At 62.7% G+C, this 56254-nt stretch carries 57 protein-coding genes (1 of these 57 cut by a window edge); 40 read left to right on the forward strand and 17 right to left on the reverse strand.

The window, feature by feature from the left end; translation table 11 throughout:
• Positions 1–446 precede the first annotated feature (446 nt).
• Positions 447–866 carry a hypothetical protein gene (locus tag IB235_RS17785; RefSeq protein ID WP_192337828.1) on the reverse strand — a complete coding sequence of 140 codons (420 nt, stop codon included), beginning with the start codon at positions 864–866 and terminating at the stop codon, positions 447–449.
• Between the two features lie 395 nt (positions 867–1261).
• Between IB235_RS17785 and IB235_RS25220 the strand changes: the two genes are divergently transcribed.
• The 18 genes from IB235_RS25220 to IB235_RS17870 all read left to right on the forward strand — a co-directional run bounded on the left by IB235_RS25220 (position 1262) and on the right by IB235_RS17870 (position 17169).
• Complete coding sequence (locus tag IB235_RS25220; protein ID WP_225612448.1) at positions 1262–1459, forward strand: hypothetical protein; 198 nt, start codon at positions 1262–1264, stop codon at positions 1457–1459.
• Positions 1460–1468: 9 nt separating this feature from the next.
• Complete coding sequence (locus IB235_RS25885; RefSeq protein WP_225612449.1) at positions 1469–1840, forward strand: linear amide C-N hydrolase; 372 nt, start codon at positions 1469–1471, stop codon at positions 1838–1840.
• A 789-nt stretch (positions 1841–2629) separates the two neighbouring features.
• The gene (locus tag IB235_RS17795; protein ID WP_192337829.1) at positions 2630–3784 is read left to right on the forward strand and encodes an acyl-CoA dehydrogenase family protein; all 1155 of its coding nucleotides are present in this window, start codon (positions 2630–2632) and stop codon (positions 3782–3784) included.
• A gap of 16 nt (positions 3785–3800) precedes the next feature.
• A complete protein-coding gene (locus tag IB235_RS17800; protein ID WP_192337830.1) occupies positions 3801–4907 on the forward strand; it encodes an LLM class flavin-dependent oxidoreductase in 1107 nt (368 codons plus the stop codon).
• Positions 4908–4919: 12 nt separating this feature from the next.
• Positions 4920–5951: an ABC transporter substrate-binding protein gene (locus IB235_RS17805; RefSeq protein ID WP_192337831.1), complete on the forward strand. Its 1032-nt coding sequence runs from the start codon at positions 4920–4922 to the stop codon at positions 5949–5951.
• 10 nt (positions 5952–5961) lie between these two features.
• A complete protein-coding gene (locus tag IB235_RS17810; RefSeq protein WP_192337832.1) occupies positions 5962–6957 on the forward strand; it encodes an ABC transporter permease in 996 nt (331 codons plus the stop codon).
• On the forward strand, positions 6951–7742 hold the full coding sequence (locus IB235_RS17815) for an ABC transporter ATP-binding protein (RefSeq protein ID WP_192337833.1): 792 nt from the start codon (positions 6951–6953) through the stop codon (positions 7740–7742). The genes IB235_RS17810 and IB235_RS17815 overlap by 7 nt, the downstream gene beginning before the upstream one ends.
• A gap of 10 nt (positions 7743–7752) precedes the next feature.
• Positions 7753–8190 (forward strand): DUF1775 domain-containing protein, encoded by a 438-nt coding sequence (locus IB235_RS17820; protein ID WP_192337834.1) that lies wholly within the window; start codon positions 7753–7755, stop codon positions 8188–8190.
• Positions 8187–9719 carry a copper resistance CopC/CopD family protein gene (locus tag IB235_RS17825; protein WP_192337835.1) on the forward strand — a complete coding sequence of 511 codons (1533 nt, stop codon included), beginning with the start codon at positions 8187–8189 and terminating at the stop codon, positions 9717–9719. Before IB235_RS17820 ends, IB235_RS17825 begins: the two co-directional genes overlap by 4 nt.
• 159 nt (positions 9720–9878) lie before the next feature.
• Entirely contained in the window at positions 9879–11207 is a 1329-nt protein-coding gene (locus tag IB235_RS17830) for an LLM class flavin-dependent oxidoreductase (RefSeq protein ID WP_192337836.1), read from the forward strand.
• 20 nt (positions 11208–11227) lie between these two features.
• Complete coding sequence (locus IB235_RS17835) at positions 11228–12199, forward strand: ABC transporter substrate-binding protein (RefSeq protein ID WP_155041261.1); 972 nt, start codon at positions 11228–11230, stop codon at positions 12197–12199.
• Complete coding sequence (locus tag IB235_RS17840) at positions 12199–13083, forward strand: ABC transporter permease subunit (protein WP_192337837.1); 885 nt, start codon at positions 12199–12201, stop codon at positions 13081–13083. The genes IB235_RS17835 and IB235_RS17840 overlap by 1 nt, the downstream gene beginning before the upstream one ends.
• The gene (locus IB235_RS17845) at positions 13056–13793 is read left to right on the forward strand and encodes an ABC transporter ATP-binding protein (protein WP_192337838.1); all 738 of its coding nucleotides are present in this window, start codon (positions 13056–13058) and stop codon (positions 13791–13793) included. The genes IB235_RS17840 and IB235_RS17845 overlap by 28 nt, the downstream gene beginning before the upstream one ends.
• Positions 13790–15316, forward strand: a complete 1527-nt coding sequence (locus tag IB235_RS17850) for an FAD-dependent oxidoreductase (RefSeq protein ID WP_225612450.1) — start codon at positions 13790–13792, stop codon at positions 15314–15316. The genes IB235_RS17845 and IB235_RS17850 overlap by 4 nt, the downstream gene beginning before the upstream one ends.
• The gene (locus IB235_RS17855) at positions 15313–15663 is read left to right on the forward strand and encodes a ferredoxin family protein (protein ID WP_192337839.1); all 351 of its coding nucleotides are present in this window, start codon (positions 15313–15315) and stop codon (positions 15661–15663) included. The genes IB235_RS17850 and IB235_RS17855 overlap by 4 nt, the downstream gene beginning before the upstream one ends.
• A 42-nt stretch (positions 15664–15705) precedes the next feature.
• Positions 15706–16230: a cupin domain-containing protein gene (locus IB235_RS17860; protein WP_192337840.1), complete on the forward strand. Its 525-nt coding sequence runs from the start codon at positions 15706–15708 to the stop codon at positions 16228–16230.
• 12 nt (positions 16231–16242) lie between these two features.
• Entirely contained in the window at positions 16243–16560 is a 318-nt protein-coding gene (locus IB235_RS17865; RefSeq protein ID WP_192337841.1) for a rhodanese-like domain-containing protein, read from the forward strand.
• Positions 16561–16599: 39 nt separating this feature from the next.
• The gene (locus IB235_RS17870; protein WP_192337842.1) at positions 16600–17169 is read left to right on the forward strand and encodes a HupE/UreJ family protein; all 570 of its coding nucleotides are present in this window, start codon (positions 16600–16602) and stop codon (positions 17167–17169) included.
• 166 nt (positions 17170–17335) lie between these two features.
• Here the strand turns inward: IB235_RS17870 and IB235_RS17875 are convergent, their stop codons facing one another.
• Both IB235_RS17875 and IB235_RS17880 read right to left on the reverse strand, forming a co-directional pair.
• Positions 17336–17977 (reverse strand): hypothetical protein, encoded by a 642-nt coding sequence (locus IB235_RS17875; protein ID WP_192337843.1) that lies wholly within the window; start codon positions 17975–17977, stop codon positions 17336–17338.
• 1 nt (position 17978) lies between these two features.
• The gene (locus IB235_RS17880; protein WP_192337844.1) at positions 17979–19379 is read right to left on the reverse strand and encodes a selenium-binding protein SBP56-related protein; all 1401 of its coding nucleotides are present in this window, start codon (positions 19377–19379) and stop codon (positions 17979–17981) included.
• Between the two features lie 258 nt (positions 19380–19637).
• Here IB235_RS17880 and IB235_RS17885 point away from each other — a divergent pair, with 258 nt between their 5' ends.
• Positions 19638–20885, forward strand: coding sequence for an MFS transporter (locus IB235_RS17885; protein ID WP_155041247.1), 1248 nt, complete (start codon positions 19638–19640; stop codon positions 20883–20885).
• A gap of 221 nt (positions 20886–21106) precedes the next feature.
• Here IB235_RS17885 and IB235_RS17890 read toward each other — a convergent pair whose 3' ends face one another.
• Complete coding sequence (locus IB235_RS17890; RefSeq protein ID WP_192337845.1) at positions 21107–22624, reverse strand: gamma-glutamyltransferase family protein; 1518 nt, start codon at positions 22622–22624, stop codon at positions 21107–21109.
• Positions 22621–23271: a TetR/AcrR family transcriptional regulator gene (locus IB235_RS17895; RefSeq protein ID WP_192337846.1), complete on the reverse strand. Its 651-nt coding sequence runs from the start codon at positions 23269–23271 to the stop codon at positions 22621–22623. Before IB235_RS17895 ends, IB235_RS17890 begins: the two co-directional genes overlap by 4 nt.
• A 218-nt stretch (positions 23272–23489) precedes the next feature.
• On the opposite strand from IB235_RS17895, the gene IB235_RS17900 reads away from it, so the two are divergent.
• The 6 genes from IB235_RS17900 to IB235_RS17925 are packed head-to-tail and all read left to right on the forward strand — an operon-like array spanning position 23490 to position 29466.
• On the forward strand, positions 23490–24995 hold the full coding sequence (locus IB235_RS17900) for an ABC transporter substrate-binding protein (RefSeq protein ID WP_192337847.1): 1506 nt from the start codon (positions 23490–23492) through the stop codon (positions 24993–24995).
• Positions 24996–25049: 54 nt separating this feature from the next.
• Complete coding sequence (locus IB235_RS17905) at positions 25050–26054, forward strand: ABC transporter permease (protein ID WP_192337848.1); 1005 nt, start codon at positions 25050–25052, stop codon at positions 26052–26054.
• 1 nt (position 26055) lies between these two features.
• Positions 26056–26946 carry an ABC transporter permease gene (locus tag IB235_RS17910; RefSeq protein ID WP_225612451.1) on the forward strand — a complete coding sequence of 297 codons (891 nt, stop codon included), beginning with the start codon at positions 26056–26058 and terminating at the stop codon, positions 26944–26946.
• 13 nt (positions 26947–26959) lie between these two features.
• The gene (locus IB235_RS17915) at positions 26960–27331 is read left to right on the forward strand and encodes a RidA family protein (protein ID WP_192337849.1); all 372 of its coding nucleotides are present in this window, start codon (positions 26960–26962) and stop codon (positions 27329–27331) included.
• A complete protein-coding gene (locus IB235_RS17920) occupies positions 27328–27693 on the forward strand; it encodes a Rid family hydrolase (RefSeq protein ID WP_192337850.1) in 366 nt (121 codons plus the stop codon). Before IB235_RS17915 ends, IB235_RS17920 begins: the two co-directional genes overlap by 4 nt.
• A gap of 12 nt (positions 27694–27705) precedes the next feature.
• The gene (locus IB235_RS17925; RefSeq protein WP_192337851.1) at positions 27706–29466 is read left to right on the forward strand and encodes an ABC transporter ATP-binding protein; all 1761 of its coding nucleotides are present in this window, start codon (positions 27706–27708) and stop codon (positions 29464–29466) included.
• 161 nt (positions 29467–29627) lie between these two features.
• On the opposite strand, the gene IB235_RS17930 is transcribed toward IB235_RS17925, so the two are convergent.
• Positions 29628–30551: a LysR family transcriptional regulator gene (locus IB235_RS17930; protein WP_192337852.1), complete on the reverse strand. Its 924-nt coding sequence runs from the start codon at positions 30549–30551 to the stop codon at positions 29628–29630.
• Positions 30552–30761: 210 nt separating this feature from the next.
• Between IB235_RS17930 and IB235_RS17935 the strand changes: the two genes are divergently transcribed.
• The 6 genes from IB235_RS17935 to IB235_RS17960 all read left to right on the forward strand — a co-directional run bounded on the left by IB235_RS17935 (position 30762) and on the right by IB235_RS17960 (position 36968).
• Positions 30762–32054 carry an ABC transporter substrate-binding protein gene (locus IB235_RS17935; RefSeq protein WP_192337853.1) on the forward strand — a complete coding sequence of 431 codons (1293 nt, stop codon included), beginning with the start codon at positions 30762–30764 and terminating at the stop codon, positions 32052–32054.
• A 102-nt stretch (positions 32055–32156) separates the two neighbouring features.
• Positions 32157–33005: a carbohydrate ABC transporter permease gene (locus IB235_RS17940; protein WP_225612452.1), complete on the forward strand. Its 849-nt coding sequence runs from the start codon at positions 32157–32159 to the stop codon at positions 33003–33005.
• Entirely contained in the window at positions 32998–33873 is an 876-nt protein-coding gene (locus IB235_RS17945; protein WP_155041232.1) for a carbohydrate ABC transporter permease, read from the forward strand. The genes IB235_RS17940 and IB235_RS17945 overlap by 8 nt, the downstream gene beginning before the upstream one ends.
• Positions 33874–33890: 17 nt before the next feature.
• Positions 33891–34967: an ABC transporter ATP-binding protein gene (locus IB235_RS17950; RefSeq protein WP_192337855.1), complete on the forward strand. Its 1077-nt coding sequence runs from the start codon at positions 33891–33893 to the stop codon at positions 34965–34967.
• A gap of 103 nt (positions 34968–35070) precedes the next feature.
• Positions 35071–36351 carry a Gfo/Idh/MocA family oxidoreductase gene (locus IB235_RS17955; protein ID WP_192337856.1) on the forward strand — a complete coding sequence of 427 codons (1281 nt, stop codon included), beginning with the start codon at positions 35071–35073 and terminating at the stop codon, positions 36349–36351.
• A gap of 179 nt (positions 36352–36530) precedes the next feature.
• Entirely contained in the window at positions 36531–36968 is a 438-nt protein-coding gene (locus IB235_RS17960) for a GNAT family N-acetyltransferase (RefSeq protein WP_192337857.1), read from the forward strand.
• Positions 36969–37130: 162 nt separating this feature from the next.
• Here the strand turns inward: IB235_RS17960 and IB235_RS17965 are convergent, their stop codons facing one another.
• Complete coding sequence (locus tag IB235_RS17965; RefSeq protein WP_192337858.1) at positions 37131–37721, reverse strand: TetR/AcrR family transcriptional regulator; 591 nt, start codon at positions 37719–37721, stop codon at positions 37131–37133.
• 119 nt (positions 37722–37840) lie between these two features.
• Here IB235_RS17965 and IB235_RS17970 point away from each other — a divergent pair, with 119 nt between their 5' ends.
• Both IB235_RS17970 and IB235_RS17975 read left to right on the forward strand, forming a co-directional pair.
• Entirely contained in the window at positions 37841–39382 is a 1542-nt protein-coding gene (locus tag IB235_RS17970) for an MFS transporter (RefSeq protein WP_192337859.1), read from the forward strand.
• A complete protein-coding gene (locus IB235_RS17975) occupies positions 39382–39768 on the forward strand; it encodes a nuclear transport factor 2 family protein (RefSeq protein WP_192337860.1) in 387 nt (128 codons plus the stop codon). Before IB235_RS17970 ends, IB235_RS17975 begins: the two co-directional genes overlap by 1 nt.
• Positions 39769–39857: 89 nt before the next feature.
• Here IB235_RS17975 and IB235_RS17980 read toward each other — a convergent pair whose 3' ends face one another.
• Together IB235_RS17980 and IB235_RS17985 are read right to left on the reverse strand one after the other, a co-directional pair.
• A complete protein-coding gene (locus IB235_RS17980) occupies positions 39858–40997 on the reverse strand; it encodes an NAD(P)/FAD-dependent oxidoreductase (RefSeq protein WP_192337861.1) in 1140 nt (379 codons plus the stop codon).
• Between the two features lie 402 nt (positions 40998–41399).
• Positions 41400–42302: a LysR family transcriptional regulator gene (locus tag IB235_RS17985; protein ID WP_192337862.1), complete on the reverse strand. Its 903-nt coding sequence runs from the start codon at positions 42300–42302 to the stop codon at positions 41400–41402.
• 98 nt (positions 42303–42400) lie between these two features.
• On the opposite strand from IB235_RS17985, the gene IB235_RS17990 reads away from it, so the two are divergent.
• The 4 genes from IB235_RS17990 to IB235_RS18005 all read left to right on the forward strand — a co-directional run bounded on the left by IB235_RS17990 (position 42401) and on the right by IB235_RS18005 (position 46530).
• Entirely contained in the window at positions 42401–43471 is a 1071-nt protein-coding gene (locus IB235_RS17990; protein ID WP_192337863.1) for a 4-oxalomesaconate tautomerase, read from the forward strand.
• Positions 43472–43553: 82 nt separating this feature from the next.
• Entirely contained in the window at positions 43554–44501 is a 948-nt protein-coding gene (locus tag IB235_RS17995; protein ID WP_211595209.1) for a tripartite tricarboxylate transporter substrate binding protein, read from the forward strand.
• 3 nt (positions 44502–44504) lie between these two features.
• Positions 44505–45023: a tripartite tricarboxylate transporter TctB family protein gene (locus IB235_RS18000; protein WP_192337864.1), complete on the forward strand. Its 519-nt coding sequence runs from the start codon at positions 44505–44507 to the stop codon at positions 45021–45023.
• Position 45024: 1 nt separating this feature from the next.
• Positions 45025–46530, forward strand: coding sequence for a tripartite tricarboxylate transporter permease (locus IB235_RS18005; protein ID WP_192337865.1), 1506 nt, complete (start codon positions 45025–45027; stop codon positions 46528–46530).
• A 113-nt stretch (positions 46531–46643) separates the two neighbouring features.
• On the opposite strand, the gene IB235_RS18010 is transcribed toward IB235_RS18005, so the two are convergent.
• The 7 genes from IB235_RS18010 to bioB are packed head-to-tail and all read right to left on the reverse strand — an operon-like array spanning position 46644 to position 52606.
• On the reverse strand, positions 46644–47255 hold the full coding sequence (locus tag IB235_RS18010; RefSeq protein ID WP_192337866.1) for a GntR family transcriptional regulator: 612 nt from the start codon (positions 47253–47255) through the stop codon (positions 46644–46646).
• Between the two features lie 16 nt (positions 47256–47271).
• Positions 47272–48027 (reverse strand): methyltransferase domain-containing protein, encoded by a 756-nt coding sequence (locus IB235_RS18015; protein WP_192337867.1) that lies wholly within the window; start codon positions 48025–48027, stop codon positions 47272–47274.
• Entirely contained in the window at positions 48024–48641 is a 618-nt protein-coding gene (locus tag IB235_RS18020) for a pimeloyl-ACP methyl esterase BioG family protein (protein WP_192337868.1), read from the reverse strand. The genes IB235_RS18015 and IB235_RS18020 overlap by 4 nt, the downstream gene beginning before the upstream one ends.
• Positions 48641–49924 (reverse strand): adenosylmethionine--8-amino-7-oxononanoate transaminase, encoded by a 1284-nt coding sequence (bioA, locus tag IB235_RS18025; protein ID WP_192337908.1) that lies wholly within the window; start codon positions 49922–49924, stop codon positions 48641–48643. Before bioA ends, IB235_RS18020 begins: the two co-directional genes overlap by 1 nt.
• Positions 49924–50547, reverse strand: coding sequence for a dethiobiotin synthase (bioD, locus tag IB235_RS18030; protein WP_192337869.1), 624 nt, complete (start codon positions 50545–50547; stop codon positions 49924–49926). The genes bioA and bioD overlap by 1 nt, the downstream gene beginning before the upstream one ends.
• On the reverse strand, positions 50544–51677 hold the full coding sequence (locus IB235_RS18035) for an 8-amino-7-oxononanoate synthase (protein WP_192337870.1): 1134 nt from the start codon (positions 51675–51677) through the stop codon (positions 50544–50546). The genes bioD and IB235_RS18035 overlap by 4 nt, the downstream gene beginning before the upstream one ends.
• Complete coding sequence (bioB, locus tag IB235_RS18040; protein ID WP_192337871.1) at positions 51674–52606, reverse strand: biotin synthase BioB; 933 nt, start codon at positions 52604–52606, stop codon at positions 51674–51676. The genes IB235_RS18035 and bioB overlap by 4 nt, the downstream gene beginning before the upstream one ends.
• Positions 52607–53127: 521 nt before the next feature.
• On the opposite strand from bioB, the gene IB235_RS18045 reads away from it, so the two are divergent.
• The 3 genes from IB235_RS18045 (at position 53128) to IB235_RS18055 (ending at position 55285) form a co-directional block, all read left to right on the forward strand.
• Positions 53128–54351 carry a GTP-binding protein gene (locus IB235_RS18045; protein WP_192337872.1) on the forward strand — a complete coding sequence of 408 codons (1224 nt, stop codon included), beginning with the start codon at positions 53128–53130 and terminating at the stop codon, positions 54349–54351.
• 40 nt (positions 54352–54391) lie between these two features.
• Complete coding sequence (locus tag IB235_RS18050; protein WP_192337873.1) at positions 54392–54664, forward strand: DUF6525 family protein; 273 nt, start codon at positions 54392–54394, stop codon at positions 54662–54664.
• Between the two features lie 141 nt (positions 54665–54805).
• Entirely contained in the window at positions 54806–55285 is a 480-nt protein-coding gene (locus tag IB235_RS18055) for a MarR family winged helix-turn-helix transcriptional regulator (RefSeq protein WP_225612453.1), read from the forward strand.
• Between the two features lie 2 nt (positions 55286–55287).
• Here the strand turns inward: IB235_RS18055 and IB235_RS18060 are convergent, their stop codons facing one another.
• Positions 55288–56254 carry the 3' portion of a TonB-dependent receptor domain-containing protein gene (locus IB235_RS18060; RefSeq protein WP_192337874.1) on the reverse strand. Its footprint extends 1007 nt past the window's final position, so only the last 967 of its 1974 coding nucleotides appear in the window; its start codon lies off the right edge, out of view; its stop codon occupies positions 55288–55290.

A 56254-nucleotide genomic window follows, 5' to 3' on the forward strand; every position in this document is an offset into this window, starting at 1 on the left:
AGTTTGACCGCGACCCGGGGGAGTGCAGATCCTTTGGCCCGACGCGCTATCCATGAAGGACAGCCGACAGTCTATCCCGGTCATGTCGGCAGTGCATTCGAGGACGGTTCAACCTGCGTCGCGCGTGGAAATAGGTCTGTCGTTCGACGTGACTACCTGCTCACAAGTTGGCTTACGCGAGGCGGGTTCGTCCCTGTGGGATCTCACGTGGTAATTAACGCGCAAGCATGCAGATGTTTTGCTGGGGCAAGAGAGATTTGCGATGCGGCATTGATGGCTTAAAACCGCTAGGTCGCGCCGATGACCGGGCCGCGCAACTGCATATCATAGCCATGCCCATCATCCCTGTAATTGAAGACAAGCACCTTGTAACCAACCGATAGCGAGGCATTCGTCGGAGACGATTTACCATCGCCAGTAGCGACAGGTTTTGTCCGCACCTATGCTCAAACCGCCAATATCCTCTTGGCCTGTACGCACCATGCCTCTTTGGCAGTTGCAAATATCCGCGCCCCGGCAAGAGGGTTCAACCACGAGAAGTTTTCCTTGAACCGACGAGACTGGCCCAATGCCGAAACCGTCAGGCAGTTCGAGATGGGCCAATACCGCGCTCCTGCCAGTGCATCCAGCATGATATTATCGGACTCGTAGAATCGATAGCCTTCCTGCAGGGTCAGATTGAACTGCTTGGTATCGACCTCTTCGTCGATGCTGAGGCCCGACGATAAACCGTTCTGGGCGGGAAGCGGCCCAATAGTTCTGCTTTCGGTCAACGACAAGCAGCATGTCAGCCGACCAGACCCATTTCCCTTTTCGCCCCAGACATTCAGGAAGCCGGCCAGAGTGAAGCTCAGCACCACGGCCATACTGTGGCCAACTCTCCGGCCCGTCTTATCGATATTGGCGCCAACGGAAACTCTTTCCCAAGGCGGGTCTTTTGCGAAACTCCTCGATAAAGCTGCCATGAGCATAAGCGGAAATCGCCCTTTCCTATCCCAATCGTCGCGGCGCTTATCGCCGGAACCACCTTGTCAGGCATGGCCGAGGCGTGCATCCGGTTGGTCTATCATCGCGCGCATGATCAGATCATCACGGCTCGATTATTGGACTGGAAGGTTGATACCGGGACCAATCTCTGGGTGTTTCTACGAGGCATGCAGCGCAATGGCGCGGCGCGGCCTAATTCGATCGAATGGACCTCAAAATATGGCAGTGTGATCGTCTCGGCCTAGACATCTCGACCACGGATGGGATGAATAAGATGGGGCTGGTTGCGGGTATCCTTTGGCAGCTTGAATCCAAGTATCAGGAATTCGACGGTAGCCAGATCGGGTTGAGCGTGGCCGCTTGGGCGCAATATCTGCTGGACAATTTCGCCACCCTCGCGAAGGCGGCGTCATCGGCGCTGGAGGCTGAGCCCTTCACGCATTTTGCGGGCGGTATGGCGGGTAAGGATTGACCGGCGACATTGCATCTGCCGATCTCGGGCAAGGCTGGCGACAGCACGATCATCGAGAATATCGACGGCAAGCGGGTGATCCATCATAGCCAAGAATATCAGGTGATGACCAATCCCCCGATCTTCGAAGAGCAGTCTGCGCTTGAAACCTATTGCCACAGATCGAGGGAGGGTCATGCTGCCCAGCACGACCGTGCCTCGAACCGTTTTGCTTGGGCGTCTTTTAGGCCAATGCGATCTCGAAGACCGAAGCCCCGGTTGAGAGTCTTGCCAGCGTCTTCGGGGGTGATCCGCAGTGCTTCGGTGCCCTACAGTATCTACACGCCGGATCAGCCGAACAGCGCGCCTCCGAAAAGGGACATAGCTGAGGATGGATATTAACTACGGTCAGCATTCGTAGCTTTTGGTCCAAGGCCAGTTGGTCATGCCCATTCGGCGGGACAACAATCCCCCGGACTTTTTCTGGTCCACCCCATTCCATTGCCCAAACATCCTTCGGAGCGACGGCCTCGGCACGATCTTCGCGCAACTTCGCCTTCACTCTCCGCTACGGCGTCTTGATCCTGGGCTGCATGCCCATCGACATCCAGCCCGTCGAGAACAACATGAAGCGCTCACGTGTTTCGCAGGTCTCCTTGATCCGCGCTTTCAGCGCAGGCGGATCGGTGCGGCGGGACTTCTCGTAGTAGCTTGAACAATCGACCCGCAAGGCCTCGCACGCCCAACGGATCGAGACTGCCAGTCAGCACACATCCCGCGAACCTGTTCACGCGTCCGTTCCGGCTTCAGAGCTTTCGCCGAGTAACGTCCTGCACAATCTCGCGAGGGGTGAGAGCTACGACGATTTTCTTGAGCCGCACATTCTCATCCTCGAGCAACTTCGGTCGCCACATCTCGTCAGGCAACAAGCCGCCGTACTTTTTCAGTTGAAGTAGGCCGCCTGGCTGATTGCTGCCTGAAGGCTGATCCATCCTCGCCTTGCTCCAAAATGAACGCCTTCTGCGCCTGCGTGAACTTCGATGCTTTCCTGCGTTTCCGCCCCTTTCCCAGCTTTCGACAGGCAGCGCAGATAGCAAATGCTTCCCTTTCGTCGCCCGCCTTTGGAATAGAGTCTGTCAGGAAACACGACTACAGTAATCGTGTTTCCTGACGCCACCCAAGGGCCAGTTCATGCTCATCAGCTCAGTCACATCCCAGCCCGCCGAGGTGGAAATCGCGCGCAGGCTGGGCGACGAATTCGCGACCACCGCTGCCGAAGACGATCAGGCCGCGCGGTTTCCGGGCCGCCACGTCGCGGCTCTGCGGGAGGCAGGTTTGCTGGCTCTGACCGCGCCCAAGGAATTGGGCGGGCAGGGCGGTGGTCTGGCCTTGGCCGCGCAGGTCATCCGCGAAATCGGCCGAGGCGATCCGGCCGTCGCGCTGATCTTGGTCATGCAATATGCCCATCTGGCGACGCTGCATCGTAGCCGCTGGCCCTTGGAACTCGCAACGCGGGTTGTGCGTGGCGCTGCCACCGAAGGCGCGCTGATCAACGCGCTGCGCGTCGAACCCGAACTGGGCACGCCGATGCGCGGAGGCCTGCCGGCCACGATCGCCCGCCGGACCGAGGACGGCTGGTTGCTGTCGGGGCGCAAGATTTATTCGACCGGCAGCGAGGGCCTGCGCTGGGGTGTCGTCTGGGCCCGCACCGACGAAGACGAGCCGCGCGTGGGGCAGTTCCTGGTGCCGATGGATGCGCTTGGGGTGCATATCCAGCCCAATTGGGACACGCTGGGCCTGCGGGCATCGTCAAGCCATGACGTGCAATTCGAGGATGTCTTCCTGCCCGCCGACCATGCCGCGGATATCCGGCGGCCCTCGGAATGGGCCATCCGCGGCGACGAGGCCGCCGCCTGGGCCAGCCTGCTGATCGCGGCACTTTACACCGGCGTGGCCGAGGCCGGGCGCGACTGGATCGTGAGCTTCCTGAAATCCCGCGTTCCGGCCAATCTGGGCAAGCCGCTGGCCGAATTGCCGCGAATGCAGGAAGCCCTTGGTGCGATCGAGGAACGGATCGCGGTGAACCTGCGGCTGATCCTGTCGGCCTCGGGGGAAGCCGATGCCGGAGAGCCACCTACCGCGCGCGAAACCGGGATCATCAAGCATGTCGCCACCGAAAACGCCATCGCCGCCGTCGAAGGCGCGCTGAAGCTGGCCGGCAATCACGGCATCAGCCGCCGCAATCCGCTGGAACGTCATTACCGCGACGTTCTGTGCGGCCGCATCCACAGCCCGCAAGAAGACAGCGTTCTGGTCACCGCCGGACGCGCCGCCCTGGGACTTTGACACAAGGAGAACCGCCATGTCCGTCGAATTCATCGGCTTCATCGGAAATCACAATGCCTCGGAAACGGTGGCCCGCCACGGTCCGATCATCGACCGTGAATTTATCCGCGCCTCGGCCGCGATCCACGAGGAAGGCGGCTTTGATCGGGTGCTGCTGGCCTTTCACTCGGCGACGCCCGACAGCCTGTTCGTCGGGCAATATGTCGCCAGCCGAACCACCCGGCTCAAGCTGATGCTGGCGCATCGGCCCGGCTTCACCGCGCCGACATTGGCGGCACGGCAGCTGGCCACGCTGGACCACCTGACCGATGGGCGTGTCGCGGTGCATATCATCACCGGCGGCAATGACCGCGAATTGCAGCAGGACGGCGACTGGCTGACCAAGGACGAACGTTACGCCCGTAGCCGCGAATATCTGGATATCATCCGTCAGGAATGGTCCAGCGCCGAACCCTTCGACTATGCTGGCGAATACTATCGCGTCAGGGGCGGGTTCTCGGATGTGAAGCCTCAAGGCCCCGAGGGCGTCCCGATCTATTTCGGCGGCTCATCGCCCGCCGCGATCGAGGTCGCGGGCCAGCATGCCGATGTCTATGCCCTATGGGGCGAGACCTACGATCAGGTTGCCGAGACCATCGCCGCCGTGCGCGCCGCTGCCGCGAAACATGGCCGCAATCCGCGCTTTTCGCTATCGCTGCGCCCGATCCTGGCCGAGACCGAGGATGCCGCCTGGGCCAAGGCAGCCCGCATCCTTGAAAGCGCCAAGGCCCTGCGCGCGGCGGGCGGCGGGCAGCAACTGGTCAATACGCTCAATCCGGCCCAGCCCCAGAACGAGGGCTCGCGCCGGTTGCTGGCGGCGGCGGCCAAGGGCGGGCGGCTGGACAAGCGGCTCTGGACCGAGATCGCCGCGCTGACCGGGGCAAATGGCAATTCGACCTCGCTGGTGGGCACGCCCGATCAGGTGGCCGAGGCGATGCTGGACTATTACCGGCTGGGCATCTCGACCTTCCTGATCCGCGGTTTCGACCCGTTGCCGGACGCGCTGCAATACGGGCGCGAACTGATCCCGCGCGTGCGCGCGCTGGTGGCCAATGAAACCCTTCACAGCCACGCTGCAGAATAAGGAACCTCCATCATGACCCAGAATGTTGTGACCACGTCGCGCCGGACGCTGCTGCGTTCGGGCCTTGGCGCGGCTTTGGCCGCCCCCTTCCTTGGCCTTGGCGTCGGGTCATTGGCCCGCGCACAGGGTGCGGCGGGGCTGAAGCCGATCAAGTTCGCCTCGAACGCCTCAGCGATCTGTCTTGCCCCGGTATTTGTCGCGCAAGAACATGGCATCTTTGAAAAGCACGGGTTGCAGGTCGAGATCGTGAACTTCGGCGCCTCGACCGAGGCGCTGCTAGAGGCGATCGCCACCGGCAAGGCGGATGGCGGCATCGGCATGGCGCTGCGCTGGCTGAAGGCCCTGGAGCAGGGCTTTGACGTCAAGATAACTGCGGGCACGCATGGCGGCTGTTCGCGTCTGGTGGCGCTGCAATCGACCGGGATCAAGGATCTGGCCGACCTGAAGGGCAAGACCATCGGCGTCACCGATCTTGCCGCGCCCGGCAAGAACTTCTTCTCGATCCTGCTGCATCAGGCGGGCATCAATCCGGAAACCGACGTGAAATGGCGCGCCTTCTCGACCGACGTGCTGGAGCTTGCTGCACAGCGGGGCGAGATTGATGCCATCGCCGACGGCGATCCGCGCGCCTATTTCTGGCTGAACGACACGCCCGGCAAATATGTGCAGGTCGCCTCGAACCTTGACCACGGTTTCGAGAACCGGGTCTGCTGCATCGCCGGTCTGTCGGGTAGCCTGTTGCGCGACGACCCCGATACCGCCCGCGCCCTGACCCGCGCGCTGCTGGAGGCGCAGGACTGGACGGTGGCCAAACCCGAGGACGCGGCCAAGGCGTTCCTGCCGCAGGCCCCCAAGAACCGGACCGTCGCGGATCTGATCGCGGTGCTTAAGGACCAGACCCATGACCACACGCCGACCGGTGCCGATCTCAAATCCGAGATCGCGCAATATGCCGAGGAGCTGCGCGCCATCAACATCTTCCGCCGCTCGACCGATCCGCAGGAATTCGCGGAACGGGTCTATGCCGACGTGCTGACCGCGTAAGGGGGACAAGATGGCTTCCATCGACATCGAGGCCGAGATACGGGCCGAACCACCGGCGCGTGCTCCGGTTCAGCGGGTCACCCTGCTGGCCGCGCTCAGCTGGTTTGCCGCAGCGGCGATCCTGCTGCTGTGGCAGGACCTAACCTATCAGCCGCTGGTCCGCGAACTGGCGCTGGTCTGGGGGGCAGTCGGCGTGGCGCTGGTGGCGCTTGGCCTTGCCGGGTCGCGGCTGGGCCGCGTCGGGCGCTGGACGGCCTTGCGGGCGCCGTGGCTTTTGGCCATCGGCATCGGCATGGCCGTCTGGACCGTGCTGACCGCCAAGACCGGGACGCTGCCGCAGCCCTTCTTTCCGACGCCGCAGGCCTTGCTTGAGGTCTTTATCTATGACTGGCCCAAGATCCTGCACAGCGCGTCCTTCTCGGTCTGGTTGCTGGCCAAGGGGTTCTTCTTTGGGGCGCTGGCGGGCTTTGCGATCGGCGTCGGCATGGGCTGGTCGCGGGCGGTCAGCTACTGGGTGACGCCGCTGTTGCGCTATATCGGCCCGTTGCCCGCGACGGCATGGCTGCCGCTGGCCTTCTTCATCTTTCCGACCTCGGGTTCGGCCAGCGTTTTCCTGATCGCGTTTTCCACGGCCTTCCCGGTTGCGGTCCTGACATGGTCGGGCATCGCCTCGGTCAACCGCGATTACTATGAGATCGCGCGGACGCTGGGTGCCTCGCCTTTGTTCCTGATCACCCGCGTGGCGATCCCGGCTGCCCTGCCGCATGTCTTTGTCGGGCTGTTCATGGGGCTGTCCACGTCCTTCGCCGTGCTGGTCGTGGCCGAGATGCTGGGCGTCGAGGCAGGCCTTGGCTGGTATCTGCAATGGGCACAGGGCTGGGCAGCTTACGCCAACATGTATGCTGCGCTGTTCGTGATGGCGGCGATGTGCTCGGGCCTGATCACGCTTCTGTTCCGCATCCGCGACCGCGTGCTGGTCTGGCAAAAAGGAGTCGTCCGTTGGTAGCTTCGGCACTGAAGACCGTCCCGCAAGCGGCGGGCACCGAGATCAACATCCAGACGGTCTCGCATCACTTCGATCTGGAAGGCGCGCCGCTGCCGGTGCTGGACGATATTACCTTCGATATCGAACCCGGCTCATTCGTCGCACTGCTTGGCCCCTCGGGTTGCGGCAAGTCCACGCTGCTGCGCCTGATCGCGGGGCTGGATCACCCGGCGCAGGGTCAGATCCAGGTCGCGGGGGAAAAGGTCGCCGATCCCGATCCCTCGCGCATTCTGGTGTTTCAGGACCCGACGTTGTTTCCCTGGCGAAATGTCCGGGCCAATGTCGCGCTGGGGCTTGAGGCGCAGGGCACCCTGAAATCCGAAGGCCATCGCGTCGACGAGGCGATCCGGCTGGTCGGGCTGAACGGCTTTGACAAGGCCTATCCGCATCAGCTTTCGGGTGGCATGGCGCAGCGCGTGGCACTGGCCCGCGCGCTGGTCAACCGTCCGAACGTCCTGCTGCTGGATGAGCCTTTGGGCAAGCTGGACAGCCTGACGCGAATGACGATGCAGACCGAACTGGTGCGGCTTTGGCAGCAAAGCGGCCTGACCGCCGTGCTGGTCACCCACGATGTCGAAGAGGCGCTGTATCTGGCGCAGCGGGTCATCGTCTTTGGCCCGCGTCCGGCGCGGATCGTCGCCGATCTGCAGGTCGATCTGCCCTATCCACGCCATCGCGGCGACCCGCGTCTGGCTGAACTGCGCCATCAGGCGCTTGGCCATCTGGGTCTGGATTCAAGCTGGTAACAACATGACAATGAAAACGACACGACTGACGGCGGCCATTCTGGCATCGCTGCTGCCCCTGCCTGCACTGGCGCATATCCACATCGCCCCCGAACAGGCCCGGCGCGGCGAGGCTGTCGAACTGGCGCTGGTCGTCGGACATGGTTGCGCCGGGGCCGCGACCACGGCGCTTCGCGTCGCCATTCCGGCGGGCCTCAGCGCCGAGCCTCTGGCCCAGCCGGGCTGGCAGCCGGTCATCGGCAATGGCGAGGTTGGCTGGCAGGGCGGGCCGCTGCCCGATCACGACAAGGCCCGCCTGATTCTGCGTGCCACCATCGCCGATGACGCGCCCGAGTCCATCGCGCTGCCGGTGGTGCAGGTCTGCGGCGACAAGCAGGTGCGCTGGATCGAGCCCGGCGCGCAATCCGAAAGCCCGGCCCCGGTCCTGCAGGTACTGCCCGCGCAATGAGCCTTGCCGCCCGTATCGCGGGGGCTCTGATCGCGCTACTCCTGTCCGCAGGGGTGGCGCTTTCCCATGCCAGCCTGATCGCCTCGGACCCCGCCGATGCCACGGTTCTGGAGGCATCCCCACCCTCGATCTCGCTGACCTTCAGCGAGCCGGTGCGCCCGCTGGTCGCGCGCCTGACCACGGCGGATGGCAAGACCCGGCTGCTGCCGCCGCCCGATCCGGCAGAGATGCGCCTGACCTATGCGCTGCCGCCGGATCTGGCGCAGGGCAGCCATCTGGTGTCATGGCGCGTGACCTCGGCGGACGGTCATCCGGTGGCCGGGGCCTTGCTGTTTTCGGTAGGCGCGCCAAGCGACGCGATTACGGTCCAGTCCGACGCGCCGATGCTCACCCGTGCGGGTGTCTGGGCGTTGCGGGCCATATTCATCGCGGCGCTGTTTTTCGGGATCGGAGGTGCCGTGAATGCGGCCTTCCTGACCGGGCGGCGCGCGGTATTTCCGCGCCTTGCGGCGGGGGCGGGGCTGTGCCTGCTGCCCGCTCTGGCCGGGTTTAACGGGCTGGAATTGCTGGCCTTGCCGCCCTCGGGCCTGCTGGGCACCGCGCCCTGGCGCGAGGCGGTGACAGGTCCGCCCGGTCTGGCCTTTGTGCTTGCCGGGACGGGGCTGGCGCTGGCGCTGCTGCCGGGACGCGTGGCGGCCGCGCTTGCTCTGATCATGGCCGGACTCGCTGCGGCGACGACGGGCCATGCGGCGACCGCTGCGCCGCAATTGCTGATGCGGCCTGCGGTCGCCCTGCATGTGATTGCGGCGGCTTTCTGGATCGGTGCTCTGGTGCCGCTTCTGGCCGATCTGGCGCAAGCGGGGCAGGGCGCGCTGCGGCGGTTCTCGGCGGCGATCCCTTGGGTTCTGGCGCTGCTTCTGGCCTCGGGCGTTGCGATTGCGCTGGTGCAACTAGGCCATCCGGCAGCACTGTGGTCCACGGCCTATGGGCGGGTGCTGTTGGTCAAGCTGGCGCTGGTCGCGCTGCTGCTGGTACTCGCGGCCCTGAACCGGCATTGGCTGACCCCGCGTGCCGAAAGCGGCAATCCGCGGCCCTTGCGCATCGCCATCGGGGTTGAGGTGGTTCTGGCGCTGCTGGTCATCGGCACCATCGCCCTGTGGCAGTTCACGCCGCCGCCTCGCAGCCTGCCGCAAGGCCCGCCCAGCACAGTCATGCAACTGAACGAAGGGGCAATTTCGGCGCGGCTGGAAGTGTCGCCCCCGCGCGTCGGCACGGTCACGCTGCGCCTGTCCGATCTGCGTCTGGACGGTCAGCCGGTCAACGACATGCCGGTCGAGATCGAACTTTCCAAGCCCGCCTATGGGTTGGGCCCATTTCGCCACCAGATCACCGCGGCGGCGGGCAGCGTTGATGCGGGCCGGTTCCTGCTGCCGCTGGACGGTTACTGGGTGCTGCGGCTGAAGGTTCTGGCCAGCGATTTCCGCGTCGAAGAACTGCGCGATCTGATCGAGATCGCGCCCGCCCGCTGACGGCGCGGGAATCCTGATCCGCAGGGGCGTGGTCGGGCAGCAGTTTCCTTCTCTCATCGGGGGCAAGTTTGGAATTCATCGGGACGCAAACACGGGGTTATCTGGCGGCAAGTAAACACGGCAAGAATCATCGTGATTTGCCAGGGAAAGGAATGCCAGATGAGTGCGCGTCAGCTGAAACTTGGCTTCATGATGCATGGCAACGGCACCGGCTGGGGCGATTGGCGTCATCCGCGCGCCACCGCCGGCGCCTCGACCGATTTCGCCTATTACAAGCGTCAGGCGCAATTGGCCGAGGCGGCGAAGTTCGATTTCCTGTTCGTTGCGGACAGCGTCCATATCACCCCGAAATCCAGCCCGCATTACCTGAACCGGTTCGAGCCGCTGACCATTCTGTCGGCGCTTGCGGCGGTGACCGAGCATATCGGGTTGGTCGGCACCCTGACCGTCAGCTATGCCGAGCCCTTCAATGTCGCGCGCCAGTTCGGCTCGCTCGACCATATCTCGGGCGGGCGCGCGGGTTGGAATGTGGTGACCAGCTGGCTTGAGGGCTCCGCCCGCAACTACTCGCGCGAGAAGCATTACGACCACGCCACCCGCTACCGTCTGGCGGCTGAGCATCTGGATGTCGTCCAGGGTCTGTGGGATTCATGGGAAGACGATGCCCTGACCCATGACAAGGCGGGCGGGCAGTTCTTCGACCCGACCAAGCTGCACCGCTTGGACCATCACGGCCAGTTCTTCCAGGTCGAGGGGCCGCTGAACCTGTCCCGTTCGCCGCAGGGCCAGCCGGTGATCTTTCAGGCCGGGGCCTCCGAGGATGGCAAGAACTTCGCCGCCGCGCGCTCGGACGCGATCTTTGTCCAGAATGACGACCTGCAATCGGCCAAGGCTTATTATGCCGACGTCAAGCGCCGCGCGGCGGGCTTCGGGCGCGACCCGGATGAGCTGTTCGTGCTGCCCGGCCTGCGCCCGGTCATCGGCTCGACCGAGGCCGAGGCCGAGCGCAAATATCAGGAATTCATCGCCCTGACCTCGATCGAGGACGCGCTGCTGATCATGGCGCGGTCGTTCAATGAGCACGACTTCTCGCAATATGACCTTGATGCGCCCTTCCCGGATGTGGCGCGGTTTGCGGAAAACTCGAACCGTTCGACCTCGGAGCGGGTGATCCGGCTGGCCCGCGATGAAAACCTGACACTGCGTCAGACCGCGCAGCGCTTCGCCACTCCGCGCACCGATTTCGTCGGCACCCCCGAACAGGTCGCGGATGCCTTCCAGCGCTGGTTCCTTGAGCCAGCCGCCGACGGGTTTGTCTACAACAACTCGCTGCCCGATGAACTGTCGGTCTTTGCCGAAACGGTCGTCCCGATCCTGCAGGATCGCGGGATTTACCGCCGCGAATATCAGGGCACGACTTTCCGCGAACAACTCGGGCTGCCCAAGCCCGCCAACCGTCACAGCATTCGCCGCATCGCGGCTGAATGAACCCGAAATAGGAGCCTCCCATGAGCACGATCACACGCCGCGCCCTTGCGGGCCTTGCCGCCGCCGCCACCCTGTCGCTGGCCCTGCCGGGTTTTGCGCAGGATCTGTCCACCGTCACCCTGCGCGTCGGCGATCAGGTCGGCGAACAGCGCGCCCGGCTTGAGGCCGCGGGCCTTCTGAACGACCTGCCCTACAAGATCGAATGGTCGGTCTATCCGGCCGCCGTCAACCTGCATGAGGCGCTGAAGGCTGGCGCGGTCGATATCGGCATGTCCGCCGACAGCCCCGCCGTCAGCGCCATTGCGGGCGGGTCGAAAATCAAGATCGCGGCGGCCTTCAACAATGGTGGGCTTGGCACCTCGATCATCGTTCCGAAGGACAGCCCGATCCAGACTTTGGCCGACCTGAAAGGCAAGACCATCTCGCCGACCACGCGGGGCAGCGTCGCGCATTACCTGACTTTGGGCAGCCTGAAACAGGCAGGGATCGACCAGAAGGACGTGAAACTGGCCTTCCTGACCCCGGCCGATGCCTCGGCCGCGTTCCAGTCCAAAGGCGTCGATGCCTGGGCGATCTGGGGCATCTACAAGGCCCGCAGCATCGGCGTCCTTGGCGCGCGTGAGATCTTCAACGGGCAGGGCGTCAATACCGGCAATATCGTCTATGCCGTGACCGAGCCGACCTTGGCCGATCCCGCCAAGCTGAAGGCAATTCAGGATTACCTGTCGCGGATCGACAAAAGCTACGCCTGGGCGCGCGACAACAAGGAAGACTTCCTGACCTTCTATGAAGGCTTTACCAAGCAGGACCGCGCCACGGTCGAGCCGCTTTTCCCGGAACAGACTGCCTATCAGCCCCGCGCCATCGATGATGAGTTTGTCGCCGGGCTGCAGAATGTCTTTGACACCTGGGTTGAAGCGGGCGTGCTGACCGGTTCGCTGAACCTTGGCGATTACGTCTATCGCGATCTGCCGAAACTGGCGCTGAACTGATGAGCATCACCGAGATCGCCCGCGGCTACGCCCCCCCGCGCGAGGCCGAAAGCGCCGCCGGTTCCTCGGGTCCGGCCCGCGCCGATCTGGTCCGCCTGACCCCCGCGACGGCGCGGGGGACACGGGTGCCGCGCTGGCTGCGACGCACGACGGGGCCGGTGGTGCTGGTGGCGCTGTGGCATCTGGCCTCAAGCACCGGCATCCTGCCCGCCGAGGTTCTGGCCGGACCAGGAACGGTCCTGTCCAGTGCCGCCAAGCTGATCGAAAGCGGTGAATTGCAGGCGGCCATCGTCGTCTCGATGAGCCGCGCGATGACTGGCCTTGCCATCGGCGGCAGCATCGGCGTGCTGCTGGCGGTGCTGTCCGGCCTGACCCGGCTGGGTGAGGATATGGTGGACGCGCCCATGCAGATGCTGCGCACGGTCCCGAACGTGGCGCTGATCCCGCTGCTGATCATCTGGTTCGGCATCGGCGAGGCACCCAAGATCGCGCTGATCGCGCTGGCCACGGCGTTCCCGCTGTATCTCAACGTCTATGCCGGCATCCGCGGCGTCGACCAGTCGCTGATCGAGGCAGGGCGGACGCTGGGCCTTAGCCGCTGGGGTCTTGTGCGCCATGTCATCCTGCCCGGCGCGCTGCCGAATGCCTTGGTCGGGCTGCGCTATTCGCTGGGCATCGCTTGGCTGGCGCTGGTCTTTGGCGAACAGATCAACGCGACGGCGGGCGTGGGCTACCTGATGGCCAATGCGCGCGAGTTCTTTCAGACCGACGTGATCGTCGTCTGCCTTGTCGTCTATGCCTTCCTCGGCCTTGCGGTCGATCTGGTTGTGCGCACACTTGAAAGGATCTTCCTGTCATGGCGACCCAGCTTCACCGGCGCCTGAGCGCGCCCGCCGCCGTGGCGGTTCATGGTCTGACCCGCAGCTTCGGCACGCGTCGGGTGATCGACAACCTTGACTTGAATATCCAGCCCGGTGAGTTCGTGGCCCTGCTGGGGGCCTCGGGCTGCGGCAAGTCCACGCTGTTGCGTATCCTTGGCGATCTGGACCCGGAATTTTCCGGTGAGGTCACCGTTCCCACCCGCCGCGCCATCGCCTTTCAGGCGCCCCGGCTGATGCCCTGGAAACGGGTCTGGCGCAATGTCCTGCTGGGCCTTCCGGGTCGCCCCGATCGCGCCCGCGCCGAACGCGCTTTGGACGAGGTCGGCATCGGTCACCGCGCCGATGTCTGGCCCAAGGTGTTGTCGGGGGGCGAGGCCCAGCGGGCCTCGCTGGCCCGCGCGCTGGTGCGCGAGCCGGACCTGCTGCTGCTGGACGAGCCATTTGCCGCGTTGGACGCGCTGACCCGGCTAAAGGCGCAGGCCTTGGTGGCCGAGTTGTGGCAGCGCCACGGCTGCGCGGTGCTGCTGGTCACCCATGATGTCGAAGAGGCGATCCTTCTGGCCGATCGTGTTCTGGTGATGAAGGACGGTGTCATCGCTCATCAGGAGAGCATTGCCCTGCCGCGTCCCCGCGACGTGGCTGACCCGGAATTTGCCCGTATCCGGGGCGAGTTGCTGGATTGGCTGGGCGTGCGACAGGGGGCAGCGCATTGAGGGCGGGCTTCTCCATCACCACCGATGTGCTGGTGATCGGCGGCGGCATGGCGGGCGCATGGGCCGCCATCGGCGCGCGCCGGGCCGGGGCCTCGGTGGTGCTGGTCGAAAAGGGTTGGTTGGGCACGTCGGGCGTTACCGCGACGGCCGGACCGGGCCATTGGTGGGTCGCCCCCGCCGACCGCCCCGCCGCCATCGCCAAGCGGCTGGCACAATCGGGCGGGCTGAACGACCCGGTCTGGATGGAGCGCATCCTCGAAACTACATGGGAAAGCCTGCCAACCATTTCCGATGTCTATGATTTTTCCCGCGATGAGCAAGGACAGCCGCGCTACCGCGCACTCCGCGGCCCGGAATATATGCGCGCGCTGCGCCGCCGGCTGGAGCAGATTGGCGTCACCATCATCGACCATGCCCCGGCGCGGGAACTGCTGCGCCATGCCGATGGCAGCATCGGCGGCGCGCGCGGTATTCGCCATCCCGGCGGCACCGATTGGCAGGTGGAAAGCGGCGCGGTCGTCCTTGCGACCGGGGGCACATCGTTCCGTTCGCATCTGCTGGGGTCGCATAACAACACTGGCGACGGCTACCTGATGGCCGCCGAGGCGGGCGCGCAGCTGTCGGGGATGGAGTTCACCTCGGTCTATTGCATCGCACCGGCGCGCACGACGCTGACCCGCTCGATGTCCTTTGCCTTTGCGACCTATTACGATGAGGCCGGGCAGGTCCTGCCCATTGGCGGACCGGATATCACCCGGCCCTTGGCGGCGGCGCTGCTGCAAGGCCCGGTCTTTGCCGATCTGGCCCGCACCCCCGCCGATATCCGCGCGCAGGTCCCGACCATTTCGCCGAATTTCCTGCTGCCCTTCCGGCGCTGGGGGATCGACCCCTACACCCAGAAATTCGAGGTCACCCTGCATGGCGAGGGCACGATCCGCGGCATTGGCGGCATCGCGGTCGAGGACAGGGATTGCGGCGCGGGCGTGCCCGGCCTGTTCGTTGCGGGCGACGCGGCGACCCGCGAACTGGTGGCGGGTGCGATCTCGGGCGGGGGGAACATCAATTCGGCATGGGCGCTGTCCTCGGGGCAATGGGCCGGGGCAGGGGCCGCGCGTTTCGCCGCGCGCAGCACCCGGCGCAGCGGCGCTCAGGGGATAGGCGGGGCCGGGCTGCATCCGGCCGGGGGACCACAGATCGACGCCCCCGCGATCCTTGCACAGGTGCAGGACGCGATGCTGTCCTATGACAAGGCGCTGTTCCGCGACGGGGTGCGTCTGCGCGCCAGCCTTGCCGTGCTGGATCAGGCCTGGTCCGTGCTGGCTGGCTCCGACCTGCGCGAGTTGGCGGCGATGACGGCCTCGGCCCGCTGGTCGCTGCTGGCGTCGATCACCCGCGCCGAAAGCCGCGGCATCCACCAACGCGAGGACCATCCGCAACCCGATCCCGCACTGGCGCGGCGCATCCGGGTGCATGGGCTTGATCGCCCGATTGCCGCGCCCGAACCGGAAAGGCAGGCCGCATGATAGAATTCATCCTGTCCGACAGCTGCAACGCCTGTGGGACCTGCGTCGAGGTCTGTCCGACTGGGGTTTTTGACGCCGTGCCCGGCCAGCCCCCGGTCATCGCACGGGCAGGGGATTGCCAGACCTGCTTCATGTGCGAACTTTACTGTCAGCAGGACGCGATCTTTGTCGGGCCGGATGCCGAGCGGGCCGAGGGCTTTGACGCCCAGACCACCCGTAGCAGCGGTCTGATGGGCGAGATGCGCCGCCATCACGGTTGGGACGAATGGGCCTTGGGTGGGCACTATCCGAACCAGCACTGGCGGATGGAGGATGTCTTTGCCCGCGCCCGTGCGGCGGCGGAATGAAATGGAAAGTAGCGGTCCATCGGGCCGCGGAAGGAGAGGCAGATGCCCCACGACCACGGCCATGACGGCCACCATCATCGTCACGATCACGACCATGACGACGTTCCGCGCTGGAAGCATGACGGCGTGCGCGTCATCAAGGGTGACCAGCTGGATTCCAACACCGCCCAGACCCCCGGCATGTTCCGGCAGGCTGCGATCAACCATGCCCGCGTCGGTGCGCAGAAAATCTGGGCCGGCACCGTGGCCATCCAGCCCGACGCCAAGACCGGCGTTCACCATCACGGGCCGCTGGAAAGCGTGATCTATGTTCTGCGCGGCAAGGCCCGCCTGCGCTGGGGCGAGCGGCTGGAATATGTGGCCGAAGCCGGACCCGGCGATTTCATCTATGTCCCGCCCTATGTGCCGCATCAGGAAATCAACGCCGATCCCGATCAGGTGTTGGAATGCGTCCTTGTCCGCTCGGACAACGAAGCCGTGGTGGTCAACATCACCGATGTCGATCCGATCGAGCCTCCCGAAACCGTCTATTGGGTCGACCCGATCCATTCCGCCCCCCAATCCTGAAGGAGAGTTTCCATGTCCAATACCCGCATCACCGCCGACGAACTGCCCGCCGATCTGGCCGGGACCGACCTGCTGATCGATGTGCGCGCCCCCAAGGGACGGGCCGAGAATGGCGAGATCGCCTCGGCGGTGATCCTGCCCAAGCAACTGGTGGCGAATGTCTTTTCCGGAGCCTTCGCCTCGGTGCCGAAGGACGCGCGGATCGTCGTCTTCTGCGGCTCGATCAATGGCTCGGGTCCGGTGGTCGAGACCCTGACCGGTCTTGGTTACACCAATGTCGTTGATGTCGACGGCGGCTTTGCTGCGCTGAAAGAGCGCGGCGTCGCCTGACGCCCGTAGACCACTGATCTCATGAGTGAAAGATCTGTTATGCTTCGCGTAATTACCGCCTGCCTGATCCTGTTGCCGGGCGTGGCGCTTGCCCATCCCGGCCATGTCGCGCATGGCGATTTCACGACCGGCTTCCTGCACCCGATGCTTGGGCCCGACCATGTGCTGGCCATGGTCGCGGTCGGGCTTTGGGCCGCCGTCATCGGCGCGCCCGCGACCTGGCTGCTGCCGCTGACCTTTCCGCTTGCCATGCTGGCCGGTGGCGCGCTGGGGGTTTTCGGCGTCGCCTTGCCTGCGGTCGAGGCTGGTATCGCCGCCTCGGCTATCGTGATCGGGGTGGCCGTGATGCTGGCACTGCGTCCGCCTATGTGGCTGGCGACCTTGGCGGTGGCCGTCTTTGCCGTTTTCCACGGGCATGCTCATGGCACCGAAATGCCCGGTGCTGCCGACCCGTTCCGCTATGCGCTTGGTTTCGTTCTGGCGACCGTGCTGCTGCATCTGGTCGGCATCGGACTTGGACGCATGACGCGGTCGGCCGCGCTGACGCTGCCATTGCGCGGTCTGGGCGGTCTGATCGCTGTCGGCGGATTGGGTTTTCTGGTCGGCTGACAGACCTGCCGCCGGGTCTGTCCCGGTAGCAAACAATGACGCCCTTGGCCGCAAGGTCGAGGGCGTCACCATGGTTTCAGGCACCGGCCTGATTTTGAAGGGTCATTTGATCAGGCGGATGATGATGCGTGGCAATCGGATGCGTGCGCAGACGTGGGGCATCCTGTCACGAAACCAACCCCAGAAGGCCGACCGCGATCAGGCTGAGCGCCCAGAATGTCTCGAGATTGAACCAGCTGCGAGAGACGAAGCCCAGTCCCAGCCAGCCATGCACGGCCAGCGCGACCCCGCCCCCCACGGTGACCATCGCCAGCGTATGCAGGACCGCGACCGCGATGGCCGTTCCGATGTTCCCCGAGGCAAGCGTCGATACCCCCGCATGATGCGCCTCGGCACCGCACAGGCCCAGATAGATCGGCAGGATCATCAGCCCCGCCCCGTGGATCAGCGCGATCGCAAAGGACCACAGCACCAGTTGCCCCGGCCTGATCCGCGCAAGTCGCCGGGGGTGGCGGCGTTCGACCAGCCGATAGATGCCGAAAAGGATCACCAGCAGGCTTGCCCCGGTCCGGATCTGGTTCTGATAGGCCACCAGCCAAAGGATCAGCGCGAAAGGCAGCAGCACCAGAAGGATCGAGGCCAGATGCCCGACCGCCAATTGCCCCATGCCCAGCAACAGGTCGCGCCGCCCGCGCCCCATCAAGCCCGCCGAGACCGCCAAGGGCCAGCCCATGCCGGGGCTTGCGCCGTGATAGGCTCCGCTCAGCAGTACCGAGAGCCACAGCCCGGCCTGCGCCCAGCCCTCCACCTCAGACCGAGGGGTAGCAGAAGGACTCGGTCGAACAATCCCCCCCTTCCAGCCGGATCTGATGCGCGCGGTAGCCCTGCGGAAACTCGGGCCAGAACGTGGGATCAAGGGTCAGCCCGCCCTTCGCGCCGACATCGGCCTTGACCATGGCAGAGGGCACGCCGCCGGGATAGAACTGGTCATCCCATGTCGAATACAGCGAGTTCGTCCAGTAGACGCGCTTGCCGTCGCGGCTGATTTCGACCATCTGCGGCCCACCGGTATAAGCCTTGCCGTTCGGATGCGGGGTCTTGCGCGCGATCCCGCCGACATGGACCGAGCCTGCCAGCTTGGGCTGCATCGGGTCGCTGACATCATACTGCCGCATTTCGCCGGTGCCCCAGCACGAGACGTAAAGAAAGCGGTCGTCCAGCGACAGGTCGATATCGGTGATCAGCGGCGGCACGGCACCAAAGCCTTGCAGAAGCGGCGGCAGGTCCGCGGCATCGGCGGGTTCGGGCGGGATGGTCGCGGTCTTGCGGCAATGGAACTGGCCGCCCTCGCGCCACCATGTCCAGATCGAGCCTTCCAGATTGGTCGTGTCCACCACCACGCCGACAAAGCCGTATTCCTTGACCGGATCATGAGCGGGCCGCACCTCGAGCGCCATCTGGTGGTTCTCGCCAAGGTCGATCATTTGCACATGCTTGCGCGCCCGCAGGTCCCAGAAATGCAGCCGGTGACCGTATTTGTTCGACAGCAATTGCTCGGGAACGATGCCGCCTTCGAATTGCGGCGGCAGCGCCCATTCGCTGGACACCATGTAATCGCGCGGCAGGTTCCACCAGAAATCGTAATGCTTGTCCTGCGGGCCGCGGTCGATCTCCCACCTGCCGATGACGTCGAAGGTCTGGCAATCCATGATAAAGATGCCGGGCGGTCCGTCAGTCCCGTCCGGGCCGCCCCCGCCAAGGGTCGAGACATAGATCCCCTCGGGGCCGCAATGGATGGTGTGGGGGCGCGAATAGCCGGTCTTGCGAAACACTTCTTCGGGCTCGATCACCCGGTGGATTGTCGGGTTGCGCGGGTCGGGCTTGGTATCGACGACATAGATGCGCGAGGACCGCAGCCCCGGAATGATGAGATATCGCCGTTCAAGGAAGGCATGACCGGTCAGCGGCGACAGCGAGGACGAACAGGCGTTCCAGCCGAAATGATGGAACTCGTCGCCCTTATGGGGCATCGCGAGCGTGCTGAGAACCTGCCCGAATGTCGCCGATTTCGGGTCAAGATCGACCACCGCCAAAGCATCGGGCTGCAAGAAATCGGGGCTGAGCAGCAGCGTGTAGGCCAGCTTTTCCGGCTCGGCCTCCATCGCCAGCCGGGGTGTCGCGTGGAATGTGGGATCTGGACGGATCGTCATGCACTTCCCCCTTTCATGATGCCGCGTGACGCGGGCAGTGCAGGATCGAAGCAGCGGCGGGCGCATGCGCAATGCGCAGTCCCGCACCAAGGCTGAACCCGCCCCGAAATCCGGGCAATGATTCGTTCACCCGCCTGTCGAACCCTGATCGGAAGCGAAGCGGTCCATCGCTGGTCACACCTGCTGTGATTGCGCATTGAGGTCCTTGACCTCGTTCTACTGCGGGCGCAGAGGCGGGCGACAGTTCAGGATTTCTGCATGACGACTCAGGATCTTTCCGGCACGGCAAATACAGTTTCGCCCTCGGTTCTTCATAATCGCAATTACAGGCATTTCCTCGTATCCCGGACCTGCTCATCCTTGGCGTTCCAGTCGCTGACGGTCGCGATGGGCTGGATGATCTATGAGCTGACAGGCTCGGCTTGGATGCTGGGATGGGTCGGGCTGTGTCAGTTCTTGCCCATGCTGATCCTGACCTTTGTCGTCGGTACCGTCGCTGACCGATATGATCGTCGCCGTATCGGGCTTGCCTGCCAGTGGGTCGAGGCCGCCACGGTCCTGGTTCTGGGCCTGCTCGTCTGGCAGGAGCGTCTGACTCCGACTGGTATCCTGGCGGCTGTCGCGGTTCTGGGGGCGGCGCAGGCCTTTGAGCGCCCGACCATGGCCTCGCTGGTGCCGGGCATCGTCGGGCCTGCCATGCTGCAACGGGCGATCGCCACCTCGACCTCGTTCATGCAGACCGCGCTGATTGTTGGTCCGGCACTTGGCGGGTTGCTTTATGGGCTGGGGCATATTGTGCCCTTCATTGCCTCTGGGTTGCTGTTTCTTGCTGCGGGCTACAGCGTCGGCACGATCCAGGTGCTGCATGCCGCGCCGGCGACGCGTGCCCCGGTCACGCTGCAAACCGTCTTTGCGGGTGTTTCCTTCATCCGGCGGACGCCGGCCGTGCTGGGCATGATCTCATTGGACCTGTTCGCGGTGCTGCTTGGCGGAGCGACGGCGCTTTTGCCAATCTACGCCTCCGACATCCTCGAGGCAGGTCCTTTCGGATTGGGCCTTCTGCGCGCCGCACCCGCCATCGGCGCGCTTGGCATGTCGATCTATCTTGGCCATATGCCGATTGTTTCGGGTGCAGGCCGGAAGATGTTCGCGGCCGTCGCGGTCTTCGGCCTTGCCACGATCTTGTTCGCGCTGTCCAAGGATGTCTGGATATCGATCATTGCGCTGCTGATCGTCGGGGCTTCCGACAATATCAGCGTCGTGGTGCGATCCTCGCTGGTGCAGTTGATGACGCCGGATGAGATGCGAGGGCGGGTCAATGCCGTGAACTCCTTGTTCATCGGCACGTCGAACCAGCTTGGGGAGTTCGAAAGCGGCATGATGGCGGGGCTTGTGGGGCCGGTCGCAGCGGGCGTAATCGGCGGGATTGGAACACTGGCGGTCGTCGCGATCTGGATGAGCGCGTTTCCCGTGTTGCGTCGTATCGAACGGCTTGACGGGGCGTGACCTGCGACCCCATCCGTGCCCCGACAAGCGGAACCTGGCGTATCGTCGCTAAAAAGCTGGTCGTCCTCCACCAATACGGGCGGAGGCGAATAGCCCCTTGCAAGCCGTGCAGCGACGCGCGCCGAGGCGACCATTCATGCTTAGGGGTGGCGTTTGCGTCCGGGCAGGTCAGGGGGGACGACGATGCAATCCATCGAACAAAGATGAGTCGCAGACCTCAACTAGCTCCGCGGATCGGGATATCCATGCCCATTCAAGACTACACCGGCTTGTCCGGCAAGCGGGCTGAGCGCCGGGATCGTCGTCACTTCGTGCCCAAGCATGCGCAATGCTGAAACCGTGTCCGGCCCCATGCTTTCTTCAAGCTTCAGGCTGTCGCGGCTGTCCGAAAACGTGCGACCTAGCAGAAAGCGCGGGGCCGCCAGGGCCTGTGCTGGTGTCTCGGCAAAATCGATCAGGCGCGTAAGCAGCATGGACAGAGTTTGTGGCTGACCATCAGCCCCTTGGGTTCCATAGACGAAGGCAGGACCGCTGTCGCGAAGCGCAATGCCGGGATTGAGCGTGTAGAATGGCAATTTCCCTGGTGCGAAGACGTTGACATGCCTTTGGTCTGTCGAAAAAGCGGCGCCGCGGTTTTGCCAAAGAATGCCGGTATCCCCGGCGACCACGCCGCTTCCCCAGTCAAAATAGGTACTTTGCAACACGCTCGCCGCATTGCCCTGCTCATCCATTGCCCCAAGGAAAACGGTATCTCCGTGCCGCCAGAGATCTGGCCAGACAAGTGCCCGGTCGGTCGAAATGCCAGCCGCTTTCTCATGCAGATATGGAGCGGCAAGCAGTTGCTCTGGCAGGGACGTCATATGCGCAGGATCCGCGATTGCGTCTCGGTCACGAAATGCGCGCTTTACGGCCTCGACACAAAGATGCACGTGCTCGGCGCTGCCGGGGCCTAGGGCGGACAGATCGAAATGGGACAGAATTCCCATGATCTGTAACGTCGTCAGGCCTTGGGTCGGAGGTGGCGGTGCCAGAAGCGTGACATCGCGGTAGCGCAGAGAGATCGGTGCGACCTCGCGCGTTCTGGTACGCCGCAAATCATCCAGTCCGATGATCGCGCCTGCCGCGTTCAGCCCGTCCACGATACGTCGCGCAAGTGATCCGCTATAAAACGCCGATGCGCCATGCTCGGCCAACAGGCTCAGGCTTTCCGCCAGTTCGGGTTGGCGAAGCATCTTACCAGCCGCAAGCGGTCGGCCCGCATCGAGGAAAATCCTGCCAAAATTCGGCCAGCTGGCGGTCTCATCTGCGCGATGACGTGCCCAGAATTCCTGCGAACCGGTCACGGCATAACCATTGCGTGCAAGGTTGATGGCCGGGGATAGAAGATCCTCCCAGCGACAGCGTCCATCAAGGTGGCGTCTTGCGTGGTCAAGCGCGTGGCGCCAGCCATCGACGACGGCGGCGGTCGTCAGGACTGCACCGGGTCCGCGCAGGGGCAGGGGGGCGGACGGCATCGCGCGGTCGATCCCTTGGCCGATGGCAAGGAAGGTCCGGCAAGCGCCGGTGCGGTCTGCAACCAGCCAGACCGCGTCTCCGCCCAGACCACAGAAATGTGGCATGACGACGGTCAGGACCGCGCCCGCAGCGATCAACGCCTCGGGGGCAGTGCCGCCTTGACGTAGCACCGCCAGTCCAGCCTCGGTCGCCAGCGGGTGCGGGGTCGTCACAGCGCCCTTCATTCTGTGGAACTCGTCAGCGAGGCAAGAACCATCCGCACGACTTCTTCGCGCCGGGCGATCAGAAAATCCGGGGCCGAAAGGTCGCGGCCCAGCACCACACCCATCGTGTGCCGGTTGGCGATATGGATTGTCGCCAGTCCAAGGATCGAGAGATAAAGCGAACCTGGATCGGGTCGATGCGCAAAGACCCCTTCGGCGACGCCACGATCCAGCACATTGCTGATCGCATTGAACAGCGTCTCGGCGCGGCTGTTCACCGTGGTCAATTCGCGGACATGCACGCCATCGGTCATGTTTTCGATCCGCATCATGCCCTGAAACTCGGGATGCGTCTCCATATAGTCGAAGGTGAACCGCGTCAGTTCGGCAATCGCCTGCTTGGGTGGCAAGTCCCAAAAGCTGGCCTCGGCCTCGGCGCGGCGAAGCTCCTCATAGACCTGTTCGATGCAAGCGCGATAGAGACCCAGCTTGCTGCCGAAATAGTGGTAGATCATTCGGACATTGCAATCGGCGGTTTCGATGATGCGCGAGACGCTTGCGCCCTGAAAGCCATGACGCTGAAACTCGGTCGTCGCTGCCGCGATCAATCGCTGGGCCACTCCGATTTGTGCAACGCCGGGTGTAGCCGGATCGGTCACCTTTTGCATCCGAACCCCCATCCCATTGCGCAAAAGTTAAGCGGGTTGAACAAATTTCGCGCGTCGCGCGCCGATCTTGGCGTCTGGAAGGGTGCTGTGGTCATGTTTGTGCTTTACGGTGAGTAAGTAAGCGTTCACTTACATAGTTACGCAAGCTGCGGCACAAAGCAAGTTCAAAATGAAATCAAAGACCTGTCTGGCGACACGGCCCATATGAACGGACGATGATGAAAAAAGCGCTTCTTTCTCTTCTCGCGACGGCAGCGATTTCGACCACTGCCTATGATGCCTCCGCCCAAACGCAGACAGACGCACGCGTCGCGGTCGCGATCACCGAGACGATCTCGGGCTACAACCCCTATGCAGATCCAGTCGTGCTGCTGTCGAACGTCTGGTGTCAGGTCTATGGCTGTGTCACGCGCTATGATTTCGACCGCAATGAATTTGTGCCCTACCTGGCCGAGACGGTGCAGTCAGTTGATCCTCTGACCTGGGAGATCCGCCTGCCCGAGGGGGCCAAGCGCCATAATGGCGAACCGGTGCTGGCGCAGGACATCGTTCATTCGATCGACTATCTGGGCAAGAACCCGTCCTCGGGGAAATCCTATCTTGTCGCAGGCTGGAGTAAGGTCGAGGCGATCGACGACCGCACCTTGCGTATCACCACGGCGACCCCCGACGCGACGGTGCCCGACAACCTTGCTGGCGTCGCCGTGACCTCGAAGGCGCTTTACGATCAGATGGGTGATGCGATGTTCAAGGACGCGCCGTTCGGTGCGGGGCCCTATAAGCTTGATGAGGTCAGTATCGGCGAGCATATCGTGATCTCGCGCAATGACGGCCACCCGATGCTGTCGCCCAACAATCCCGCGCAGATCATGTATCGCATCATGCCCGAGCCCGAACAGCGGGTGACCGCGCTTGCCAATGGCGAGGTCCAGATTGCGCAATCCGTGCCGCCCCAGCTGATGGCGCGGGTGGCAGACATGCCCAATGCCCAGATCGCCACGACCAACTCGGTCGAGATGATGTTTCTGGCAATGTCCCCCAAGACCCACCCGTGGGACCGCAAGGAAGCGCGGCAGGCCGTCGCCCATGCGATCAACCGCGAGGCCATCGTTCGCGCGATCCTGCAAGGGCAGGCCGACCTGCTGAACGGTCCTGTCAGTGCTGGCCAGATCGGTCATGATCCCGAATTCACCGGCGCCTATGACTACAATCCCGAAAAGGCCCGCGCGCTGTTGCAATCGGCCGGGCTGGAAGGGGTCGAGGTGACGCTTTCGACCCCGGTCGGCCGCTACACCGCCGACCGGCAGATCACCGAGGCGATGGTCCCGATGCTTGAGGCCGCAGGGTTCAAGGTGACGCTCGACACGCCGGAATGGGCAACGCTCTGGGCCAATGTCCAGCAGGGCAAGGTTCCCTTCTACTACATGGGCCGTGGTTCAATGATCGATCCTTCGCGGGCCTTGCACCAGTATTTCGCGACCGGAGGCTCGCCTCGGATCGGTTTCTCGGACCCCGAGCTGGACACATTGCTGGCAGCCGAGCGCGCCGAGTTCGATCCGGCGGCGCGTGACGAAAAGATGCAGGCGGCAGTGCGCTACCTGGTCGATGCGGCCCCGGCCGCCTTCATGTGGCAGCACAAGATGGCCTGGGGTGTTTCCAAGGAAATCAGCTTCCAGCCGCGCCCGGCCGATCAGGTCAATGGCTGGGAAGTCTTCGTCAACTGATCGCGGCATCCGGGTCGCCGCCAGGCGGCCCGTCCCAGAACCAAAGGACAGCCGATGCTGCTTTACGCCACGCGCCGCCTTGCCGGTGCCATTCCCGTGCTGATCGTGGTCGCGGCCGTGGTCTTTACGCTGATGCAGTTCGCGCCCGGAGACGCGGTCAGCATGCTGATCTCGGACGAGGCATCCGACGCGGACAAGGCGCGAATTCGCGAGGCATGGGGCCTCGACGATCCGCCGCTGATGCAGTTCCTGAATTTCCTTGGGAATGCGGTCACGGGCGATTTCGGAACCTCGTTCAAATACAAGATGCCGGTGATGGAACTGGTGCTTGAGCGCCTGCCGGCGACGATCGAGCTGGCCCTTGCAGCCACGCTGGTCGCGGTCGCGATCGGCATTCCGTTGGGGGTGCTGGCGGCGGCGCGGCCGGGTTCGCTCTGGGACAGCCTTGCATCGACGTTCAGCTTTGCCGGGATTTCTATGCCGAATTTCTGGATCGGCATCCTGCTGATCCTGCTTTTCGCCGGGCATTGGCATCTGCTGCCATCCGGCGGGCGCGCGCCCTGGGGAATGGGGGTTGAGCCGATCACCGGCTTCCTGTTGCTGGACACGCTGATCCAAGGGCGTTTGGACGCCTTCTGGGGCGCGTTGAAGCACCTGGCGCTGCCCGCGCTGGTTCTGGGCACGAACATGACCGGGATCATCACGCAACTGACCCGCGCCTCGGTGCAGGAAGCGCTGCACGAGGATTATGTGATGACCGCACGGGCCAAGGGGCTTGGCGGAATGCGCATCCTGTGGCGGCACGCCTTTCGCAACGCATTGGTCGGGGTGGTCACAATCATCGGACTGGAGTTCGGGGCGTTGCTGTCGGGGGCGATGATCGTCGAGACGGTATTCGCCTGGCCGGGGATCGGCAGCCTGCTGATCCAGGGGATCTCGTCGCGCGATTATCCGCTGATCATCGGATTGGTGCTGATCTACACCGCGATCTTCATCCTCGTGAACCTGCTGATCGACCTGCTCTACACCCTTATCGACCCCCGCATTCGGATCAACTGAGATGACGATGACAGCAGGCAATTCCATTCCCGCAGGGCAAGGCAGGTGGCAGCGCTTTCGCCGCAGCCATCGTCATCTGTCGGGCTTCAAGGCGGGCTTCGGCCTTGCCACCGTTGCGGCGCTGGTGATCATGGGACTGTTCAGCCCATGGCTTGCCCCGCATCCGCCCAACCAGCAGGATCTGATGGTCGCGATGATGCCGCCGGACTGGACCGGCCCGTATGTTCTGGGGACCGATCACGTCGGCCGCGATATTCTCAGCCGTATCATCTACGGCTCGCGCGTGTCGTTGATCATCGCGCTTTCGGTCGCGCTTTTCGCCAGCGTGACCGGGGTCGCGCTTGGTGTGACCGCGGGCTATTTCGGTGGCCGCATCGACGGGGCAATTCAGAAGGTCGTCGAGATCTTCTGGTCCTTTCCACCCCTGATGCTGGCTATCGCTATCGTGGCCTTTGTCGGTCAGGGCCTTGCGATTGTCATCATCGCCCTGACCGCGCAGCGCTGGATCCCTTATTGCCGCGTCACCCGGGCCGAGGCGATGGCCCTGCGCGAACGCGAATTCATCATGGCTGCGCGCACCCTTGGTGCCTCGGACGGGTTCATCATCCGACACCACATCCTGCCCAACGTAATGTTGTCGATCATCGTGATGACCAGCTTTGCCATGGCCAATGCGATCATCGCGGAATCTTCGCTCAGCTTCCTGGGGCTGGGCGTGCCGCCTGCGATCCCGACCTGGGGCGGCATGCTGTCCGACTCGCGCGCCTATATCTCCAGCGCGTGGTGGATGGCGCTGTTTCCCGGCCTCGCCATTTTTCTGACCGTGCTGGGCCTGAACCTGCTGGGCGACGCGCTGCGCAACCAGTTCGACCCCAAGCTAAAATCTCACTGACAAGGAACAAGACATGATCACTCGCAGCCATACCGAAACCATGGACGGGGCACGCCGTTCGCTGGTCTGCAAGACCGGGAACTGGACCCATTTCGTCGGGCTTCAGCCCCGCAATCTGGACGGCGACATCAAGGAACAGGCACGCGATGTGATCGCCCGTCTGGACGAACTGATGCGTGAGAACGGGATTGGGCAGTCCGACCTGTTCACCGTCACTATCTGGCTCAAGGACATGCGCTATTTTGCGGCGCTGAACTCGGTCTGGAACGGCTGGGTCGATGCCTCGAACCCGCCCGCCCGCACCTGTGTCTCGGGCGAGCTGTACCGCCCTGACCTTTTGCTGGAACTCGTCGCGGTTGCCTATCGCGAGGAAGCCGCAGCATGACGATCCAGAAAACCGGACGCATCGACAGCTGGGGCCCCAAGATTTTTCTGGGCTCGGCTGCAGGCGACATCGCCTCGGCCTGCCTGACCGCTCCCGACAAATCGCTGCCTTTTCCGGGTCAGACCCGCGCCATTCTTGGCGTGATCGATGATCTTCTGTCGCAAATGGGCAGCGGAAGTGAGGGCCTGATCCACGCCCAACTCTGGCTTGCCGACATGGCGCAATGGCCGGAATTCGTCCCGATCTGGAACGAATGGGTGGGCGAGGGGACGCCGCCCGGCCTGTCGGTCGTCCAGATGGCGGCCTCGCGGCGGGATTCGCTTCTGGAAATCCGGGTCTGGGCCGCCCGGCCGCACGTCTGAAAGAGAGGCGCCATGACCACGCATGAACCCCTGCTGTCGATCCAGAACCTCGACATCGCCTTTGGGGCCGACCGGGCAGGGGTCGTTCATGACCTCTCGCTGCGGCTTGATCGGGGTGAAATCCTCGCCCTTGTCGGGGAATCCGGCTCGGGCAAATCGGTGACGGTGAAGTCCGTGATGCGGCTGATCGACCAGCAGGGGGGGCATATCACCGGCGGGCGCATCCTTCTGGACACAGCCCGGCAAGAGCCACTTGATCTGGCCCTGATGAACGAACGTCAGATGCGCCAGATCAGGGGTGCAAGGATCGCGATGATCTTTCAGGACCCGATGACATCGCTGAACCCGGTGCTGACCGTTGGCGCGCAACTGGTCGAGGCGGTCCGCCAGCACCAGCCCTTTGACGATGGCTCGGCCAAGGCGCGGGCCATCGCGATGCTGGAAAAGGTGCGGATGACCGATCCGTTGCGCCGCTTTGACCAGTATCCGCATGAACTTTCGGGCGGCATGCGTCAGCGCGTCATGATCGCCATGGCGCTGATCTGCGAGCCCGATATCCTGATCGCGGACGAGCCGACCACCGCCCTTGACGTGACGGTGCAGGCCGAGATTCTTTGGCTGATCCGCAGCTTGCAGCGGCAGACCGGCATGGGGGTGCTGTTCATCACCCATGACATGGGCGTGGTGGCTGAAATCGCTGATCGCGTTGCCGTCATGCTACATGGGCGTATCGTCGAGGAAGGGCCGGTGCGGCGGGTCTTTGACGCCCCCGCGCATGACTATACCCGCAAGTTGCTGGACGCGGCACCCAAGTTCCGCCAGGCAGCGATCTCAGCCACGCAGGCCGGGCCATGCACGGCGCCCCCAGTGCTGTCGGTCAGCCATCTCAGCACGCGCTTCCCCGTCCGCTCGCGCATCCTGCGCCGCCATGTCGCGAACCTTCATGCCGTCGAGGATGTAAGCTTCGACCTGCACCCGCGCGAGACCGTGGCGATCATCGGCGAAAGCGGTTGTGGCAAGTCCTCGCTGGCAAAGTCGCTTTTGCGGCTGATCCCGACGCATGAGGGGCGGGCGCTGTTGGCCGGTCGCGATCTGCTGACCCTTGGCGGGCAGGCGCTACGGGTGGCGCGCGACGACATCCAGATGATCTTTCAGGACCCTTATGCCGCGGTTGATCCGCGCATGTCGGTTCGCCAGATCCTGTCCGAGCCGCTGCGCATCCGCGGCGTCGCGGCTGACGAGGATCACCTCCGCGCTTTGGTCGCACGCGTTGGGTTGCCCGAAGACAGCCTTGGTCGCTATCCGCACCAGTTTTCGGGTGGGCAACGCCAACGCATCTGCATCGCGCGGGCCTTGATCCTGCGGCCCAAGGTGTTGATCGCGGATGAGCCGGTCTCGGCGCTGGATGTCGCGATTCAGGCGCAAATTCTGAGCCTGCTCGACGAACTCAAGCGCGATGAGGATCTGGCGTTGTTGTTCATTTCGCACGACATGGCCGTCGTAGAACGCGTGGCGGACCGCATTCTGGTCATGCATCGCGGCATGATCGTCGAGCAGGGCCCGGCAGAGGCGGTGCTGTCGCGTCCAGCGCATCCATACACGCGGCGCTTGCTGGAGGCAGTCCCCGTTTCCCATCCCGCCGCGCGGTTTGAGCGCCTGTCACATCCGCCCGCTGCGACCGCGCCGATCTATCCTCTGGGCACCGACATTGAACCGGCTCTCTGGCGGACAGTCGGTCAGGATCATAAGCTACGCGAGGGGGAATATCGCTAGATCAACGCGGCAGCTTACGCGCGGCGATTTGCTGCAGATATTGAGTGGATGCGAGGAATCTGGACAGTTTACGACTGGAGTTCTTCGTGCCGATCTCTTGGTCGGAGAAAACGCGGGACGGCAGGCGGTCCAGGCTTGCGGGTCGGATCGGCGCAAGATGTTTAACCGTCATAAAGCGGGAACAGCTTCAACCGCTCGGCGCGTTCAAGGATGGCGCGAATGCAAGCCTGCACCTTGGGATGCGAGCGTCGCTCAGGCAGGACATGAATGCCCATCACCGCTTTCTTTGTGTCCTCGCCGACGCGGATCTCGATCTGCTCCAACCCTTGTTCGGCGAAATATCCTGCCAGGACCGTGCTGTGGATCAGCACCGCATCGGTCGCGTGAACGAATTCAAGACAGGCCTCGAGTGAGTTCGAGGTGAAGGCATGCCCAAGGCGGTTTGCGTCATATAGCTCACCGGCTGACACCAACCGCTTCTGGCTGGCATCGACAGGATAGGCCATGGTTGTGGGGTATGTGCGCACTTCATCCAGACCGCGCGCCGTACCTAGGAGCGGGTGGCCCCGGCGGACGAAATAGCCGTCTGTCGCATAGCCTATCGGGATGAAATCGACCGCGATTCCTTCCTTCAGCTGATCGATCCGATGTCCGATGAACAGGGAAATATCGCCCGCCAGCAGCTGGTCCATGCAGCGCATCATATTGCCGATGCTCAGGTTGATCGGCGCGTTCGGATGGGCCTTGAAATGCTCGATGACGTAGTCGCGAAGGATCAGAATCCAGGTCGAATAGCCGGTGCCGATGCTGATCCCCTCCTCCAGCTCGGCCTTTTGCCGCGCGATGGTCATCAGGGCGTTCGAGTGCAGCCGCCCGATCACCACTGCGCTGTTATAGAGCGTCTCGCCATAGTTCGTCAGTTGCACGCCGCGCGATGAGCGGTGAAACAGTTCGACCCCCAGCGATTGTTCAAGCCGCTTCAGATTGTAGCTGAGCGCGGGCTGCGACAGACGCAGCTTTTCAGCCGCCGCCATCAACGAGCCAGCCTCAGCGACTGCCACAAATTGCTCAAGAGCCCGGTCCATCCTCACCCCCCTTTTGAATGATCTTGGTATAAATAAATTCGATAGAACGTCCAATATTTTGTAGTTGTTCGTATGCCTCTCAATCCGTAACCTGATTTCACTATGATGCCGGAAAGCGCGTCATAGCCTGGTGGGGGGACACCGGCAGACGGGAGACAGGGATCGGCAACCGCATATGTCGGTGGTGCCATCCAGTTTGGGAGGATACACATGAACTCGACCAATATCGGTCGGCGCCGGCTTCTCGGCGCCGGGTTGGCCATGGCCAGCCTGCCATTTCTGGGGTTGGCCCCCGCGCTTGCGCAGCAGGCGGGAAATATCCGCATGATCTGGTGGGGCGGAGACGAGCGCGCCCGCCGGACCAATGCCGCGATCGACCTGTTCAAGCAGGCCAATCCCGGCGTGACCGTCGAATCCGAATTCATGGGCTGGGATGATTATTGGGCACGTCTGGCGACGCAGGTCGCCGGTGGCAATGCGCCAGATTTCATCCAGATGGATTACCGCTACATGTTCGAATATGCCCGGCGCGGCGCGATCCGCCCGCTGGACGAATTCCTTGGCAAGGAACTGGCCATTGCCGATTTCGGACAGGTCAATCTGGACAGTTGCTCGGTTGACGGCAAGCTTTACGGCGGCAATGTCGGCGTCAATGCCTTCTCGGTCGTGTTTGACGGCAAGGCTTGGGACGAGGCCGGGGTCAAGGCCCCGACCCTTGGGCTGAGCTGGGATGGCTTTGCCGAGCAATGCGCGGCCTTCACATCTGCCAACAAGCGCAGCCGCGTCTATGCGACCGCCGATGGCAGCTGTCAGGAGGGACTGTTCGAAGTCTGGCTGCGCACTCAGGGCAAGGCGCTTTATAACCCGGACGGGACGCTGGGCTATGACGCCGCCGATGCCGGGCGCTGGTTCGCTTACTGGACCGAGATGCGCAAAGCCAAAAGCTGTGTACCCGCAGATACGCAGGCCCTCTACAAGAACTCGCCCGAAACCTCGCCGATCGTCACCGGAAGCGCGGTCACCGATTTCGCGCATTCCAACCAATTCGAATCCTTCCAGAAACTGGTGCAGGCCGAGTTGTCGGTTGTGGGCGCGCCCGTGCAGGAGGGTGGCAAGCCCGGACAGTATCTGAAGCCCTCGCAGATGTTCTCGGTCTCGTCCACGTCCAAGGACCCTGCGCTGGCCGCGCGGATGATCAACTTCCTGGTCCGCGCACCCGAAGGTGCCAGGCTTCTGGGTCTGGATCGCGGTGTACCTGCCTCGCCCGAAATCCGCGAGACGATCATGCCCGATCTGAGCGAAACCAGCCGCAAGGTCGTGGAACTGATTTCCAGCCTGACGCCGCATATCGGGGCACTGCCGCCTTCGCCGCCGAAGGGCGCGGGTGAGATCAACGCCGTCCAGATCCGCATCAGCCAAGAAGTCGGATTCGAGGCCGTTTCGCCGGAGCAGGGCGGCGCCAGCCTTGTCGATGAGGCCGCAGCAATCCTGAAGCGGGCCTGAGGCATGGCGGCCTGCGACGCAATCAACGACAGCGAGACCAAGAAAGGTCCAGTTCCGGAAGGGTGGCTCAAACGGGCCATCCAACGGAATGGCGCGGGATACATGTTCCTTGCGCCATGGGTGATCGGCTTTTTCTGCCTGACACTGGGTCCGGCGCTGATCTCGCTTTACCTCTCGTTCACCAATTTCGACCTGCTGACCGCGCCTGAATTCGTCGGGGCTCAGAACTATGTCCGCATGGCCACGGCTGACCCCAAGTTCACCGCCGCGATCAAGGTGACGCTGCTCTATGTCGCGCTGTCGGTCCCGCTGAAGCTTGCCTTCGCCCTTGCGATCGCAATGGTTCTGAACCGGGGGATGCGCGGTTTGCCGGTCTATCGGGCGATCTTTTACCTGCCGTCGCTGCTGGGCACCTCAGTCGCCATCGCGGTCCTGTGGCGGCAGCTTTTTGCCTCGGATGGGTTGGTCAACTCCATGCTGGCGATGGTCGGGATCGAGGGGCCAAGCTGGATCTCGAACCCGAACTATTCGCTTTACACGCTGGTCGTGCTGTCGGTCTGGCAGTTCGGCTCACCGATGATCATCTTCCTTGCCGGGCTGCGTCAGATACCGACGGACATGTATGAGGCCGCAAGCCTCGACGGGGCCTCGCCAACGCGGCAATTCCTGCGGATCACCCTGCCTCTGCTGTCGCCGGTCATCTTCTTCAACTTCGTGATCCAGACCATCGAGGCCTTCAAGGCCTTCACTCCGGCCTTCGTCATCTCTGGCGGGTCGGGCGGGCCGATCAACTCGACGCTGTTCTACACGCTTTACCTGTATCAAGAGGCGTTCAGCTACTTCCGCATGGGCTATGCCTCGGCGCTGGCCTGGGTGCTGGTGATCATCATCGCGATCTTTACCGCGTTTTCATTCCTGACCACGAAATACTGGGTGCATTACGATGACTGATGCGGTCCATGACATGCCGGGCCGCGCATCGGCCCATCCCCGTCTGAACAGCGTCCTGCGCCACACGCTGCTGATCGCGGTCTGCTTCGTGATGATCTATCCGATCCTGTGGATGTTGTCGGGCTCGCTGCGCCCGGCTGCAGAGCTGTTCGGGGGCGAGGCGGGCCTGATCCCGTCGCAGGTGACGTTGCAAGCCTATCGGGATGGCTGGTTCGGGCTTCAGGTCAATTTCGGGCGTTTTTTCGTCAACTCGCTGATCATCGCGGTGCTGGCGACGGTGGGCAATGTTCTGGCTGCGTCGCTGGTCGCCTATGCCTTTGCCCGGTTGCAATTCGCCGGCCGGAAGCTGTGGTTCGCGCTGATGCTGGGCACGATGATGCTGCCCTATCACGTCACGCTGATCCCGCAATATGTGCTGTTCCGCGAGCTGGGCTGGGTGAACACTTGGTGGCCCCTGATCCTGCCCAAATATTTTGCGGTCGATGCCTTCTTCATCTTCCTGATGGTGCAGTTCTTTCGCGGCATTCCCCGCGAACTGGACGAAGCCGCCCGCATGGACGGATGCAGCCCGTGGCGGATCTATCGCAAGATCATCCTGCCCCTGTCGCTGCCGGTCCTGGCCACCGCCGCCATCTTTTCCTTCATCTGGACATGGGAGGATTTCTTTGGCCCCCTGATCTATATCAGCGAGATGGGCAACTATACCGTCCAGCTTGGCCTGCGGTCCTTCATCGACTCAAGCGGCACCTCCAGCTGGAACGAGCTGTTTGCGATGTCGATCCTGTCGCTTGTCCCGATCTTCCTGATCTTCCTCTTTTTCCAGCGGCTGCTCATCGAGGGCATCGCCACCACCGGCATGAAACGCTGAGATAACCGGAAACACGCATGGCAACCACAATCCAACTGAACAAGGTCGAAAAGCGATACGGCGCACATGACGTGATCCGTGGCATCGACCTCAAGATCGAGCCGGGGGCATTCACCGTCTTTGTGGGTCCCTCGGGCTGCGGCAAGTCCACCCTGCTGCGGATGATCGCGGGACTTGAAACGATCACGGACGGCGATCTGATGATCGACGGGGCACGGATGAACGATGTCGCCGCCGCCAAGCGTGGCATTGCGATGGTGTTCCAGTCCTATGCGCTGTACCCGCATATGAGCGTCTACAAGAACCTCGCCTTTGGACTTGAGACGGCGGGCTACAAGCGACCCGAGATCGACCGCCGCGTGCGGGACGCGGCCTCGACTTTGCAGATCACCGACTATCTGCACCGCAAGCCCAAGGCACTGTCTGGCGGCCAGCGCCAGCGCGTCGCCATCGGACGTTCGATTGTGCGCGACCCCAAGATCTTTCTTTTCGACGAGCCGCTCTCGAACCTTGATGCCGAGCTGCGCGTGCAGATGCGCGTCGAGATCACCAAGCTGCACGAGCGGCTTGGCAATACGATGATCTATGTCACCCATGATCAGGTCGAGGCGATGACCATGGCCGATCAGATCGTCGTCTTGCGCGGCGGTCAGGTGATGCAGGCGGGCTCTCCGCTGAAACTGTATAATGAACCGGAGAACCAGTTCGTCGCGGGCTTCATCGGTTCGCCCAAGATGAACTTCGTGCCGGTCAGCGTGGCCGATGCGACGGGGTTCAATCTTGATGGCCAGCGGATTGAGGCTGGGCGCTCCCTGCATTCGGCCGCGGGCGCGGCCCTGACCCTCGGCATCCGGCCCGAACATATCGTTGTCGGCGATGGCGAGGGCCAATCCCTTGGCGATGCACAGGTGGAGCTGGTCGAACATCTGGGCGGCAGCACCGTCCTGCATGTCCGCCCACGCTTTGGCGCCGAACCTCTGACCGTCGTCCTTCCGGGACAGCAGCCCTGTCGCAACGGCGACCGTGTGTCGCTGCGGATCGATCCCGCGCGGTGCCACTTCTTTACCCCCGAAGGCCGCGCGATCCGCGGCTGAAGCAGTTCCGAAATTCCAGCCAATACCCGAACGCCCACAGGCTTCGGACAGATCAACTTATCCCGTTGCAATCACCACGGGCAGACGACAGCAGGAGAATGAGATGCGCAAGAAATACGCGCTTGTCGGTACCGGTTCCCGTTCGCGGATGTTTTACGAAGCCATTGCCAAGGACTACCGCGACAATGCCGAACTGGTCGCGCTTTGCGACACCAACCAGACCCGGATGGATTACACCAACAGTGTCCTGCAGGATGAGTTCGGCCTGAACCCGCTGCCAGCCTACAAGGCCGAAGATTTCCACCAGATGCTGGACGAAACCGGTGCCGAGGTCGTCATCGTCACCTCGATCGACCGGACGCACCACATCTACATCATTGCCGCGCTGGAAGCCGGGCGCGACGTGATCACCGAAAAGCCGATGACGACCGATGCCAGCAAGTGCCAGCAGATCGTCGATGCGGTGAAGCGCACCGGACGCTCGGTCCGGGTCACGTTCAACTACCGCTACGCGCCCCATAACTCGGCGGTGCGCGAACTGATTTCATCCGGCGCCATCGGCGAAGTCTTCTCGGTCCATTTCGAATGGCTGCTGGATACCAAGCACGGCGCCGATTACTTCCGCCGCTGGCATCGCGACAAGCGCAATAGCGGCGGGCTGATGGTCCATAAATCGACCCATCATTTCGACCTGGTGAACTTCTGGCTGGAAAGTCAGCCCGAAACCGTCTTCGGCATGGGTGACCTGCGTTTCTATGGCCGCGCCAATGCCGAGGAGCGGGGGCATTTCACCCCCTATACCCGCACCACGGGGATTGAGGCCGCCAAGGACGATCCTTTCGCCATCGACCTGACAGCCAGCCCGGTGCAAAAGGCGCTCTACTGGGACGCCGAGCATGAGGACGGCTATCAGCGCGACCAGAATGTGTTCGGGGACGGCATCAGTATCGAAGACACGATGCAGGTCATGGTGCGCTACAAGAACCGCTCGGTCCTGACCTACTCGCTGAATGCCTATGCCCCGTGGGAGGGGTTCAATGTCAGCTTCAACGGTTCGGGCGGTCGGATCGAGCTGATGGTGCGCGAGACCTCATACATCAACGGAGGCGGCGCAAAAGAACAGGAAGGCGCGGCCGAGGGCATCCAGCTTTACCATTTCCCGCTGCACGGAACGCCTCGGGTCGTCCCCGTCGTCATGGCTGAGGGCGGGCATGGCGGCGGTGACAACCGCATGCTGGCCGATATTTTCGGCCAGTCGAATTCGGGCGGGGCCTATGCGGCGGGCTATCGTGACGGTGCGATGTCGATCCTGACCGGGATAGCCGCGAACCGCTCGTTTCAAACCGGACGGCCTGTCGAGGTCGGCCAGTTGATCAATCTGTAGCATCCCGATCCGTGGAAGCGCCCCGATTTAACGGGCGCTTCTTCACTTTCAGGGATTGTTTGGTCAAGATCTCCTCACCTTCGGGCACCTCAGTTTGAGAGGCCATTTTTCGTCCAAGCTCGTCATCTGTAACGGCTTTGAGGCCCGTTGAAGTCGCTCACTACCTTTCAGAGGGCACGATGCGCATAGAGATCAGACCAGCCGAAACCCGTGATATCGGGGAAATTTTCCATGTTCGGACTTCGGTAACCGAGAACGTGTTGTCGCACGCCGAACTGGCCAAGATGGGCATAACAGCGGCGTCCATTGCTGCGATGATCGAAAGCGACAAGTGTGCATGGGTCGCTGCCGATGGCGATAATATCGTTGGTTTTTCGATGATCGATGCGGACGAAGGCTCTCTGTTCGCCGCTTTTGTGCTGCCCTCCCATGAGGGAATGGGTGTGGGGCGACGGCTGGTCGAGGCGGCGGAAGCTCAACTTTTCTCTCACCATGCGGTAGCCTGGCTTGAAACGGGTGAAGCGACGCGTGCCGCCGGTTTTTACCGCCATCTCGGGTGGGGGAACGCGCAGGAGGTTGGTGACGGAGACATTCGCCTGGAGAAGCGGCGACCCTGATTGGCGGTTTTGCCCCGCCATCGCACCAAGTTTATCGTCGCGCTGTGCCTGACCGGCGACTTAGGGCCGATCTGTCTAAGGCTCGTGAGAGGGGCGGGCTGCCGTATGTCATTGATTGCGGCAAATGTGATCGTCTCAAGATCAAACCGCCTGCCGCAATACTTACTCCTTGGACCAGATTTTCATCGCCATATCAACGACCTCGATCAGTTCCTGCCGAGACGCGCCGCTTTTGGCCTGGACGGCCATTCCGGTCGCCACGGTCATCACATAGGCTGCCAGCGCCGGCGCTTTCCAGCCTAGCGGCAACTGACCGGCTTTCTGGAACTCTTCGAAGCGCGCGGCGACATCGACCTCGGCCTGACGCCTTTGCTTCGCCATTTCCTGCCGCACCAGCTCTGAATCCGGTCCGGTGGCAAGCGCGCCCTGTACCATAAGGCAGCCTTCCGGCGTCTCAGCGCCCGAAACGAGATCGACCTCGCCCATCAGGATGGCAAGCGCCACCTCGCAGGCAGATGTCTTTGCGAATGCCTCGCCATAGAGTTTATCGCCGTAGAGATCGTAAAGATCGACGGCCTTCATGAACAAGCTCTCCTTGTTTCCGAAGGCGTTGTAGAGGCTGGGCATGGTCATCCCCATCGCCTTGGCGAGCGTGGAAATCGATGTCCCCTCATAGCCATGACGCCAAAAAAGGCGCAGTGCGGTGTTCAGCGCCTCCTCCTCGTCGAACTGTCTCGGACGTCCTCGCGACAATTATATAGCCCTCGCTAGAAAATTGTTGACCCATCGGCCCACCGGATTATTATAGTGATCGATCTAATTATCAAGCGGTCGCGCTGGGGCGCGGATACCGCCATTGAGAGGAGATCGACATGCAGCCGACCTCCCAATCTTCAGCGGGTCGGAAGGAGTGGTTCGGTCTTGCCGTCCTCGCCCTTCCGACCCTGCTGGTGTCGATGGACATGACGATTCTACATCTTGCGACGCCATCGCTCAGCACCGCGCTGCAGCCGAGCGGTCCAGAACTGCTGTGGATAGCCGACATCTACGGCTTCCTGATGGCTGGCGCGCTTATTCCCATGGGCGCACTTGGCGATCGCATCGGCAGGCGTCGGTTGCTGCTGGTCGGATCGGTCTTTTTCGGGCTGGCATCAATTCTGGCGGCCTTTTCTGTCAGTGCGACAATGTTGATCCTCTCGCGGGCGATACTGGGCATCGCTGGGGCCACGCTGATGCCCGCGACGCTGGCGATGATCCGGAGCCTTTTCCTCCTGCCCCGCCAGCGCAGCGTCGCCATCGGCATCTGGACCACATGCTTTACGCTGGGCGGCGTGCTCGGCCCGCTTGTCGGTGGTCTGCTGCTGCAGCATTTCTGGTGGGGCTCGGTCTTTCTGGTGGGGGTTCCCGTCATGGCACTTCTGCTTGTGCTGGGCCCGATCTTCCTGCCCGAAGTCCGCGGATCCGATGATTACGCCGTCGATATGCCAAGTGTTGTCCTGTCAATGGCGGCCGTGCTGGCCATTGCCTATGCCGTCAAGCATCTCGCCGAGGTCGGAGTCACGGCCACCACGTCTGTAGCATTCTTGGTTGGTGTCGTTGCAGGCTGGGCCTTCATCCGCCGTCAGGCTCGGCTGAAAGCACCGCTGGTCGATCTGGGTCTATTCAGGAACAGCGCATTCCGCGCTGCGCTTGGCGCGAACATGATGGCGCTGTTCGCCTGGGTCGGGGCCTCTCTGCTGGTTGCGCAATATCTGCAACTCGTCATCGGCCTGTCGCCCCTGACCGCTGGACTGTGGACTATTCCGCCAGCAATTGCTTGTGTCGCAGGGTGCCTCGGTGCGCCTGTCGTCGTCCAGCGTGTCGCGCCGGTCGCCGTCGTCACCTTCGCCCTGCTGCTGGTGGCAGTGGGTTTCGCGATACTGGCGGCATTCACCTCTGGTCTCGGATTGGTGGCGATCATTTCGGGCATGTGCCTGCTGGGTCTCGGTGTCGCAACCATCGTCACGCTTGGCACCGACCTCATTCTGACTGCGGCACCGCCCGCCAAGGCCGGTGCGGCATCCGCAATTTCCGAAACGGGGGCCGAGCTTGGCGGTTCGTTCGGCGTGGCGGTGCTGGGCAGTGTCGGCGTGGCCGTCTACAGGGCCGCAGTTGCGATACCTGCAGAGATTGACGCAGAGCGCGCCGCTGCAGCACGCGGCACCTTGGGCGCGGCCGTCGAGATTGCCGATACGCTGCCGGGTTCCAGCGGTGCCGCTTTACTTGCATCCGCTCAGCAGGCCTTCGAGCGGGGGCTTGTCTTTGCCTCGGCAGCGGGATTCTGCATCCTTCTTTGCACCGCAATGCTTTTCGCATGGGCCAATCTGCGCCGGGGGGCTTCCGACACCATCGTTCACAGCAAAGGAGAGGCCTGATGACCCGTGAGCGTCGGGAGCAGGAGATCCGTGCTTTGATCGACGACTGGACCGATGCGATCTGCAACGGAGACATCAAGCGCGTGCTGGAAAATCGGACCGACGACATCGTCCTGTACGATGTACCGGAGCCGCTTCAGTCGACAGGGATCAAGGCTTACGAGGCGACCTGGAGCTTGTTCTTCGATCACAATCCGGCAGGCCCCGACCGCTTCCGCTTTCGCGACATCCAGATTGTCGCTGGCGAGGATGTCGCCTATGCGTTCGGACTTCTCATCATTGGTGGCGGCGATGCCCATTGCCGCCTCACCCTCGGGTTGCGGCGCGTCAACGGCGAATGGAAGGTAACGCACGAGCATCATTCGATGCCGATCAAGCTCGGCTGAGCGCGCCCCGAGATTTTTTCGCCGCTGTAGCTGCCGTCTGACCACGCGCGGAGATTGCTTAGTTTGCCCGCAACTTCGCGATGCGGCGGCTACGCCCATCCGCGATTTTCGACGCGTCGTGGCGTTACCGTCGGCAGCCTTTCCGCCACCAGATCCCCGAGGAAAAGTGACGAGGTGAGACCGGGGCTTTCAATGCCGAACAGGTTCACCAACCCCGGCACGCCATGCATTTCGGCCCCCTGCACAACGAAATCCTGCGATGCCGCCCCTTGCGGCACGATCTTGGGGCGGATGCCGGTATAACCCGGCACCAGCGCACCATCGGCCAGATCCGGCCAGTAGCGGCGAATGGCGCGGTAGAAGCTACCCTCGCGCCCCGGATCAAAGCTGTAATCCGGGCTGTCGATCCAGCTCACGTCGGGGCCGAACTTTGCCTGCCCGCCCAGATCCAGCGTCAGATGCACGCCAAGGCCGCCGGGAACCGGGACCGGATAGATCAGTCGCGAAAACGGTGCCCGGCCGCGCAAGAGAAAATAGTGCCCCTTGGCGAAATAGGCCGGCGGGACATGTGCTGGTTCCAGCCCCACGAATGTACGCGCCAGCTCCGGCGCGAAAAGCCCCGCGGCGTTGACGACAGAGCGCGCCCGCAGCAGCATCGGATCGGCATCCCCAACTTCCAGATCGATCCCCGCTGCCGTGACCCGGCCCGATCGCACCGGACTGTGGAAGGCAAAGATTGCGCCATGCGCCTCGGCATCGCCCTGAAGCGCCAGCATCAACCCATGGCTGTCGACAATCCCCGTCTCTGGAGAGAGCAATCCTGCGGTGCAATCAAGCGCGGGCTCCATCGCCCGCAACTCGCCCAGCCCCAGCAAGCGGATGTTCTCGACGCCATTCGCCTCGGCCCGGGCACGGATCGCGGCAAGCTGCTCCGCCTCGGACGCATCGGTGGCGACAATGATCTTTCCGCAGCGCCGGACATCGACCCCACGTGCTGCGCAATAGTCATAGAGGCGGCGCCGCCCCGCGACACAGGCCCGGGCCATCAGGCTGCCTTGCGGATAATAGATGCCGGCATGGATGACTTCGCTATTGCGCGAGGAAGTACCGGTTCCGATCGTTCCGGCAGCCTCCAGCACCAGGACCTCACGGCCCGCCATGGCAATCGCGCGGGCTGCGGCAAGACCCACAACCCCCGCACCGATCACCACGCAATCAACATTTTCCATTATTGCCCCTGAAGCAGTTCGGCGTCCGGATAACCTAAAGGTTGTTGCAGCCTATCCAAGGTATCTCGATCTTGCGCCAGTGGACGCGGTCGCCCGTAGCTGTGACGCGGGTGTCAGCGCCGACTGGAATTTCCCCACAAGCGCCGAGGCAAGGTTCCCCAGTTTTGGGCCTCGGTGATCAGCCGAGCAGGTGATCCTCCCGCTTTTTTGGCGGCAGTGGCGGCATGATCTTGACGTGTAAACGGGTGGCTTCCTAGGTCACCTTCGCTTCGAATTTTGCAGAGTAGCGCTTGCGTTTCGCCATTTCGGAGCGGGGTCTTCCTCAGACGCTAAAGCTTGGCGACTGATCCGAAATCCCGCGACCACCTCTGTTCCCTCCACGGCTGGAGCTGTCTAGGATTTCTATCCATGCCATTCATTAACAAGCATTTCTCTGAATCGAAGGGCAGAAGGTGACAGCCGCGCTCCTCGTCTTTCAACGACACCAATGGAGCGCGTAACCACCGGATCTATGAGCTTGACGGTCGCAATGAGAGGATGCTCTCGCTGCGGGGTGGCCAGTTGCGGAAGAACTGAGACACCCAACCCTGCCTCAACCAGCCCCAAGGACGTCGAAAGGTGGTTCACTTCGTAAAACCAGTTCAGGGTGAGTTGCTGATCCGCCATGGCAAGCGCGTGATCCAGCACCGCCCTGTTGCCCGATTTCTTTGATACCCCGATCAGCGGATGTCCCTGAAGCTCGGACCAGGGCAATGAGGATGTCATCGCGAAGGGATGATCGCGCCGGCAGGCAAGTACAAAGGGATCCTCCATCAAGGGGGTGAAGATCAGGTCGTCCCGTGTGGCGCCGACGATGTTGATCCCAAACTCCACTTCGCCATTGGCGACGGCGTCGAGGCCCTCGTTGGCGGACAGGTCCATGATGCGGAACCTGATCCCCGGAAAGCGCTGATTGAACGCCTCGATCACGCGCGGAAGAAAGTAGAAGGCGGCGGTCGGCACCGATGCCAGCGTCACCTGCGCGCGATGGCGCCCGCCAAGGTCGGATATGGACAGCAGCGACTCCTCGAACTCGTCAACCAGCCGCCTGACCAAGGGCATCAGCTCACGTCCGATTTGCGTCGGCGCGACACGCCGCGTCGTCCGTTCGATCAGCTGGGCACCCACCGCTTCCTCAAGGCCCTTGATCCGACGCGACAGGGCGGGAGTCGACAGGTTCAGAAGCCGCGCCGCCTCGCTGAAGGAAGAGAGCTCAAGCACGGCCAGAAAGGCCCGCAGATCCAGAAATTCAAAATTATTCCGCATGACGCAACAATCGCACAATTCTTCGCAATTCACAACATAGTCCGATCTGGCGCATCTGTTCCCCGAAGCGGCTCGACAGTCGCAATGGGAGAATCAGCGTGGACGACCAGATCCGCATTCCTTGCGTCTTGATGCGCGGCGGGACCTCGAAGGGCCCGTTTTTCCTGCACAGCGATCTGCCGAGTGATCCGCAGCAGCGCGACGAGTTGCTGATCGAAATCATGGGGTCGGGGCATCCGCTGCAGATTGACGGCATTGGCGGCGGCACGTCTCTCAGTTCGAAAGTGGCAATCGTCGGACCCACGACGCGTGACGGGGCTGATGTGGACTACCTGTTCGCGCAGGTGAAGGTGTCGGAACGCCTTGTGGATACCGGGCCCAATTGCGGTAACATGCTGTCGGCCGTCGGCGCGTTTGCCATCGAAAAGGGACTGATCGCGGCCCAAAGCGGTGAGACGCGGGTTCGGGTCCACAACGTGAACACCGGCAAGATCATCGAGGCCAGAGTCCAGACCCCGGGCGGAGAGCTGCGCTATCAGGGGGATGCCGCAATCGATGGCGTTCCGGGAACGGCTGCTCCGGTCTATCTTGCGTTTCTGGAGGCAATCGGTGCAAAAACCGGCCGCCTGCTTCCGTCCGGCACCCCGCAGGAAATCATCAATGGGATTGCTGTCTCGCTGATCGATGGGGCCACGCCGGTTGTGATCGCGCGGGCAGAGACCTTTGGCCTGACAGGTTTGGAAAGCGCGCAGGAACTGGACGGTAACAGTAGTTTCATGGCGCAGCTCGAGGAGGTCCGGATCGAGGCTGGGCGACGCATGGGGCTTGGTGACGTTCGCGCGTCCGTCTTGCCCAAACCGGTTCTCATCGGCCCTGCAAACAACGGAGGCAGCATCTCGGTTCGCTACTTCACACCGCATGCCTGTCATACATCATTGGCCACAACCGGCGCGGTCTCTGTCGCAATCGCCGCGACCCTGCCAGACAGCATCATTGGCGCGGCTCTGCCTGAGCTGCGATTTCCAGCGGATCTGTCCCTCGAACATCCGAACGGACGCATGGATGTGCGGGTTGAGATCGACGAGCAGGAAGGCAAGCCGGTTGTCTACGTGACCCGGACCTGCCGGTTGCTTTTCGAAGGCTCGGCTTTGGTCCGCCGCAAAAACTAACGGTCCTGACCGACGTGGAGGAACGTCGCAGGATGACTCATTCAAGGGAGGAAGACAAATGACCCAATTCACTCGCCGTTTCATGCTCGCCATCGGCGCGGCAAGCATCTCGGTGTCGGCGTTGCCGGCATTCGCCCAGGACTATCCGACCAAGCCTGTCACGTTGGTTGTGTCCTATGCGGCAGGGGGTGGTACGGATGCCATCGCGCGCGTGTTTGCAGCCCGGCTTGAAAAGGCGCTTGATGGCCGTGTGATCGTCGAAAACCGTCCTGGCGCTGCGGCCAACATCGGTACGGACGTGGTCGCCAAGTCCGATCCGGATGGCTACACACTTTTGATCGGCAACCAGGGTCCGATGGTGGTCAACCCGCATATCTTCAAGTTGCGGAATGATCCGGCCGAGACGCTGGACCCGATCGCCATGATCGCCGACGCCCAGTTGGTGGTCGTGGTAGGACCGCGACTGCCGGTCAAGTCCATGGCTGAACTGCTGGAAAAGGCCAAGAGCCAGCGGCTGGTCTATGGTTCGGCGGGGAATGCTTCTGCCAGCCATGTCGCTACCTTGCTGATGGGGCAGATGGCGCATGTCGACCTGAAGCATGTTCCCTACAAGGGCGCCGGCCCCGCAGTGAACGATCTGGTCGGCGGACATGTCGATTTTATGGTAACGACCGTGCCATCGGTGATCGGTCTGATACAGAACGGCACTCTGACCGCCTTGGCAGTGACGGGCAAGGAACGCTTCCCGGCCTTGCCAGATCTGCCAACCGTAGCCGAAGCCGGGCTGCCCGAATACAGCGCGACCGCATGGTATGGGCTGCTCGGGCCCAAAGGGCTTCCCGAGGAGGTCCGCCAGAAGTTGGCCGGGGCCACGGCAGAAACCTTGGCCGATCCCGCCTTCCTGGAAAGCCTGCAAAAAGACGGGGGTGTTCCGTCCCATCTGGTGGGGAAGGATTTCGCCGATTTCATGGCCAGCGAACGTGAGCGCTGGGGCGAGGTCGTCAAGGCCGCCAATATCAAGGTGGAATAAGTCATGAGCCGCGAGGTTGCCCCTCCTACTCCATCGCTGAACCCATGGCTTGGTCGTGAACGACTGGCCGGTCTGAGCCTCGTGGTGTTTGGTCTCTTTGCTCTTTGGGCCGGTTCTGACCTGCCGTCTTTCACGCAGGACGGCATAGGTTCGGGGCTTCTGCCAAGGGCTCTCGCGTTGATCATTGCGCTTCTGGGCGTGGTGCAGATCGTCGTGACATGGAAGGATACACCGGAATCGACAGGCAGCTGGCCGATCCGTGACATGCTGCCGGTGTTGATCGGTGTGTTCCTGTTCGCGCTCACGATCCGCGGCTACGATTTCGGTGCATTCGCCGTGCCGGTGCTGGGCATGTCGGTCGCGACACCCTTGTCGATCATTTTTGCCGGTGCGGCTGCCAAGGATGTGCGCTTCGGTGAATTGATCGTTTTCGCCGCCATCCTGACTGCCATCTGCATTGGCTTGTTCCGCTACGCGCTTGGGCTGTCGCTGCCTGTAGCGCCCTGGCTGATCGGATACTGACATGATCGAAACAATTGAACATCTAGGCCTGGGTCTTTCCGTCGCCCTTACGCTGCAGAATGTGTTCTTCTGCTTTGTCGGCTGCCTGATCGGGACATTGGTGGGCGTGCTTCCCGGCGTCGGTCCTGTTGCCACGATCTCGATCCTGCTGCCGGTGACGCTGTCACTGGACCCTACCGGCGCGTTGATCATGCTGGCCGGCATCTATTACGGCGCGCAGTACGGCGGATCGACCACCGCAATCCTGGTCAACATTCCTGGCGAGGCCACGGCGGTCGTCACGGCGATTGACGGGCACGAGATGGCGAAGAAGGGCAAGGCCGGACTCGCCTTGGGCCTGGCCGCCATCGGCTCCTTCATCGCCGGAACCTTTGCCACGATCGTCATCGCGGCGCTTGCGACTCCGATGACCAAGCTGGGGCTGCTTTTCGGGCCTGCCGAGTATTTCTCGCTGATGATCATGGGGCTGGTGCTGGCGGTTGTCCTTGCGCATGGCTCGCTGGTCAAGGCATTGGCGATGATCGTTGCCGGTGTTCTGCTGTCCTGCGTCGGTGCCGACATGGAGACTGGCCGCGAACGGATGACCTTCGGTCTGCACATGCTGACCGACGGCATCGAGTTCGTGGTGCTGGCCATGGGCATCTTCGGATTTGGCGAGATATTCAAGAACCTTGCCGACCCGGAAAAGCGGGATGTGGTTCGCGGAAAGATCGGTCGCCTTCTGCCCACCTTTGCCGAGCTGCGCGAGAACATCAGGCCGATCCTGCGCGGGACCGGGCTTGGTTCCGTCCTGGGCGTGCTTCCGGGTAACGGTGCGATCCTTGCGCCTTTTGCAAGCTACGCTCTTGAAAAACGTCTCTCGGATCGACCGCAAGATTTCGGCAAGGGGGTTCCGGCCGCTGTCGCCGGGCCGGAATCTGCCAACAATGCCGGGGCGCAAACTTCCTTCATCCCGCTGCTGACGCTTGGTCTGCCGCCCAACGCGGTCATGGCCCTTATGGTCGGCGCGATGATGATTCAGGGGATCGTGCCCGGCCCGCAGGTGATCGAGAACAATCCCGACCTGTTCTGGGGGCTGGTCGCGTCCATGTGGATCGGCAACCTGATGCTGGTCGTCATCAACCTGCCGCTGATCGGTCTGTGGGTGAAGCTGCTGAAAGTGCCCTACCGGCTGCTTTTCCCGGCGATCGTTGCCTTCTGCTGCATTGGCCTGTTTTCGATCTCGAACGATCCGGCGCAGGTCATGATGGCGGGCGTGCTCGGACTTCTGGGATTTGCCCTCTACAAGCTTCAGTTCGAGGCCGCTCCTTTGGCGCTCGGTTTCGTTCTGGGTCGTCTTCTGGAGGAAAAGCTGCGTCAGGCGCTGCTCATATCGGATGGCAGCATGACCACCTTCCTGACCTCACCGCTATCGGCCTTCCTGCTTCTGATCGGTCTTGTGGCTCTGGTCATCGCCGTATTGCCGTCGATGCGCAAATCTCGTGATGAGATCTTCACCGACGCCTGACGCTTTGGAACGCGGCTCAGGGTCGCGTTCCAATCACTCCTTTAAGTTACCATGTCTTTGGACAGCCCGAGATCGTAATCGGTGGCCGTAAACCGGCCCCCGATCCGGTGATATCAAATCACCAAATTCAACCTCTGCAGATGCCGGTCGAGGATGGCTGCGGCGGCCTTTGCATCGCCGCGCCGGATCGAGGCCATGATGCCGTGATGGTCGGCATCGATACGGGGGCGCCACCGATTGCGGTAATGGACAAGGATGTAGCGCGCGGCGACATCCTGCAGGTTGTCCACGATCTCGGCGAGGCGGGGCATATTGCAGCCTTCATAGATCTTGGCGTGAAAGGCGCGATTATACTCCTCCCAGTCGAAGATATTGTCGGCCTGATCGCATGCGTGGCGCAGTTCATCGGCCTCGCGGATCTGCTCGGAGGTCAGATTGGGAACGGAGTGCAGCAGCGTCATCGGCTCAAGCGCCAGACGCATGAGCTTGAGTTCCTTTTGTGCCAACGGATCAAGCGGCGCCACCTGCACGCCCCGATGTGGCTGCGAGACGGCCAGTCCCTTTGACACCACTCGCAACAGCGCTTCGCGCACGGGGACGTGGCTGACACCGAATTCCGCCGCGATATAGTCCTGCCGCAGCTTTTCACCGGCCAGAAGCTCGCCCCGCACGATACGGCGCGTCAGTTCGGCGGCGATGACATCTGGGGACGGAACATGCGCCATTGCCTGCGTCTGACCTTTAAACCTGCTTCCGGGTAACGCCGGTCTGACCCGACTTGCGGGCCAAGCAATAGGAGGGACGATAGGTCAAAGTCAAATCGCCCTCGCGGTTCATCCGTGCCATCAAGGCCTTGAGCGCGGCAGGCCTGAGCCGCCCGCCCAACAGCCCGTTCACCCCGGTCGCCCGCAGATGCGCAAACAGGGCCTGCGCGGTCGGAAAATGCACAGGGATGGCGTCGTCGCGCGCGGCAAGCAGCTCCATTTCCGCGGGCAGCGCCGCAGCCAATGCAGCGCCACGGCGATAAGAGGACGCGCCCGGTGGCAACCCCAATGCGGCGAGTTCGGCGAAGTTTTCGGGGCCAAAGCTGGAAATGGCCAGAATGCCACCCGGAGCAAGCGCGCCGCAGAAGCCTTGGATCAAACTTTCGGGGTTCGGTATCCATTGCAGCATTGAGCTGCTGGCAATCAGATCGAGCCGCTGCGGCAACGCCAGCTGCGCAATGTCCCCGGCCAGTCGCGCCGGTGGCGCTGTCCATGCAAGATCCGGCAACGGCGCGGCAAGATCGTTGAGCCAGAAGACCCGTGGCGCCAACGTGATCAGCCCGCTGGTCAGAAAGCCCGAACCATGCCCTGCCTCAAGGATGCGCGGGCAAGGGGGCACGAATGGGCGCAGGTCCTCGAACAAAGTCCGGGCGATCCGACGCTGTGCCTGAGCCTCGGCCTTGTAGCTCGATAGATGTCGCGAGAAGGCCGCGCCGATACGGGCAAGGGTCATGCGAAAATCTCTTCCCAGTCCTGCCAGATCGGAAACGGGTTGTGACCGGTTTCAAGCCACGAGGCCTGATGCCCCGTCCAGACGGACTGCATGGATTGGGCCGTGAAAATACGGTCGCGACGACCAGCGAATACCCGGTCAAAGCCCACATCGCCCGTGGCAGGACTTGCGGCGGGGCGTCGGGCGATCAGCGCCAGTTCCTCTCGCAGCGCGGCCACGTCTGGGGCCGCTGGCACTGCCACCCCTGCGCGACGGGCGAAGCGATCAAGGGCCGCGGGCGTCACTTCGGCCATGGTGCGGGCATAGATTTCGGGGGCGATGCCAAAGCGTTCGTGGGCAACATAGGGCGATCCGCAAACCGCCACGGCGCGGTCGGGCGCCACCGCCGCAAGCTGCCGTGCGGCCACCGCTACGCCCAGCGAATAGGCCAGGACCCGAACCCGCGCATAGGACGCGAGCAGCGCGTGGGGCAGGATTTCATCGCGATAGTCGTCCAGCACCAGAACATCGCTATCGCCGGTGAGGTACAGGAACGGCGTCACCCCGACCGCCCATCCCGAAAATACAAGGATGAGGCTGCGGGCCTGCCCCCGACGCAGCCATGTCTGGCGCATCACAGCCCCCTTGCGATAGCAAGCATCGCCGCCGTGATCCGCGAGACATCTTCGGGCTGGGTGATAAAGGGCGGCATCGCATAAAGCAGCCTGCCAAAGGGACGCAGCCAGACCCCTTCGCGTGCGCAGAAGGCATGGACCTTGGCCATGGGCAGCGGGTCCTTCATCTCGATCACGCCGATCGCGCCCAGAACACGCACATCCGCAACTGTCAGGTAGGTCGCAGCGCTGGCAAGCTCGGCGCGCAATTGCACCCCGATCCGGCGCGCCTTGGCCGACCAGTCCCGCGACCGCCAAAGGTCAAGCGCTGCCCCAGCGACTGCGCAGGCCAAAGGGTTGGACATGAAGGTCGGGCCGTGCATCAGGGCGGCAGGATTGCCCTGTCCGATCCGCTCGGCCACGTCGGCCGTGGCGATGGTGGCGGCGAAGCTCATGATGCCGCCGGTCAGCGCCTTGCCGAGGCACAGGATATCCGGGCGCACGCTTGCATGATCCATCGCGAAAGCTGCGCCCGTCCGGCCGAAGCCCGTCGCGATTTCATCGAAAATCAGCAGGATGCCATGATGATCGCAAAGAGCGCGCAAACCCCGCAGATAGGCGGGGTGATAAAAGCGCATCCCGCCTGCGCCCTGCACGACAGGCTCAATGATGAAGGCCGCGATATCCGCGCCATGGCGGGCGAAAAGCGCCTCGACCTCGGTAAGCCCATTCTGCGTGGGTTCGTCCAGCCATTCGGCATCAAACACCAAAGGCGGCGTTGGCACGAAATGCTGGGCACTGACGGCGCGGCCGAAATGGCTGTGCATGCCGGTCTCGGGATCACAGAGGCTCATCGCCTTCCAGGTATCGCCGTGATAGCCGCCGCGTGCCGTGGCGATCTGCGTGCGGGCCGGATGACCCGCCGCGATCTGCGCCTGCACGGCCATCTTGACGGCAACCTCTACCGCGACCGAGCCGCTGTCGGAATAAAAGACCCGGTCCAGCCCGTGGGGCAGCAATGCCACCAGCTTGCGTGTCAGCGTGATGGCGGGTTGATGGGTCAGCCCGCCAAACATCACATGCGGCATCCGGTCGGCCTGCGACTTGAGCGCGGCAACCAAGGCCTCGGGCGCGTGGCCATAGGCGGCGCACCACCATGACGACATGGCGTCGATCATCTTGCCGCCGTTTTCCAGATGCAGCCAGATGCCCTCGGCCTTGTCGACAAGATGCACCGGGCTCGGCGCGCTCATCGCGCTATAGGGGTGCCAGATATGCTGGCGCTCAAAGCTCAGCGCTTCCATCATAGCGCCTCCCGGATGGTGGCAAGGTCGATGCCGCCGAAAGCTGCCGCCAGAGTCGCGGGTGTCAGGGTCCCAAGGCGAGGCAGGCGGCCAAGGTTGCGCGCCTGCCCGATCCGGCAGATGATGGCTTGGCTGTCGGCCATTTCGTCGCCGACAAAGGCGATGCCAAGAAGATTGACCCGGCGCGCGCGCAAGGCTTCAATCGTCATCAGGCTGTGGTTGATCGTGCCCAATCCGGTCCGCGCGACCACAATCACCGGTGCCTGCCAGCGGGCCATGAGATCCGCGTATAACAACCCCTCATGCAGCGGGACCAAAGCCCCGCCAGCCCCTTCGACGACGAAGGGGCCGGTGCCATCAGGCAATTGCAGGCGGGCGGGGTCTATGACGACACCCTCGTCCGCGGCGGCGAGATGCGGCGAGGCCGGGCGTTTCAGACGATAGGCCTCGGGCAGGACGGGACGGCCACTCAGCCGTGCCACGATCTGGCTGTCGGTCTCTTCCTCAAGCCCGGCCTGCACCGGCTTCCAGTACTGCGCATTCAGGGCTTTGGTCAGGCCAGCCGAAAAGATGGTTTTGCCGATCCCGGTATCTGTGCCGGTCACGACCAGGGCCGAAGTCATTGGAAATCCCTCCGTTTGAGGTCACCGATCAGGGCGAAGAGCGCGTCGATATCGTCGGGACCCACGCCACCGGTAATGGAAATGCGCAGCCGTGCGGTGCCTTTGGGGACGGTCGGCGGGCGGATCGCGCGCACGTCGAAGCCCCGGTCCTGCAGATGCCGCGCGGCCCGCAGCGCAGCATCATCGGAACCGATGACGATGGGCAGGATCTGGCTGGGCGGCAGTTCGATCCCAAGGCCACGCGCGGCTTCATGCGCATGGGCGCGCAGTCTTGCCGCCATCTGGATGCATTCGGGATTGCCCCGCAGATGCGCCAGCGTCCGGGTGACCGCAGATGCCATCAAGGGCGAAGGCGCTGTGGCAAAGATAAAGGGCCGCGCACGATTGATCAGGGTGTCGATCAGCACGCGATCGGCGCAGATCAAGGCACCACTTGCGCCAAGGGCCTTGCCGCAGGTGTGCAGCGCAACCGTCGGAACATCCCTGATCTCTGCTGCGAACCCCCGACCAAGGGTGCCGTAAACCCCCGTGGCATGGGCCTCATCAAGGACCAGCACCGCATCGTGGCGCGCCGCCACGGCGGCGAAATCGTCCAGAGGCGCGAAATCGCCCTCCATGGAGTAGACGGTCTCAAGCGCGATCCAGACCCGCCCACGCCCACCGGCCAGCCGCCAGGCCAAGATGATCCGTTCGGCGTCGTCCGCGTCATTGTGGCGAAACGCCTCGGCGCGCGCCGAGCCAAGGCGCAACCCCTCATGTGCGCTGGCATGGATCAGCGCGTCGTAAAGCACCAAATCATCGGACATTGGCAGGGTGGCAAAGATCGCCTGGTTGGCCTGAAAACCGCCCCCCATGTAAATCGCGGCCTGAGAGCCAAAGAACTGCGCCGCCTCGGCCTCCAACGCCAGATGCTCGGGATGGTTGCCGCGCAGCAGCCGCGATCCCGTGGCTCCGACTGGCACGCCCCGTTCTAAAGCATCGGTAACCGCCATGCGCAGCACATCCGACCCGGCCAGTCCCAGATAATCGTTCGAGGCGAAATCGAGACCGGCGGCCGGCACAAGGCTGCGCAAACGCCGACGCGTATCAAGGACCGACAGGCGTTCGGCATGGCGGGGGAATGCGGTCATACGCGCGGCTCTTCGGCCATCAGGCCAAGCTTGGCGAATAGTTGCGCGTCCTTGCTTGCATCGGGGTTATCGGCCGTCAGCAGCGTATCCCCGATAAAGATCGAATTGGCGCCTGCAAAGAAGCACATTGCCTGCAACTCATCCGACATCTCGCTTCGACCCGCCGACAGGCGCACATATGAGCGCGGCGCGAGAATGCGTGTGGTGGCAATGGTGCGCAGCATTTCGATCGGATCAAGCGGCGCCACATCCGCCAGAGGCGTTCCTGCCATGCGCATCAACATATTGATTGGAATGGATTTCGGCGGCTCGGGCAGATCGGCGAGCGTCTGGATCATGGCGATCCGATCCTCGGCCGTCTCACCCATGCCAATGATCCCGCCCGAGCAGACATTGATCCCGGCGCTGCGCACGCGATCGATGGTGTCGAGGCGTTCGGCAAAGCTGCGGGTCGTGATGATCGAGGGGTAGAAGCGCTCGGAGGTGTCGATATTGTGGTTGTAATAGTCCAGCCCCGCCGCCTTGAGTTGCACCACCTGACGGTCGTCGAGCATGCCCAGCGTCATGCAGGTTTCCAGCCCCATGGCCTTCACCCCCTCGACCATGGCGATCACGGCTGGCATGTCGCGCTCTTTGGGCGACCGCCATGCCGCGCCCATGCAGTAACGCGTCGCGCCCGCCTCTTTGGCCTTGCGCGCCTCGGCAAGAACTTTCTCGACCTCCAGCAGTTTCGACGCGCTGAGCTGTGCCCCATTGCGTGCCGATTGCGAACAATAGGCGCAATCCTCGGGACAGCCGCCGGTCTTGATCGAAAGCAACTTAGCGCATTGGATGCGATTAGGATCGAAATGCGCCCGATGGGTCGTCTGGGCGCGATAGAGCAGGTCCATCAATGGCAGATTATAGATAATACTGGCTTTTTGCTGCATGCGCGCGCCTCCTTCACCGTTTTGGAGAGGAGACAGGGCTTTGTCGCGAAGTGCAATTTCACAAACTATCTATCATTCTGGTTGGCGGCTTGAGAGAAATATTAATTAATAACAATGCCATGTTCGGATGCGAGATGGATTTTAGCTTGGTAGTGATCATTCAAAATTATCTATAATATAGAAAAGTCGTCAACTCCGTCAGACAGAGGCACGGGTTCGCTCTGAACGACCTGTAAGATGGATTTACTCACCACCCGCGAGCGCACCGATAAGTTCCGACCCTTTTCCTGCGCAGATATCCCGCACGGATTAGAGATGATGGCCATAGCGACATCACGTCTATGGTCGCGCGCGACAGGAGCGGCAAGCTCGCGGGTTTCTGCGGTCACGATCCACGCCGTCGTCGAGGTTGGAATGTGGGGGCCGCGCCCCTGAGGGATAGTCCCCCCAGAAGTCGCTTGCATACCGGAGGCAGCTTCACCTATTAAATGTAATGTTATTACATTTCGAAAAGAGCAAGCATGCACAGGATACCCGGAACAAGTGCACCTCGGCTTCCAGTTACCGTTTTGTCGGGCTTTCTGGGGGCGGGAAAGACAACGCTGCTGAACCACGTTCTGAACAATCGGCAGGGCCGCCGCGTGGCGGTGATTGTCAATGATATGTCCGAAGTGAACATCGACGCCGATCTGATCCGGACCGGGGCTGAGCTGTCTCGCTCCGAGGAAAGGCTGGTCGAAATGACCAATGGCTGCATTTGCTGCACGCTTCGCGATGACCTGCTGCACGAGGTGCGCCGCCTGGCCGGGGAAGGACGTTTCGACTACCTGCTGATCGAATCCACGGGCATTGCCGAGCCCTTGCCGGTTGCCGCGACCTTCGATTTCCGGGACGAGGATGGCACCAGCCTTTCGGATGTGGCACGCTTGGACACGATGGTGACGGTTGTCGATGCAGCGAACCTGACGCGCGATTTTGCCAGCCATGATTTCCTGACCGAACGCGGCGAAAGTCTGGGAGGGCAGGATGATCGAACGCTGGTCGATCTGCTGACCGACCAGATCGAATTCGCCAATGTCATCGTCCTGAACAAGGTCGGCGCGGCTGGGCCCGAAAGGTTAGATCACGCAAGAAAGATCCTGCGCGCGCTCAACCCGGATGCCGAGGTCATCGAGGCCGATTACTCGCAGGTTGATGTGGCGCGTATTCTGGATACCGGACTGTTCGATTTCGACAAGGCGCAGGAGCATCCCTTATGGGCCAAGGAGCTTTACGGTTTCGCGCATCATGTCCCCGAAACCGAGGAATATGGTATTTCCTCCTTCGTCTATCGTGCCCGGCGTCCCTTTGATCCGGTTCGCATCCATGCCGTGCTGAACGGCGAATTGCGCGGCGTGATCCGGGCCAAGGGCCATTTCTGGATCGCAACCCGGCCGGATTGGGTGGCCGAGTTCAGTCTGGCTGGCGCGATCTCGACCGTCATCCCGCTTGGACGCTGGTGGGCCGGAGTGCCCAAGCAGCATTGGCCGACAGTGACCGACAGCCTTGCCGCTGCGGTCGAACTTTGGGAGGAGCCTTGGGGCGACCGACGGCAGGAATTGGTCTTCATCGGTGCAGGGATGGACAAGGCCGGGATCACCCGCGAACTTGACGCCGCATTGGTCAGGGAAAATGCGTTCAACCCGGAAACTTGGGCCAATCTTGCCGATCCGTTTCCGGTCTGGGGCTTGCGTCGCGATGGATAGCCGCGCCGTGTCAGTCCACGACCAGATCGAAAAGTGACCAATGCCCCGCAACAACCTTGCGACCTCATTGCGCAAACAGGCACGCGCCGGTTCCATGGATGATTTCGACCGTCTGCCAGCAGAGCTTCGGCAATGGCTGGCGCAAGCTTGCCTGCCCTGGAGCGCTGGATCGGTGGTCCGGATATCGAAACGCGCTGCGAAAGCGGATGGTCTGGAAACGGCTCGGCTGCATGCAAGGCTTGATGCCGCCGAGCGCAAGACCCTGCGCAGGGACGCGATCAAGGTCTGGGGACGCCATTATCCCGTCGATTGAGCGGCCCGGCAGGGTCATGCACCTGCCGGGCCGTCCAAAAGTGATGAAGCGCCCGCGAAATCTCCTGCAAGAACGGACGCCATCACTCGCCGTCCTGCGCGAAGTGACCTATCCTGAGCGCAACCAGTTCAGGATTTCACTTTGCTTGCCACCCAAACGCCAGCCCCGGGCCAGCCGCAATTCGGCGATGACGATCCGGGCATCGCCTATAACCGTGTCTTCTTTGGTCTGCTGCGTGTCCAGCGCAGCCTGATGCCCGAGATCGAAAAGAGCCTGCGAGAGTTGGGGATACCCGATCCGATCTGGTACGAGATCCTTTACGCCGTCGAACAGGCGGGCGAGAACGGCGTGCAGATGTTGTCGCTGCAGGATCGCCTTGCCATCCCGCAATATGCTCTGTCCCGGCATGTCGCGCGGATGGAGCGTGCGGGACTGATCCGGCGCGAATCCGTGCCGGGGGCTGGGCGCGGCCAGAACCTGCACCTGACCGAGATGTCGGTCGGATTGCAGGACCGCGTCTGGCAGGTCTATGTCGCCCGCATCCAGGCCGCCATCGGCCCGCATATGACAACGGACGAGGCCTATGACCTCGTCCGCTACCTCAACCGGCTTTACGGGTGAGCCTAGAATTTCATCGTCGCAACGACCGAAACGGTGCGGCCCGGCTCATATAGCGGGGTCACGCTGGAATAGTCCTGACCATAGGTCGCGCGATCGGCATATTCCTTGTCGAACAGGTTGTTGACCTCGGCGCGGATCACCAGCCCCTCGACCGCAGGGGCGGCATATTCGGTGAACAGGTTCACGACGCCATATCCGGGGATGTTCTGATCGGCATCCATATTGGTGTCGTCATAGGCCTGCGCCGCCTCGATGCTGCCCCCGAAACTGAAGGCGCTGCCAGCCGGATTGTGCTGCGCCTCCAGCGCAAGGATGCCGCCCAGGGGTGTGCCCAGATCGACGGCGGCGTAGCTGTCCGAGCCTGCCCCGTTCACCTCGAACTTGCTGTAGGAATAGCTGGCGCGCAGGAAGCCATTGTCCCAGCCGTAGCCCAGACCCAGATTGAAGCCCCGGCTTTCCGCGTCGGCATTGGAGTTCGCGCTGTAGGTGCTGACCCGCGCGTCGTTGATCTTTGTCAGGAACAGCTCGCCATCCAGCTGGACGGCACCGGTCTCATAATCAAAGCCAAGCGTATAATTCTCGGCGCGCGCCGCCTTGAGGCCGGTGTAATCCCATGCCGGATTGAAGATGAAGTTGTCCTCAAGCGTCACGCCGCCAAAGACCGAGGAGACGCCACCACGCAACCTCAACCCGTCGGTGACGGCATATGAGACCGAGGCATTGCCGCTGAACCCCGAGAAGCTGTCCTCCCATCCCGTCGTGCCGGTGAAATTCTGGTGATCCCAGCGCGCGCCGAACGACACCGACAGCCTGTCGCTGGGCTCAAGTCGCGCCTGCGCAAAGATGCCGATATTCTGCGCGCTTTCGGTGACGTCGCCCGAGACCGCGTCGCGATAGCGGCTTTTGCGGTCGTAATAGTCGATCCCTGCGACCACGCTGTCGCTGTCCGAAAGCTGGAACCGGTTCTCG

It is taken from the genome of Paracoccus sp. PAR01, assembly GCF_014851995.1.
Lineage (GTDB): Bacteria > Pseudomonadota > Alphaproteobacteria > Rhodobacterales > Rhodobacteraceae > Paracoccus > Paracoccus litorisediminis.

Excerpts from the sequence above, each read along its gene's own strand:
- IB235_RS18020 (WP_192337868.1), bottom strand. The coding sequence starts at position 48,641 with ATGCGCCAGACATGGCTGCGTCGGGGGCAGGCCCGCAGCCTCATCCTT.
- IB235_RS25220 (WP_225612448.1), top strand. The coding sequence starts at position 1,262 with ATGGGGCTGGTTGCGGGTATCCTTTGGCAGCTTGAATCCAAGTATCAG.
- IB235_RS17820 (WP_192337834.1), top strand. The coding sequence starts at position 7,753 with ATGAAAACGACACGACTGACGGCGGCCATTCTGGCATCGCTGCTGCCC.
- IB235_RS17920 (WP_192337850.1), top strand. The coding sequence starts at position 27,328 with ATGACGATCCAGAAAACCGGACGCATCGACAGCTGGGGCCCCAAGATT.
- IB235_RS18050 (WP_192337873.1), top strand. The coding sequence starts at position 54,392 with ATGCCCCGCAACAACCTTGCGACCTCATTGCGCAAACAGGCACGCGCC.
- bioD (WP_192337869.1), bottom strand. The coding sequence starts at position 50,547 with ATGACTTCGGCCCTGGTCGTGACCGGCACAGATACCGGGATCGGCAAA.
- IB235_RS17955 (WP_192337856.1), top strand. The coding sequence starts at position 35,071 with ATGCGCAAGAAATACGCGCTTGTCGGTACCGGTTCCCGTTCGCGGATG.
- IB235_RS17845 (WP_192337838.1), top strand. The coding sequence starts at position 13,056 with ATGGCGACCCAGCTTCACCGGCGCCTGAGCGCGCCCGCCGCCGTGGCG.
- IB235_RS18015 (WP_192337867.1), bottom strand. The coding sequence starts at position 48,027 with ATGACCCTTGCCCGTATCGGCGCGGCCTTCTCGCGACATCTATCGAGC.
- IB235_RS17970 (WP_192337859.1), top strand. The coding sequence starts at position 37,841 with ATGCAGCCGACCTCCCAATCTTCAGCGGGTCGGAAGGAGTGGTTCGGT.
- IB235_RS17895 (WP_192337846.1), bottom strand. The coding sequence starts at position 23,271 with ATGCAAAAGGTGACCGATCCGGCTACACCCGGCGTTGCACAAATCGGA.
- IB235_RS17925 (WP_192337851.1), top strand. The coding sequence starts at position 27,706 with ATGACCACGCATGAACCCCTGCTGTCGATCCAGAACCTCGACATCGCC.
- IB235_RS17835 (WP_155041261.1), top strand. The coding sequence starts at position 11,228 with ATGAGCACGATCACACGCCGCGCCCTTGCGGGCCTTGCCGCCGCCGCC.
- bioB (WP_192337871.1), bottom strand. The coding sequence starts at position 52,606 with ATGCAGCAAAAAGCCAGTATTATCTATAATCTGCCATTGATGGACCTG.
- IB235_RS17940 (WP_225612452.1), top strand. The coding sequence starts at position 32,157 with ATGTTCCTTGCGCCATGGGTGATCGGCTTTTTCTGCCTGACACTGGGT.
- IB235_RS17870 (WP_192337842.1), top strand. The coding sequence starts at position 16,600 with ATGCTTCGCGTAATTACCGCCTGCCTGATCCTGTTGCCGGGCGTGGCG.
- IB235_RS17910 (WP_225612451.1), top strand. The coding sequence starts at position 26,056 with ATGACGATGACAGCAGGCAATTCCATTCCCGCAGGGCAAGGCAGGTGG.
- IB235_RS17795 (WP_192337829.1), top strand. The coding sequence starts at position 2,630 with ATGCTCATCAGCTCAGTCACATCCCAGCCCGCCGAGGTGGAAATCGCG.
- IB235_RS17825 (WP_192337835.1), top strand. The coding sequence starts at position 8,187 with ATGAGCCTTGCCGCCCGTATCGCGGGGGCTCTGATCGCGCTACTCCTG.
- IB235_RS17800 (WP_192337830.1), top strand. The coding sequence starts at position 3,801 with ATGTCCGTCGAATTCATCGGCTTCATCGGAAATCACAATGCCTCGGAA.
- bioA (WP_192337908.1), bottom strand. The coding sequence starts at position 49,924 with ATGGAAGCGCTGAGCTTTGAGCGCCAGCATATCTGGCACCCCTATAGC.
- IB235_RS17960 (WP_192337857.1), top strand. The coding sequence starts at position 36,531 with ATGCGCATAGAGATCAGACCAGCCGAAACCCGTGATATCGGGGAAATT.
- IB235_RS17930 (WP_192337852.1), bottom strand. The coding sequence starts at position 30,551 with ATGGACCGGGCTCTTGAGCAATTTGTGGCAGTCGCTGAGGCTGGCTCG.
- IB235_RS17950 (WP_192337855.1), top strand. The coding sequence starts at position 33,891 with ATGGCAACCACAATCCAACTGAACAAGGTCGAAAAGCGATACGGCGCA.
- IB235_RS17900 (WP_192337847.1), top strand. The coding sequence starts at position 23,490 with ATGAAAAAAGCGCTTCTTTCTCTTCTCGCGACGGCAGCGATTTCGACC.
- IB235_RS17860 (WP_192337840.1), top strand. The coding sequence starts at position 15,706 with ATGCCCCACGACCACGGCCATGACGGCCACCATCATCGTCACGATCAC.
- IB235_RS18000 (WP_192337864.1), top strand. The coding sequence starts at position 44,505 with ATGAGCCGCGAGGTTGCCCCTCCTACTCCATCGCTGAACCCATGGCTT.
- IB235_RS17975 (WP_192337860.1), top strand. The coding sequence starts at position 39,382 with ATGACCCGTGAGCGTCGGGAGCAGGAGATCCGTGCTTTGATCGACGAC.
- IB235_RS17880 (WP_192337844.1), bottom strand. The coding sequence starts at position 19,379 with ATGACGATCCGTCCAGATCCCACATTCCACGCGACACCCCGGCTGGCG.
- IB235_RS17855 (WP_192337839.1), top strand. The coding sequence starts at position 15,313 with ATGATAGAATTCATCCTGTCCGACAGCTGCAACGCCTGTGGGACCTGC.
- IB235_RS17890 (WP_192337845.1), bottom strand. The coding sequence starts at position 22,624 with ATGAAGGGCGCTGTGACGACCCCGCACCCGCTGGCGACCGAGGCTGGA.
- IB235_RS17785 (WP_192337828.1), bottom strand. The coding sequence starts at position 866 with ATGGCCGTGGTGCTGAGCTTCACTCTGGCCGGCTTCCTGAATGTCTGG.
- IB235_RS17865 (WP_192337841.1), top strand. The coding sequence starts at position 16,243 with ATGTCCAATACCCGCATCACCGCCGACGAACTGCCCGCCGATCTGGCC.
- IB235_RS17885 (WP_155041247.1), top strand. The coding sequence starts at position 19,638 with ATGACGACTCAGGATCTTTCCGGCACGGCAAATACAGTTTCGCCCTCG.
- IB235_RS18005 (WP_192337865.1), top strand. The coding sequence starts at position 45,025 with ATGATCGAAACAATTGAACATCTAGGCCTGGGTCTTTCCGTCGCCCTT.
- IB235_RS17945 (WP_155041232.1), top strand. The coding sequence starts at position 32,998 with ATGACTGATGCGGTCCATGACATGCCGGGCCGCGCATCGGCCCATCCC.
- IB235_RS17985 (WP_192337862.1), bottom strand. The coding sequence starts at position 42,302 with ATGCGGAATAATTTTGAATTTCTGGATCTGCGGGCCTTTCTGGCCGTG.
- IB235_RS17935 (WP_192337853.1), top strand. The coding sequence starts at position 30,762 with ATGAACTCGACCAATATCGGTCGGCGCCGGCTTCTCGGCGCCGGGTTG.
- IB235_RS17810 (WP_192337832.1), top strand. The coding sequence starts at position 5,962 with ATGGCTTCCATCGACATCGAGGCCGAGATACGGGCCGAACCACCGGCG.
- IB235_RS17805 (WP_192337831.1), top strand. The coding sequence starts at position 4,920 with ATGACCCAGAATGTTGTGACCACGTCGCGCCGGACGCTGCTGCGTTCG.
- IB235_RS17905 (WP_192337848.1), top strand. The coding sequence starts at position 25,050 with ATGCTGCTTTACGCCACGCGCCGCCTTGCCGGTGCCATTCCCGTGCTG.
- IB235_RS18045 (WP_192337872.1), top strand. The coding sequence starts at position 53,128 with ATGCACAGGATACCCGGAACAAGTGCACCTCGGCTTCCAGTTACCGTT.
- IB235_RS18035 (WP_192337870.1), bottom strand. The coding sequence starts at position 51,677 with ATGACCGCATTCCCCCGCCATGCCGAACGCCTGTCGGTCCTTGATACG.
- IB235_RS17995 (WP_211595209.1), top strand. The coding sequence starts at position 43,554 with ATGCTCGCCATCGGCGCGGCAAGCATCTCGGTGTCGGCGTTGCCGGCA.
- IB235_RS18010 (WP_192337866.1), bottom strand. The coding sequence starts at position 47,255 with ATGGCGCATGTTCCGTCCCCAGATGTCATCGCCGCCGAACTGACGCGC.
- IB235_RS17915 (WP_192337849.1), top strand. The coding sequence starts at position 26,960 with ATGATCACTCGCAGCCATACCGAAACCATGGACGGGGCACGCCGTTCG.
- IB235_RS17980 (WP_192337861.1), bottom strand. The coding sequence starts at position 40,997 with ATGGAAAATGTTGATTGCGTGGTGATCGGTGCGGGGGTTGTGGGTCTT.
- IB235_RS17830 (WP_192337836.1), top strand. The coding sequence starts at position 9,879 with ATGAGTGCGCGTCAGCTGAAACTTGGCTTCATGATGCATGGCAACGGC.
- IB235_RS17840 (WP_192337837.1), top strand. The coding sequence starts at position 12,199 with ATGAGCATCACCGAGATCGCCCGCGGCTACGCCCCCCCGCGCGAGGCC.